We start from the raw sequence: 53337 nt of genomic DNA, 5'->3' as shown, positions 1-53337 counted from the left end.
CTTCCCTTCGTTCTTGCGTTTCCGACTCTATCAGAGCCGGTCCCGCTTCGCTTTCCAGGTCCTTCGCTTTCGCGTTTTCCCTTTCCGGCGATTCCCACCTTACCAGAGGATTTCCGCGCCGCTTCCGGGTTGGAATTGAATTCTGGAGGCCGTTGGGGGGCCTTTCCCTTTCGGGTGGATCAGACTTTATCAGGTGATCTGAGTCGTGATGGCCACCCGCTCGCGGGACGCGTCCGGGCACACGGATGTGCACGGGTGTCGTACGAGGTGGAGCCGTAAACGTACTGGAGCGGGGCCCCGGATGCAAATCCGGTTGCCCCGCTCCGGTGACGGCGCTACGGCTCTGACGGGGGGTCAGACCTCGACGACGACCGGGAGGATCATCGGGCGGCGGCGGTAGCCGTCCGAGACCCACTTGCCCATCGTGCGGCGGATGAGCTGCTGGATCTGGTGCGGCTCGGCGACACCGTCGGCCGCCGCGCGGGCGATGGCCTCCTCGATCTTCGGTACGACCGCCGTGAAGGCCGAGTCCTCGATGCCGGAGCCGCGGGCCTGGATGTTCGGGCCGCTCACGACCTTGCCCGTGGTGCTGTCCACCACGACGAACACCGAGACGATGCCCTCGTCGCCGAGGATCCGGCGGTCCTTCAGGTGGACCTCGGTGACGTCGCCGACCGACAGGCCGTCCACGTACACGTAGCCGGCCTGGACCTTGCCCGAGATCCGGGCCTTGCCGTCGACGAGGTCGACGACCACGCCGTCCTCGGCGATGACGATGCGGTCCTTCGGGACGCCCGTCATCGCGCCGAGCTCGGCGTTGGCCCGCAGGTGGCGCCATTCGCCGTGGACCGGCATCAGGTTCCGGGGCTTGCAGATGTTGTAGAAGTACAGCAGCTCGCCCGCGGAGGCGTGGCCGGAGACGTGCACCTTCGCGTTGCCCTTGTGGACGACGTTCGCGCCCCACCGGGTCAGGCCGTTGATCACGCGGTAGACCGCGTTCTCGTTGCCCGGGATCAGGGACGACGCGAGGATGACGGTGTCACCGGGGACGATCCGGATCTGGTGGTCGCGGTTGGCCATCCGGGACAGGGCCGCCATCGGCTCGCCCTGGGAGCCCGTGCAGACCAGCACGACCTCGTCGTCCGGCAGGTCGTCGAGGGTCTTCACGTCGACGACGAGGCCCGCCGGGACCCGCAGGTAGCCCAGGTCGCGGGCGATGCCCATGTTGCGGACCATCGAGCGGCCGACGAAGGCGACCCGGCGGCCGTACTCGTGCGCGGCGTCCAGGATCTGCTGGATGCGGTGGACGTGGCTGGCGAAGCTCGCCACGATGATCCGCTTCTGTGCGCCCGCGAAGACGCCGCGGATGACGCCCGAGATGTCGCGCTCCGGCGGGACGAAGCCCGGGACCTCGGCGTTCGTCGAGTCCGAGAGGAGGAGGTCGATGCCCTCCTCGCTCAGACGCGCGAAGGCGTGCAGGTCGGTGAGGCGGTTGTCCATCGGGAGCTGGTCCATCTTGAAGTCGCCGGTGGCGACGACCAGGCCCGCGGGGGTGCGGATGGCGACGGCCAGCGCGTCCGGGATGGAGTGGTTGACCGCGATGAACTCGCAGTCGAAGATCCCGAGGTTCTCCCGGTCGCCCTCCTTCACCTCAAGGGTGTAGGGGCGGATCCGGTGCTCCTGGAGCTTCGCCTCGATGAGGGCCAGCGTCAGCTTGGAGCCGATGAGCGGGATGTCCGGCTTCTCGCGCAGGAGGAAGGGGACGGCGCCGATGTGGTCCTCGTGACCGTGGGTGAGGACGATGCCCTCGATGTCGTCGAGCCGGTCCCGGATGGACGTGAAGTCCGGCAGGATCAGGTCGATGCCCGGCTGCTCCTCTTCGGGGAAGAGGACACCGCAGTCGACGATCAGCAGCCGGCCGTCGAACTCGAAGACGGTCATGTTGCGGCCGATCTCGCCGAGACCGCCCAGAGGGGTGACGCGGAGGCCGCCCTTGGGGAGCTTCGGCGGCGGACCGAGTTCAGGATGCGGATGGCTCAAAAGTCTCTCCTCACCACACACGCCACGTACCTCGTAGGCACGTGGCGTGCATGCATTCGTGCACTTTCATGTGTCTTTTCGTGGGGTTCTGCTTATTCAGTTGTGAAGTCTGGTGTCAGACCTGTACCCCGCCGGCGGCAAGATCGATCTTGAGCTGGGCCGTCTCCTCGGGGGTCAGCTCGACCAGCGGGAGCCGCAGCGGGCCCGCGGGCAGGCCCTGGAGGTTCAGCGCGCCCTTGGTGGTGATCACGCCCTGCGTGCGGAACATCCCGGTGAAGACGGGGAGCAGCTTCTGGTGGATCTCGGTGGCCTTCTGGACGTCGCCGGCCAGGTGCGCTTCGAGCATCGCGCGGAGCTCCGGGCTGACCACGTGGCCGACCACGGAGACGAAGCCGACCGCGCCGACCGACAGCAGCGGCAGGTTCAGCATGTCGTCGCCCGAGTACCAGGCCAGGCCGCTCTGGGCGATGGCCCAGCTGGCGCGGCCGAGGTCGCCCTTGGCGTCCTTGTTGGCCACGATGCGGGGGTGCTCGGCCAGCCGGACGAGCGTTTCGGTGTTGATGGGGACACCGCTGCGGCCGGGGATGTCGTAGAGCATGACCGGGAGCCCGGTGGCGTCGGCGATGGCCGTGAAGTGGCGGTAGAGGCCTTCCTGCGGCGGCTTGCTGTAGTACGGCGTCACCGCGAGGAGGCCGTGGGCGCCGGTGCGCTCGGCCTGGCGGGCGAGCTCCAGGGTGTGCCGGGTGTCGTTGGTGCCGATGCCGGCGACGACGTGGGCGCGGTCTCCGACCGCTTCGAGGACGGCTCGTACGAGGTCGTTTTTCTCCGCGTCGGTGGTGGTCGGGGACTCGCCGGTGGTCCCGTTGATGATCAGGCCGTCGTTGCCTGCGTCCACCAGGTGGACGGCGAGCTGCTGCGCGCCGTCGAGGTCGAGTGCGCCATCCGCCGTGAAGGGCGTGATCATGGCGGTGAGGACCCGCCCGAAGGGGGTCTGCGGAGTCGAGATCGGAGCCATGGGTAACACGCTACTCGCTGCCATGCTCACGGTGTCCCCTCGGGGGACGTCAACAGGGTGGTGCGCCTTCCGAAAGCGGGCCGGGAGGAGTGTGGAGCCCGGCACTGCCTGCTCGGGGGTTCAAGCAGTGCCGGGTCCGTTTGATCAGCCTAGATGAACTTTACGAAACGTGGCAATACGGACACTTCGGACAGGGCTCCGCGCATCCGTGCGCACGCGCCGTTCCGGGCCTTACGGGGCCACGCGGCCGTTGGCGTTGAAGGCCGCGTACGTCAGGGGCATCAGCGAGGCCCAGTGCTGCTCCATCTTCTCGCCGACCATCTCGATCTCCCGCTGCGGGAAGGACGGCACCTTGGCCAGCTCGTGCTGCGTACGCAGACCGAGGAAGTGCATGAGCGAGCGCGCGTTGCAGGTGGCGTACATCGAGGAGAAGAGTCCGACGGGCAGGACCGAACGGGCCACCTCCCGTGCCACGCCCGCCGCCAGCATCTCCTGGTAGGCCTCGTAGGCCTGGCGGTACGAGTCCTCCATGACCCGGCCGGTCAGCTCCTGCTGCGCCGCGGTGCCCTCGACGAAGACGTACTTGCCCGGACGGCCCTCCTGGACGAGCTTGCGCTCGGCGTCCGGGACGTAGAAGACCGGCTCCAGCTCCCTGTAACGGCCGGACTCCTCGTTGTACGACCAGCCGACGCGGTGGCGCATGAACTCGCGGAACACGAAGATCGGGGCGCTGATGAAGAAGGTCATCGAGTTGTGCTCGAAGGGGCTGCCGTGACGGTCGCGCATCAGGTAGTTGATGAGGCCCTTGGAGCGCTCGGGGTCCTTCTGCAGCTCGTCCAGGGACTGTTCACCGGCCGTGGAGACCCGGGCGGCCCACAGCACGTCGGAGTCGGCGGCGGAGTGCTTCACCAGCTCCACCGTCACATCACTGCGGAAGCTGGGTTTCAGGTCTGAAGCGGCGGTCTCGCTCACCGGGGGTCCTTCCGAACGTCTCACATGGGGCGCGCCCACTCTACGGCGCCCGTCAGGGCGGCTCGTGCATCGATTTCCCGATCGGGGGCACCTGGCGGGCAGTTCGCACGTCTTTGTGAGTACAGCCACTCCGACCCCGAGGAGAGTCCCCTCATGTCCAGCCGGCGCGAACCCGTCCCGTTCGCCTTTGTCGCCGAGGCCGACCGATTCCGCAGCAACGTCACCCCACCGCCGCGCGAGCGTCTGAGCAGGACGCAGTTCGCCGCCCGTACCCTGGTCGGGATGACCGTGGTGGCGGGGCTCGTCGGTTCCCTGCTCTTCGGCGTACCGGCACTGCAGCCCCACCCGAACCCCGTCACGTCGCAGCAGTCCGAGGCCTCCGGGGGGCGGTAGCCTCACGGGCAGCCCAACCGAACGTGCATGTGAGTGAGGTCCAGCCGTGCCCCTGCCCTTCCTGACGGCCGACAGCGCGTTCGACGCGCACGAGGACGGCGACGAGGTACTCGCCCACGCAGACCAGGACCGCTGGCGCCGGCCCTACCGGCCCGGCCCCTGGCGGGTCGCCGGCGCCGCGCTGCTGCTCCTGCTGGCCGCCTTCATGCTGCTCGCCACGATGATCATCGCGTTCGCGGGCGCAGGGGCGCTGGCGGTGGTCTGCTCCGTCGCCGCGCTCAGCGTGATCGGGGCGGCGCTGCGGCTGCTGGTGGCGGGGATCTGGGTCAGCCCCAAGGGGCTGCGCCTGGTCGGCTTCCTCAGGACCCGCTCCCTCGCCTGGGGCGAGATCGCCGAGGTCCGCACCGCGCAGCAGCCGGTGCGCTGGCTCGGCCTGCCGAGGACCGTACAGGGGCAGGCCCTGACGGTGGCCGGGCGCGACGGCGCCCAGCTGCCGGTGCTGCTCACGGACCACAACGCCGACTTCCTGGCGCGTGCGGAGGCGTTCGACCGGGCCACCGACGCAGTGGAGGCCTGGGCCGAGGAGTACCGGGCCGTATCCGCCTGAGGCGGCGGGCCCGGCCCGGGAGCCCGTACGGGGATCAGACCTGTACGGGCTTCCTGTCGTGCAGGGCGATGGCCCGCTGCATGGCCTTGCGGGCCCGCGGGGTGTCGCGGGCGTCGTGGTAGGCGACGGCGAGGCGGAACCAGCTGCGCCAGTCCCCCGGCGCGTCCTCCGTCTCGGCCTTGCGGCGCGCGAAGACCTCGTCGGCGGAATCCCGCAGGATCCGGCCGTACTGGTCCCGCTCCAGCTCGTCCACGGGCAGTCCGCCCTCGGCCTCCAGCTCGCTCGCGAGCTGGTTGGCCTTCCGCACGAACTGGGTGTTCTTCCAGAGGAACCAGACACCGATGACGGGCAGGACCAGCACCGCCACGCCGAAGGTGACGGTCAGCCAGGTGCCCTGCCGGAGCAGCATCAGGCCCCGGCTGCCGACCAGGACGAAGTAGACGACCAGGACGGCGGCCGTGAGGAAGTAGGTGATCTTCGCGCGCATGGTGCTACTGCCTGCTCATCAGCCGAGGTCGAGGAAGTGTTCCAGGCCGAAGGTCAGGCCCGGGGTCTGCGTCACGCGGCGCGCGCCGAGGAGGATGCCCGGCATGAAGCTGCTGTGGTGCAGGGAGTCGTGACGGATGGTCAGGGTCTCGCCTTCGCCGCCGAGCAGCACCTCCTGGTGGGCCAGCAGGCCGCGCAGGCGGATCGCGTGTACCGGGACTCCGTCGACGTCCGCGCCGCGCGCCCCGTCGAGCGCGGTGGCGGTGGCGTCGGGCTGCGGGGCGCAGCCGGCCTCGGCGCGGGCGGCCGCGATGAGCTGCGCCGTGCGCGTGGCCGTGCCGGAGGGGGCGTCGACCTTGTTGGGGTGGTGCAGTTCCACGACCTCGACGGACTCGAAGTAGCGGGCGGCCTGCGCGGCGAACTTCATGGTGAGGACGGCGCCGATGGAGAAGTTCGGGGCGATGAGCACGCCGGTCTCCGGGGAGCCGGCGAGCCAGGTGTCCAGCTGGGCGAGGCGCTCCTCGGTCCAGCCGGTGGTGCCGACGACGGCGTGGATGCCGTGGCGGATGCAGAAGTCGAGGTTGCCCATGACCGAGGCGGGGGTGGTCAGCTCGACGGCGACCTGGGCGCCGGTCTCGGCCAGCTTCTCCAGCTTGTCGCCGCGGCCGAGGGCGGCCACCAGCTCCATGTCCTCGGCGGCTTCGACGGCCTTGACCGCCTCGGAGCCGATACGGCCCTGTGCACCGAGAACCGCTACGCGCAGCTTGCTGCTCATGCTTCCTTCGCTTCCTGTCGTACGGGCCGGGCACCGGCCGGCGGCCGGTGCCCGCCCTCAGGGTGTCAGGGTCTCAGGCCACCGCTTCGTCGAGGCGGGCGGCCTGCTTCTCCTTCAGGGGGCCGATCACCGAGAGCGACGGCCGCTGGGCCAGGACGTCCCGGGCGACCGAGCGGACGTCGTCGGGGGTCACGGCGGCGATCCGGGTCAGCATGTCGTCGACCGACATCTGGTCGCCCCAGCACAGCTCGCTCTTGCCGATGCGGCTCATGATCGCGCCGGTGTCCTCCAGGCCGAGGACGGTGGAGCCGGACAGCTGGCCGATGGCCCGCTTGATCTCCTCGTCGGTGAGCCCCTCCGAGACGACCTTGTCGAGCTCGCCGCGGCAGATCTGCAGCACGTCGTGGACCTGGCTGGGACGGCAGCCCGCGTACACGCCGAACAGGCCGGTGTCGGCGAAGCCCGAGGTGTACGAGTACACGCTGTAGGCCAGGCCGCGCTTCTCCCGGACCTCCTGGAAGAGGCGGGAGGACATGCCGCCGCCGAGGGCGGTGTTCAGCACGCCGAGCGCCCAGCGGCGTTCGTCGGTGCGGGCCAGGCCGGGCATGCCGAGGACCACGTGGGCCTGCTCGGTCTTGCGGCCCACCAGCTCGACCTTGCCGGAGGTGCGGATGCGCTTGGTGCCGGCGCGCGGGCCGATCGGCTCGGCGTCGGTGCGCCCGAGGGCTCCGGCCTTCTCGAAGGCCGCGCGTACCTGGCGTACGACCTTGTTGTGGTCGACGTTGCCGGCCGCGGCCACCACCAGGTGGGTGGGGTCGTAGTGCTTCTTGTAGAAGCGGCGGATCCGGTCGGCGCCGAGGGCGTTGATCGTGTCGACGGTGCCGAGGACGGGCCGGCCGAGCGGGGTCTCTCCGAACATCGTGTGCGCGAACAGGTCGTGCACGCAGTCGCCCGGGTCGTCCTCGGTCATGGCGATCTCTTCGAGGATGACGCCGCGCTCGGCGTCGACGTCCTCCTCGCGGATGAGCGAACCGGTGAGCATGTCGCAGACGACGTCGATCGCCAGCGGCAGGTCGGTGTCGAGCACCCGTGCGTAGTAGCAGGTGTACTCCTTCGCCGTGAAGGCGTTCATCTCGCCGCCGACCGCGTCGATCGCGGAGGAGATGTCGAGGGCGCTGCGCTTGCCGGTGCCCTTGAAGAGGAGGTGCTCCAGGTAGTGCGTGGCACCGTTGAGCGTGGGCGTCTCGTCGCGGGAGCCCACGTGCGCCCAGATGCCGAAGGTGGCGGAGCGGACGGAGGGCAGCGTCTCGGTGACGATGCGCAGTCCGCCAGGGAGGACCGTGCGCCGGACGGTGCCGATGCCGTTCTCGCCCTTGAGGAGGGTTTGGGTACGGGCGACGGCCCGCCCCTCGGAGGAGGGGCGGGCCGTCACACGGGAACTACGCGACGTCACTTGTCGGAGTCGTCCTTGTCAGCGTCGTCACCGGCGGCCTCGCCGTCGATCACGGGGATCAGGGAGAGCTTGCCGCGCTGGTCGATCTCGGCGATCTCGACCTGGACCTTGGTGCCGACCGCGAGCACGTCCTCGACGTTCTCCACGCGCTTGCCACCGGCGAGCTTGCGGATCTGCGAGATGTGCAGCAGGCCGTCCTTGCCCGGGAGCAGGGAGACGAAGGCACCGAAGGTGGTGGTCTTGACGACCGTGCCCAGGTAGCGCTCGCCGACCTCCGGCATGGTCGGGTTGGCGATGCCGTTGATCGTGGCGCGGGCGGCCTCGGCGGCCGGGCCGTCGGCGGCACCGATGTAGATGGTGCCGTCGTCCTCGATCGTGATCTCGGCGCCGGTGTCCTCCTGGATCTGGTTGATCATCTTGCCCTTGGGGCCGATGACCTCGCCGATCTTGTCCACGGGGATCTTGACGGTGATGATCCGCGGGGCGTTCGGGGACATCTCGTCCGGCGTGTCGATCGCTTCCATCATCACGTCGAGGATGTGGAGGCGGGCGTCGCGGGCCTGCTTGAGGGCCGCGGCCAGGACGGAGGCCGGGATGCCGTCCAGCTTGGTGTCGAGCTGGAGGGCGGTCACGAACTCCTTGGTGCCGGCGACCTTGAAGTCCATGTCGCCGAAGGCGTCCTCCGCACCGAGGATGTCGGTGAGGGCGACGTAGTGGGTCTTGCCGTCGATCTCCTGGGAGATCAGGCCCATGGCGATACCGGCGACGGGGGCCTTCAGCGGCACACCGGCGTTCAGCAGCGACATGGTCGAGGCGCAGACCGAGCCCATGGACGTCGAACCGTTGGAGCCGAGGGCCTCGGACACCTGGCGGATCGCGTAGGGGAACTCCTCGCGGGTCGGCAGGACCGGGAGGATCGCGCGCTCGGCGAGGGCGCCGTGGCCGATCTCGCGACGCTTGGGCGAGCCCACGCGGCCGGTCTCGCCGACGGAGTACGGCGGGAAGTTGTAGTTGTGCATGTAGCGCTTGCGGGTCACCGGGGAAAGGGTGTCCAGCTGCTGCTCCATACGGAGCATGTTGAGGGTGGTGACGCCCAGGATCTGGGTCTCGCCACGCTCGAACAGCGCCGAGCCGTGCACGCGCGGGATGGCCTCGACCTCGGCGGCGAGGGTACGGATGTCCGTGATCCCGCGGCCGTCGATGCGGACCTTGTCCTTGATGACGCGCTCGCGCACCAGGGCCTTGGTCAGGCTGCGGTAGGCGGCGGAGATCTCCTTCTCGCGGCCCTCGAAGGCCGGGAGGAGCTTCTCGGCGGCGAGGTCCTTGACGCGGTCGAGCTCCGCCTCGCGGTCCTGCTTGCCGGGGATGGTCAGCGCCTGGGCGAGCTCGCCCTTGACCGCGGCGGCGAGGGCCTCGTAGACGTCGTCCTGGTAGTCCAGGAAGACCGGGAACTCGCCCTCGGGCTTGGCGGCCTTGGAGGCCAGGTCCGACTGGGCCTTGCACAGGGCCTTGATGAAGGGCTTCGAGGCCTCCAGACCGGCGGCGACGATCTCCTCGGTCGGCGCCTCGGCGCCGCCCTTGACGAGGGTGACGGTCTTCTCGGTGGCCTCGGCCTCGACCATCATGATCGCGACGTCGCCGTCCTCCAGGACGCGGCCCGCGACGACCATGTCGAAGACGGCGTCCTCAAGCTCGGTGTGCGTCGGGAAGGCCACCCACTGGCCGCGGATCAGCGCGACGCGGACGCCGCCGATCGGGCCGGAGAAGGGCAGGCCGGCCAGCTGGGTGGACGCGGACGCGGCGTTGATCGCGATGACGTCGTACAGGTGGTCCGGGTTGAGCGCCATGACGGTGGCGACGACCTGGATCTCGTTGCGCAGGCCCTTCTTGAAGGACGGGCGCAGCGGGCGGTCGATCAGGCGGCAGGTGAGGATCGCGTCCTCGGAGGGGCGGCCCTCGCGGCGGAAGAAGGAGCCGGGGATCTTGCCGGCCGCGTACTGGCGCTCCTCGACGTCCACCGTCAGGGGGAAGAAGTCGAGCTGGTCCTTGGGCTTCTTCGACGCGGTGGTGGCGGAAAGCACCATCGTGTCGTCGTCCAGGTAGGCAACGGCGGAGCCGGCGGCCTGGCGGGCCAGACGGCCCGTCTCGAAGCGGATGGTGCGGGTGCCGAAGGAACCGTTGTCAATGACGGCCTCGGCGTAGTGGGTCTCGTTCTCCACTAGCGTTTTCTCCATTTTCGTCGTCTCCGTCCGCGGCCCGTGTGGCGGCGGACGGTTGCGGAGAAGCGCGCCTTGGGTGCGGGCCGGTCTTCGATCGAAGTACCCGGTTCGGTGCCCGGGGGGCTTTCCGGGTACCACTACCGAGGACCGGCGGCCTGGGAGGGCGCTCCTCCTCTTCGGTTGTGCACGAGGTGCGGTACTGCGCGTACGTCCAGACTACAAAGCGTCCGGTACGTCCCGCACGTACAGCAGCACGTACAGCAAAGGGAGCGGCCCCCTGAGTGTGGGAACCGCTCCCTTCACAGCGTCTTTACTTGACGCCGGCCGCACCGCGGCGGATGCCGAGGCGCTCGACCAGCGTACGGAAGCGCTGGATGTCCTTCTTGGCCAGGTACTGCAGCAGGCGGCGACGCTGGCCGACCAGGATCAGCAGACCACGACGGGAGTGGTGGTCGTGCTTGTGGGTCTTGAGGTGCTCGGTCAGGTCCGTGATGCGCTTGGAGAGCATCGCGACCTGGACCTCGGGGGAGCCGGTGTCGCCCTCCTTGGCACCAAACTCAGCGATGATCTGCTTCTTCGTAGCGGCGTCGAGCGACACGCGTACTCCTCATGGGTCTTCGTGGCCACCGAGTGCCCCAGGTCGAATTCTCTGGGGATCTTCCGTAACTCGGGAGGCGGGTCCGCTGGGCGCAGCCTCCAGAAGGACTTCCGGGGGCGCGTACACAAACGGCCGTCACACAGCGTACCAGGCTGCCGCGCGGCCCCGTCTCAGCTGGTGAGCGAGCGGGCCCGGGCGTAGACGTCGAGCACGGCCAGGGCCAGCGGGACCAGGCTGAGCAGCACCGCCGCCTCGGTGAGGTCGAGCAGTCGCCCCCAGAAGGGTGACAGACCCTTGCGGGGGATGACCAGTGCAATTCCGGCGAGCAGGGCCGCGCCGGCGGCCACGGCGGCGGACAGCCAGATCGTACGGAGGTCCAGGCCGCCGCGGTCGTGGTACTGCACGAGCTCCTGCAGGAGGTCGGCCGGCGGGTGCAGGGACAGGCCCAGGATCAGCAGGGCGACGGCCGAGAGCCCGGCCACCAGGGTGCACACGACCTGGGAGGTGTAGCGGAAGAGGCGGGCGCGCAGCAGCATGGCGAGGCCGGTGGTGAGGGCGAGCAGGCGTCCCCAGGTGTTGTCGGAGAAGCCGAGGACCGCGGCGCAGCCGACGACGACCGCCGCGCAGCCGCCGACCAGGCCGAGCAGCATCTCGTGGCCGCGGCGGGCCTGGGTGGCGATGGCCTCGGCGTCGAGCGGGGCGCCCGCCTCGGGCTGCTCGCCGGCGGAGGGGTCACCGTACGGCTCGGCCTCGTAACGGTCCGGGGTCACCGCGTAGTCGACGTACTCGTCGACCGCGCTCTGCGGGGCGGCGTAGCCGATGGGAAGCCGGGCGAAGCGGGCGGAGAGGCCGGGCAGGAAGGCGACGAGGCCGATGGCCGCGGGGGCGCAGACGGCGGCCGTCGCGGTCGCGGAGGCCTCGGTGACGATCGCGAGGAAGGTGGCCAGGGTGCCGGTGGCCGCGACGAAGGTGGCCGCGACGAAGGGGGCGTCCCCGTGGGGGGTGAGCGCGACGAGCGCGACGGAGGCGACGAGGACGCAGATGCAGCCCAGCAGGAACTGGAGCCGGCCGGGGCCGTGCCCGGCGGCGGGGGCGATGATCCCGGACCCGGCGATCAGCAGGTGCGGGAGGCCGGCGAGGCCGAGGGCGACGGCGGAGCCGCGGTCGCGGTAGACCCGGGCGCGCACGCCCGCCGCGGCGGCCAGCAGCAGCCCGGCCGCGCCGGCGATGATCCCGGGCAGGCCGTGCATGTCGTGGCGGACCGGGTCGGCGTACCAGAGGACGAAGCCCAGCAGGACGAACAGCAGGGCGGCTCCGGCCAGGCCCGCGCCGCGCAGCATGTCGTCGCTCCAGCGGTGCCGGTCGCGCACCACGGCGGAGGCGACGGCGTCGGAGACGTCGTCGAAGACCGCGGGCGGCAGCGACTCGGCGAAGGGGCGCAGGCTCAGCACCTCGCCGTCGAGGACCTGCTGGGCGGCGAGGGTGCGGGCGCCGTCGAGGACGGTGCCGTCGCGGCGGACCAGGTGGAAGCCGGTCGGAGCGCCGACGGGCTGGGTCTGGCCGGTGAGGCGCAGCAGTTCGGGGTAGACGTCGGCGACGGCGATGTCCTCGGGGAGGGCGACGTCGATGCGGCTGTCGGGAGCCACGACGGTGACCCTGCAGAAACCCGTCGTTGCGGCCGTACTCACCTGTGTGACCCCCCTGGTTGGCGATGCGGGTGCGTGCTGGGCCGCCCCGGATTCGCCTCGGATTCGCGGATGCGCATACTGCGCGGGCCACCCTACCGGGAGTATGCGTGACTGTCGGCAAGTAGGATCACCGTCGCGGGGGTGGGAGACCCCTTCGCGTCCGGGACTTGGGGGCGCCGGTGGCGACGTCCCGTCCGTTTTCGAGGGATTGATGCTCCGGTGAGTCAGATCGTCGTCAAACGCCCGCCGCGGTCCCTGCCGCCCGAAGTCCCTTCGGACGAGCTGAGACTGGAGGCTCCGCCGGAGCTTCCCCGCGGGCAGCAGGAGGGCATGCTGATGCAGCTCCTGCCGATGCTCGGCATGGGCTCGTCGGTCGTCTTCTTCTTCATGCCGGGTGCGGCGCCGTTCATGCGCATCATGGGTGTGCTGATGCTGGTGTCCACGGTGGGCATGATGATCGCCCAGCTGATGCGCCACCGGCGCGGTACGCAGGGGCAAATGGCCGATGTGCGCCGGGACTACCTCAAATACCTTGCGCAGACCCGGCGCCAGGTCCGCAGGACCGCCCGGGCGCAGCGCGATGCACAGCTCTATCTGCACCCGGCCCCCGAGCAGTTGTGGTCGGTGGTGGCCGAGGGTTCGCGGCTGTGGGAACGGCGCGTCGGCGACGAGGACTTCGGGCAGGCCCGGCTGGGTCTGGGCGCGCAGCGCCTGGCGACGCCGCTGGTGGCGCCGGACACGGCCCCGGTGGACGAGCTGGAGCCGCTGACCGCGGGGGCGATGCAGCGCTTCCTGAAGGTGCACTCCTCGCTGGACGGACTGCCGGTCGCGGTGTCGCTGCGGGCCTTCTACCACGTGACGGTGTCCGGGGAGCCGGAGTCGGCGCGCGGGGCGGCGCGGGCGATGGTGGCGCAGCTCGCGACGCTGCACTCGCCCGAGGACCTGGTGGTGGCCGTGGTGGCCGCGCCGGGCGCGGTGCCCGCGTGGGACTGGACGAAGTGGCTGCCGCACACGCAGGTGCCGGGGCAGGTGGACGGGGCCGGTACGAAGCGGCTGTTCAGTGACCACCTCACCGAGCTGGAGGCGCTGCTGGCGCCCCGCCTGGAGGGCCGGCCGCGGTTCAGCCGGGACGTGTCGCCGGTGCTGGACCAGCCGCACCTGGTCGTCGTCCTGGACGCCAACTCCCGCGGCGGACTGGTGCCGCCGGACTCGGTGTTCGCCGCCGCGGAGGGTCTGCAGGGCGTGACCATCGTCGAGGTGGTCGCGGGCGAGCTGGACGAGCCGCGCGGCGGGCTGTCGGTCGTGGTGCGGCCGGGCCGGCTGCGGCTGGAGTCGGGCGCGGGCGTCGCGTACGAGGGCGTGCCGGACACGCTGTCGCTTCCCGCGGCGGAGGCGCTGGCGCGCCAGCTGGCGCCGCTGCGCACGGGCGGGGGCGACGACGACGAGCCGCTGCTGGCCAATCTGGACTTCACGGATCTGCTGAACCTGGGCGACGCGGCCTCGATCGACGTGGCGCGGACCTGGCGGCCGCGGTCGGCCGGTGAACGGCTGCGGGTGCCGATCGGTGTCGGCGAGGACGGCGCGCCGGTCATGCTGGACCTCAAGGAGGCCGCGCAGGAGGGCATGGGACCGCACGGCCTGTGCGTGGGCGCGACCGGTTCCGGCAAGTCGGAGCTGCTGCGCACGCTGGTGCTGGGCCTGGCGGTCACGCACACCTCGGAGACGCTGAACTTCGTCCTCGCCGACTTCAAGGGCGGTGCGACCTTCACCGGCATGGGGCAGATGCCGCACGTCGCGGCCGTCATCACCAACCTGGCGGACGACCTGACGCTCGTGGACCGCATGGGCGACTCGATCCGCGGAGAGCTCCAGCGCCGGCAGGAGCTGCTGCGCTCGGCGGGCAACTACGCCAACATCCACGACTACGAGAAGGCGCGCGCGGCGGGCGCCCCGCTGGAGCCGCTGGCCTCGCTGGTGCTGGTCATCGACGAGTTCTCCGAACTGCTCACCGCCAAGCCGGACTTCATCGACATGTTCATCCAGATCGGCCGGATCGGCCGGTCGCTGGGCGTGCACCTGCTGCTGGCCTCGCAGCGCCTGGAGGAGGGCAAGCTGCGCGGCCTGGACACGTACCTCTCGTACCGGATCGGTCTGCGGACCTTCTCGGCGGCGGAGTCGCGTACGGCGATCGGCGTGCCGGACGCCTACCACCTGCCGTCGGTGCCCGGTTCGGGCTATCTGAAGTTCGGTACGGACGAGATGACGCGGTTCAAGGCCGCGTACGTCTCGGGGACCTACCGCTCGGGCGGCCCGGACCTGTCGGTGGGCCTGTTCCCGGTGGAGCGCCGCCCGGCGCTGTTCACGGCGGCGCCGGTGCCCGTGGTGTACGCGGCGCCGGACCCGGCGTACCTGGCGGCGCAGGCGCCCCGGGAGGACGACGCCCTCGCGGACACCGTGCTGGACGTGATCGTGAGCCGGCTGGAGGGTCAGGGGGTGCCGGCGCACCAGGTGTGGCTGCCGCCCCTGGACCAGGCGCCGCCGCTGGACCAGTTGCTGCCGGCACTGGCCGCCTCGGCTGAGCGCGGGCTGCACGCGGAGGGGTACACGCGGCCCGGCGGACTCGTGGTGCCGCTCGGCCTGATCGACAAGCCGTTCGAGCAGCGGCGCGAGGTGCTGTACCGGGACTTCTCGGGTGCGGCGGGCCACATGATGGTGGTCGGCGGCCCGCAGTCGGGCAAGTCGACGCTGATGCGGACCCTGATCTCCTCGTTCGCGCTGACGCACACCCCGCGCGAGGTGCAGTTCTACGGGCTGGACTTCGGCGGCGGCAGCCTGTCGGCGGTCGCCGAGCTGCCGCACGTGGGCGGGATCGCCTCCCGCCTGGACCCGGAGCGGGTGCGGCGTACGGTCGCGGAGGTGGCCGGCATCCTCAACCGGCGCGAGGAGTTCTTCCGCGCCAACGCGATCGACTCGATCGGCACCTACCGGCGGCGGCGCGCGGCGGGCGAGCTGCCCGGTGAGCCCTGGGGCGACGTGTTCCTCGTCGTCGACGGCTGGGGCGGTTTCCGGGGCGAGTACGAGGGCCTGGAGCCGGTGGTCACCGACATCGCCTCGCGCGGCCTGGGCTACGGCATCCACGTGGTGATCACCGCGGCCCGGTACATGGAGGTGCGGGCCGCGCTCAAGGACCAGATGCTGAACCGGCTGGAGCTGCGCCTCGGCGACGTCATGGACTCCGAGTTCGACCGCAAGGTCGCGGCGAACGTGCCCCCGGGCATGCCGGGTCGCGGTCAGGTGGCGGAGAAGCTGCACTTCCTGGGCGCGCTGCCGCGGATCGACGGCTCGCACGACCCGGAGGACCTGTCGGAGGCCACGGCCGCCTTCGTGTCGGCGGTGAAGCAGAACTGGACGGGGGCCGCGGCTCCCGGCGTACGGCTGCTGCCGCGGCTGCTGCACGCCGACCAGCTGCCCCGGGGCGGGGAGTACCCCGGTCGCGGGCTGGCGATCGGCATCGACGAGACCGACCTGGAGCCGGTGTTCGTCGACTTCGAGACCGACCCCTTCTTCCTCGTCTTCGGCGAGAGCGAGTCGGGCAAGACGAACCTGCTGCGGCTGATCGCCCAGCAGATCGCGGACCGGTACACGCCCGACCAGGCCCGGCTGGTGGTCGGCGACTACCGGCGCAGCCTGCTCGGGGCGCTGCCGGAGGAGCACCTGCTGGAATACGCGCCGATGGCGAGCTCCCTCCAGACGCACATGGAGGCGCTGGGCGGCGTGTTCTCGCGGCGCCAGCCGCCGACCGACGTCACGCCGCAGCAGCTGCGGGACCGCAGCTGGTGGACGGGCCCGGACGTGTTCATCATCATCGACGACTACGACCTGGTCGCCACCAGCCAGGGCAACCCGCTGGCGCAGCTGGTGGAGTTCCTGCCGTTCGCCCGGGACACGGGCGTCCGCTTCATCATCGCGCGGAACTCGGCGGGCGCCTCGCGCTCGATGTACGAGCCGTTCATGCAGCGCTTCAAGGAGCTCGGGGCCCAGGGCGTGGTGCTCTCGGGCGACCCGTCCGAGGGCGACCTGATCGGCAACGTGCGGCCGCGCCCGATGCCGCCGGGCCGGGCCTACTTCCACTCGCGCAAGCGGGGTGCCTCGCTGGTCCAGCTGGGGCGGCTGCCGGGGATGTGAGACACGGGGGCCCGGGCAGCCGGGCCCCCGCCCGCGGCGCTCGTCGCCGTGGCGCAGGGCGGCGGCCGCGTGGCCCTCACGCCTGCGATGGGTTCCACGCAGATCGGCGACTGGACGGGAAACACTCCCCCGGCCCGGTCCGCAGCACCGATAATCGGCAGCGAACACGCAGCACCGCCGAGGGAAAGGCCGCACATGGGCACCCAGCAGGAGAAGGACGAGCTGTACGCGCTCGACATCAGCGGCGTGGAGTGGGAAGGGCCGCCCGGGACCAGCCCCGACGAGGAGCGCGTCGAGATCGCCCGGCTCCCTGAGGGCGCGGTGGCGATGCGCTCCTCGCTCGACCGGGACACCGTGCTGCGGTACACCGCCGCCGAGTGGGAGGCGTTCGTACTCGGGGCCAGGGACGGCGAGTTCGACCTGGACCGCGGGCCGGCGTAAGCCCTGCCGACGGCACCCGGGTACGACGACGGGGCGCGCCCGATGCGGGCGCGCCCCGTCGTCGTGTCCGGCCGGGCCCGGCAGGCCGCGGTGGGCCCGGGAGCCCGGGTTGCTCAGCAGGCGGTGGCTGCTCAGCAGGCGGTGGCTCAGTAGGCCTCGGTGAACAGGCGCGAGGCCTTCACGTCGGTGGCCCGGTACTGGCCCTTGCCGTGCTCGATGAGCGAGGCGACCTTCTCCAGCTGGTGCTGCATGTGGTCGGCCTTGGCCTTGTACTTCCCCTGGAGGGTGACGTAGGCGGCGTGCGCCTCACCGTCCCAGGTGTCGGTCACGACCTTCAGGGCCTGGTCCATCTCCTGGAGGTCCGTGACGATCTTCTTCGAGACGATCCGGATGCGGTTGGCCATCTCCTGGACGCTCTCATACCGAACCCGGGTGTGCCCGTCGGTACCAGCCATGATCTTCTCCTTCGCGCGGGGCTGAGTGGGGAACGACGTAACGCGACGACGTCAGGTCAGATGCTGTTGAGACCCGAACCCGAACCGCCGGCGGAGGACTGGACGGCCTTGAAGGCCGCGCGCACGTCGTCGTCCTGGGCGTTGCTCAGGTTCTTGGTCTGGGCGACCGCGTTGTGCAGCACGCCGAGCAGCCGTCGGATCTCGTCGTGGTCCTCGTTGACGACGGTCTGGGCGGAGACGAAGCCCGAGGCACCCACACCGGTCCAGCCGGCGCTCACCGTGGCGAGGATGTCGGCCAGCTCGCGGGACTGGGTGGTGACGGCGTTGGCCGTCGTCTCGATCTTGTTCTTCGCCTGGACGATCGGATCGTCTGCGAGACCGAAATTGTTGCTCATCCGAAGCTCCTCACTTCTCAATTCGCCGGCAAAACCGGCGGATTGCGCAGCGGAGCGGACGTTCCCGGCGCGGTTTTGAGCCACGCGCTCCAGGAACTCCCCCTCCGCTTCACGCGATCCCCCGATCACAGTCGTGAAGCCTGGTGTCACTCTAGCCAGTTCGCCGCAGCGCCCCAACACCGGTGGGCTGCTTCCGTTGATGAACTGTGACTGTTCACTGCAAACGGCGACGGCGTCGCCGTGCGTCACGAATGACGATCGCCGTACCGGCGATGACCGCGATCAGCACGCCCCCGATGCCCAGAGCGTACGTCCCGAACCGCTCCTCGCGCTCCTGCGCCGTCTCCGACAGCTGCATCGGCGCCGCCTCCGGGGCGGCCGCCGGGGGCGGTCCGGGGTCCGGGACGGGGGCCTTCGGGGCCTCGTGGTCCTGGGTGAGCGCGCGGACCGGGTCGACGACGCCCCAGCCGACATAGTCGTCACGGCCGTTGACGGAGCGTTCGGCGGTGCCCTCGATCTGCCAGACGACCTGCTGCGGCGTCCACTCCGGGTGTTTGGCGCGCAGCAGGGCCGCGACGCCGGCGACGTACGGGGCCGAGAAGCTGGTGCCGTTGTCGATGCACTGGCCGAAGCCCGGGACGGTGGAGACCATGTCGACGCCGGGCGCCGCGACTGCGATGAAGTCGCCGGGCTGGGAGAAGGCGGCCCGCTCGTTGTTGCGGTCCGAGGAGGCGACCGCGAGGACGCCGGGGAAGGCCGCCGGGTAGGTCCGGCGCTTCTCGCCGGTCATGCCGTCGTTGCCCGCGGAGGCCACGACCACGATCTTCTGGTCGATGGCCCGCTGGACGGCCTTGCCGAGCTCGGAGTCCGCGCTCATCGCGGCGTCGGTGTCCTGGGAGATGTTGATGACCTGGGCGCCCTTGGCGACGGCGTGGTCGATGGCCTGGGCCAGGCTGAGGGCATTGCCCTTGCCCTGTCCGTCGTTCTGCCGGATGGGGATGATCGTGGCGTCCGGGGCCAGCCCGACGAAGCCCGTGCCCTCCTGGGGGCGGGCCGCGATCAGCCCGGCGACCTTCGTGCCGTGCCCGACCGTGTCGATGGTGCCGTCGCCGCCCTTGGGGTCGAGGAAGTCCTTGCCCGCGCTCGTGTCGACGGCGGCGCTGAGCTGCGGGTTCGCCCGGTCGACACCGGTGTCGATGACGGCGACGCGCACGCTCTTGCCGTCCTTGTCCTTGCCCTTGGTCTGCGCCCAGAGCGCGTCGAGCAGGAGCCGCTGCAGGGCCCAGGGGCGGTCGGCGATCTGCTTCTTCATGGGGAAGGTGCACTCGCCGCCGCCGCTGAGCAGCAGGGTGGGCGGCGGCGTCTGCCGCGGGGGCGCAGCCGCGGCGGCCGCGGCGCGTGCGGGGGTCGCGGGGCCCGTGGCGCAGACCGCGGCGAGGGTGAGGCCCGCGGCGAGGACGGCGCCGCGCCGGTACGTGGGAGTGGGCATCGGCGGCGTCCTCACGAACCCTGCGGCTGGCGGGCCGAGTTGGTGTCCAGGCGCGGTCCCTTGGAGAGGAACTCCGACCAGGCGATGGGCACCAGGGCCGGTACGACGCCTCCGTAGCCGAGCCGGACCTGCGCCTGGCTGGGCTCGGGGCGGCCGTCCGCGGTGCCGGAGGTGCCCGCGGCGCCCTGCTGCTGGTCGGGGGCGCCGATCTTCGACTTCTCCGCGTCGCTGTCGCCGTTGGCCTGTACGGCGTACCGCAGGCCGGTGTCGGTGACCAGGAAGAGGGCGCCGCCGGCGGTGGTCTGCCTGCCCTGGACCTGCGTGTAGAGCAGCCCGGAGCCGGGGGTGACGTACGCGCTCGTGCCGCTGGCCGTGATGTCGATGGGGAAGCCGGTGCCGGCCCAGGTGCTGAGCGTCTGGTTGCCCTGGCCGTCCACGGAGCGCAGGACGTTGCAGATCGTGTCGCGGGCGCCGGCGCCCGCGGAGGATCCGGCGGCGGCGTCGGCGGGTGCGGTCTGGTTGATCCGGTCCGACTTCTTCTGCGGCCACCTGGCCTCGCCCTTGAAGGGGGCGGCGTCCGGGTTGAGCGACTGCAGGTCGACCTCGCGCGGCTTGCCGTGCATGTTGAGGCCGTCGGTCGCGGGCGCGGAGATCAGCAGCCAGGCGACGAAGTCGGAGACCGGGGCGACCTTGCCGGGCAGGACGACGTAGTGCTGCGCACCGGATCCGGTCTGTGCCTTCAGCACCATGCCGACCTTGTTGTCGGCGCTGGTCAGGCCCGGGACGTCGGCCTTCGTGCCGGCCGCGGCGGGCAGCTGCGGGAAGGCGAGGTCGTCACCGGGGTCGAGGGTGGCCAGCCACTGCTCCGTGACCTGCTGCGGGGAGGCGCCGGTGCTGCCGACCAGCGCGTTGGTCATCTTGCCCGCGTCCGCCGTGCCCTCGGGGAACTTGTACTTGTGGCCCGTCGCGTCGACCAGGTACCGCTCCTTGCCCGCTCCCGTGCTCTGGACGTACAGCATCTGGCTGTCGGTGACCTTGCGGGCGTCGTCCATCAGGCCCGCCTCGCGGTCGGCGAGCACGAAGGTGGCGGTCTGGACGGTCTTGGAATTGCCGCCCGGCGCCTGGCAGACGGCCCAGCGCTTGGCCTTGCCGGCGTCCTGCTTCGCGGGCAGCCGGTCCGGGGCGTACGGGATGCCGACGATGGGGCCGCGCGGCGGCTTGCCCGCGTCCAGGACCTTGTCGTCGACCTGGATGACCTTGAACTTCTGCGGATCCAGCAGGAGTCGGGCGGAGGCGAGGTTCAGCACCGGGTGCAGCCGGGTCTGGTCCTTGCCGTTCACCTTGGTCGTCAGCACCACGTACCGGGTGGTCGACTGCTTGCCGACGATGACCTTCGTCCCCGGCTCGTCCCAGCCCTTGGGAGCCTGCGGCTTGAACATGCCCCAGGCGCCGAATCCGGCGAGGACCAGCGCCCCCGCCACCATGCCGGGCAGTACCGCACGCAGCGGGCGCGGAGCACCTTCCTCGGAGCCCGTCGCGGAGGGCTGGAGGAACGCGGCCACCGTGCGCCGCTTCGCAAAGGTGTACGCGTTGAGTTCATCACGCCGTGATGCCATGACCGCCTGCTTCTCCCCGCACGGCCCGGTCGGTGGTTACGGTCCCCGGGCCTCGATTGTCGGACCGGCCACCTACTATGCCTCTTGACGGAGGGTGCGCACGGGCCGGGTAGGGTGGGGCGGCCGCTCAACTCCTTCCGGACCGCACCGTTCAGGGTCTTCGCGGCATCAGGGCTGTGGGAATGGATCGGGGAGATTCCGGGAGCGTGCGGCGGCCGGCGCGCAGCTCCGGTACGCACGGGGTCTGGCCCCTGGGGGCACCTCCCAGCGGTAGCTGGGGAGAAAGGGAGGGTGGGCGCGTGATGGCCACCGCGACGCAGCCGCGCACCGGCGCGGCCGCATCCGTGCGCGGCGGGGTGACACCGCATCCGAAGTCGAGCCCTGGCCGGTTCGGCCCGTTCCGACTGCAACAGCTCGTGCTGCTGCAGGTCGCCGCGGCCGCCCTGCTGGTGGCCTGGGTCGTGGAGCCGCTGCTGCTGGTTCCCGCCGGTGTGCTGGCCGTCGCCCTCGTGGTGCTCGCGGTCGTACGCCGCCACCAGCGCTCCCTGCCCGAGTGGATCGGCGGTGCGCTCGCGCTGCGGGCGCGCAGGCGCCGGGCCGCGGCGTTCGCGGTCCCGGCCGGGACCGAGCCGGGGCTGGCCCCGCTCGTCGAGGCCGATCCCGCGCTGCGCACCCTCACCTTCAGCGACCGCGACCGGCGGCCGGTCGGAATGGTGGGCGACGGGACCTTCCTGACGGCCGTGGTCCAGGTCGACATGGACGCGACCGCCCTGCGGCCCGACCGCGGTGCCCGGCCGCTGCCGCTCGCACTCGTCCGGGACATCCTCGAAGTGGACGGCATCCGGCTGGAGTCGGCGCAGCTGGTGCAGCACACCCAGCCGGCGCCCGCGCCGCACCTGCCGGCCCAGTCGATGGCGACGCGCAACTACGCTCCGCTGCAGGCCCAGACGGGCACGCCGGCGGTGCGGCTGACGTGGATCGCGCTCAAGCTCGACCCGGAGCTGTGCCCCGAGGCGGTCACCGCGCGCGGCGGCGGGCTCGCGGGCGCGCAGCGCTGTGTGGTGCGCGCGGCCGACCAGTTGGCGAGCCGGCTGACGGGGGCGGGCTTCCGGGCGACGGTGCTGACCGAGCAGGAGCTGACGGCGGCGCTGGCCACCTCCTCGTGTGCCAACCCGATGGCGATCACCCAGGCGGGCCGCTCGTCGAGCACCGGCCGCCGGACCGAGGAGACGGCGCGGACCTGGCGCTGCGACGACCGGCGGCACACCACGTACTGGATAGGCCGCTGGCCGCAGCTGGGCGGTGCCGGGGCGGCGTCGCTGCCGCAGTTCGTGGCGCTGCTGACCTCGCTTCCGGCCCTGGCGACGAACTTCAGCCTGACGATCGCCCCGGCGGAGCGCCAGGGCGTCACCCTGACCGGCCACGTACGGGTGACGGGGCGCAGCGACGAGGAACTGGTGACGGCCCGCCGGGAGCTGGAGCGGACGGCCCGGGGCGTACGGACCGGCCTGGTCCGGCTCGACCGTGAACAGGTACCGGGGCTGCTGGCTTCGCTGCCGCTGGGAGGGGCGCGATGAGGGGCGGTTTCGGACTGATCGGCCCGCGCCGGGAGCGGCATGTGGTGCCGGCGACGGATCTGGACGTACTGGCGCTGCCCGTCGGGGACGACGGGGTCGTCATCGGCGTGGACGCCGAGGGACGGCCGGCGGTGCTGGGCGTCAACCGGCCGACGCCGTACGAGGTGACGCTGATCGGCGGCCTGTGGACCGCGCAGGTCCTGGCGCTGCGCGCGGCGGCCACGGGTGCGCGGGTCGTGGTGGAGACGGGCCGCGGGCCGGTGTGGTCCGGGCTGGCCCAGGCCGCGGGCGGCGGGCAGCAGTGCGTGACCCTGCACGAGGTGGGCCGGGTGCCGCCGCAGGGCGCGTCGGCGGGCAGCCCGGTGCTGGTGATCCGCGACTGCGGGATGCGGCCCCCGCGCGGGCGCGTGGTGGCGGGTCCCTGGCAGTCGGTGCTGACGCTGCTGCCGTACCTGAGCCCGACGGCGCCGCGGCTGCTGCAGAACTCCTCGCTGGTGGGTGTCCAGCGGGTGTCCCCGGACGAGGCGGAGCAGATCGGCCGGCTGATGAACCTGCCGCAGCCGGCGGTGGATTCGCTGCCGACGCTGGGCGACGGCGTGACGCTGTGGTGCACGGGGCGGGACCGCCAGTTCGTCATGACCCAGGGCACCGACGCGGAGCACAACCTGCTGGGGCCCGCCCGCCGCATCGACTGACCGCGGGGATGACGGTTGCTCAGGGGTGGCCGGTCTGTGGGAGGGGACACCTCGGGCATCCGCGAAGCCTGCCCCGACCGCCCCTGGCACCGTGCGGCGACCGCCTGGGGCGGACACTGGCCTCGGGGCCCGATTAGGCTGAGTGAGGGCGCGGCGTCGAGGTGGGCGCCGGACCGGTGTTCGACAGACCAGGAGGACCAGTGAACGGCGATCGGAACGAGAGGCGCGGCGGGACGTGGGACGTCCCGACGGACGATCAGTCCGACGCGGAGCCCGAGATGACGGGCGAGTTCACCATCGACTACACCCCGCCGGCCTGGTACACGCAGGGCGCGGCCCCGGCCACGCCGGTACCCGGCCTGCCCGCGGGCAGCGGCTTCGAGCCCCACAGCCCTTCGGACGTGGCCTCGCCGCCGACCATGCGCATCGCTCCCCCGGCCCCGCGCACCCCGGCGGACGATGCGGGCACCCCCGCGCCGGCCGCGGCTCCGGCCGAGCAGCCGCCGGGCCTGCCCGCGCCCCTGAGCGCCCCGGTGGACGAGGCCCCGCCCGCGCCTTCGCCCGCGCCCGTGGCGCTGGCGAAGCCCGCCGCCGAGACCCCCGTCCCCGTCCCCGTGCAGCGGCACGACACTCCGCCCGACGGCACGGCCATCCCGTTCGCGGCCGCCGAGGCCCCGGCGGAGGAGCCGCCCGCGCCCGCGCCGGACGCGGCCCCGGCGCCGTTCACGCCCCCGGCACCCCCGACCCCCGAACCGGTCGCGGACGCCCTCCCGGCGCCGTTCACGCCTCCGGCGCCCCCGGCACCCCAGCCGGTCGCGGACGCCGTCCCGGCGCCTTTCGCTCCCCCGGGCGCTGACGCCGTGCCCTCGCCCTACGCGACGCCGGCCCCGGCCCCCGCTTCCGAACCGGTGGCGGACGCCGTGCCCGGGCCCTACGCCGCCCCGGCTCCGGAGACGCCGTCCCCCGTCAGCCCTGTGGATGCGCCTCACCCGCCCGTGGTGACCTCCTTCGAGGGATCCGGCGGTGAACTGCCCGCGCTGCCACCGTCGTTCGCCCCGCAGAACGGGTACGGCTTCCCTCCGCCGGTCTCCCCGGCGCCGGCACCCGGCCCGGCCCAGCCGCAGCCCCAGCCGCAGCCGCAGCCGCAGCCGCAGGAGGGGTACGGCTTCCCCCCGCCGGTCTCCCCGGCCCCGGCCCAACCGCAGCCGCAGCCGCAGAACGACTACGCGTTCCCGGCTCCGGCTCCGGCGCCCGCCCCGCCCCACGTCGACCCCCGCACCGGCGCCCCGTGGTCGCCCGCCCCCCAGCCGGGCCCGGGCCCCCAGCCGCACGACCCGCGCTACCAGCCCGGCCCGGCCTCCGGCGGCGCGCCCCTCGGGTACACCGCCGCCGTCGAGCTGTCCTCCGACCGCCTGCTGCGCGGCAAGCAGAAGCCCAAGCCCCAGCGCTCCGGCTTCCGCTTCGGCGGCAAGGCCGCCGAGGCCGACCGGCTGCGCAAGCTGGAGCTCATCCGCACCCCGGTCATGTCCTGCTACCGCATCGCCGTCATCAGCCTCAAGGGCGGCGTCGGCAAGACCACGACCACCACCGCCCTCGGCGCCACCCTGGCCACCGAGCGGCAGGACAAGATCCTGGCCATCGACGCCAACCCGGACGCCGGCACCCTCGGCCGCCGCGTCCGGCGCGAGACCGGGGCCACGATCCGGGACCTGGTCCAGGCGATCCCGTACCTGAACTCCTACATGGACATCCGGCGGTTCACCTCCCAGGCCCCTTCCGGCCTGGAGATCATCGCCAACGACGTGGACCCGGCCGTTTCGACGACCTTCAACGACGAGGACTACCGCCGCGTCATCGAGACGCTCGGCCGCCAGTACCCGATCATCCTCACCGACTCGGGTACCGGCCTCCTCTACTCCGCCATGCGCGGGGTCCTGGACCTGGCCGATCAGCTGATCATCATCTCGACCCCGTCCGTGGACGGAGCCAGCAGTGCGAGCACGACGCTCGACTGGCTCTCCGCGCACGGGTACGGGGACCTCGTCTCGCGCTCCCTCACCGTCATCTCGGGGGTCCGCGAGACCAGCAAGATGATCAAGATCGAGGACATCGTGCAGCACTTCGAGACGCGCTGCCGCGGCGTCGTCGTCGTGCCGTTCGACGAGCACCTCGCGGCCGGTGCCGAGGTCGACCTCGACCTCATGCGGCCCAAGACCCGTGAGGCGTACTTCAACCTCTCCGCCCTGGTGGCCGAGGACTTCGTACGGGCCGCCCAGCAGGCCCCCCAGGGCCACTGGGGCGCCCCGCAGCAGCCCCACCAGCCCCAGCAGGCGCAGCAGCAGCCCCAGCAGCCGCACCCCGCGGCGCAGCCGTACGGCCAGCCGCAGGCGCCGTCGCCGTACCAGCAGCCCCCGCAGCCGTACGGCCAGCCCTACCCGCAGCCCGGCCAGCCCTGGCAGCCCCAGCAGCCCCACCAGCCGCAGCCCCCGGCCCCCCAGGGACCGCAGGCGCCGCAGCAGCCCCCGCGCGACCCGCGCCTCGGCTGACGACGGAACCACGGCAGTGCGAAGGGCCCGTACCTTCCCCGGCGGGGAGGTACGGGCCCTCGTGCGTTCCGGCGCGGCGGCGGCCGCCGCCGCGGCTCAGTGCTCGGCGTCGTACGCCTCGGTCAGCGTCCGCGCACGCTTCACGTCGTCCGCGATGGCCTCCAGCAGGCCGTCCAGCGAGTCGAACTTCGCCATTCCGCGCACGTACGCGAGGAAGTCGATGGTCACGTGCAGGCCGTACAGGTCGAGGCCGACCCGGTCGATCGCGTACGCCTCCACGGTCCGCTCGGTGGCGTCGAACTGCAGGTTCGTGCCCACCGAGATCGCGGCGGGCATCCGCTCGCCGTTGGCCGTGAGCCAGCCCGCGTACACGCCGTCCGCCGGTACCGCGGTGTGCGGCGGCGTCTCGACGTTGGCCGTCGGATAGCCGAGTTCGCGTCCGCGCTGCGCACCGCGGACCACGACGCCCTCGACCCGGTGCGGCCGGCCCAGCACCTCGGCCGCGCCCTGCACGTCGCCCTCCGCGACCAGCTTGCGGGCCAGCGTCGAGGAGAACGGCATGCCGCCGCCCGCCTCGCCGCGCGCCACCAGGTCGACGACCTCGACCTGGTAGTCGTACGTGGAGCCCAGCTCGCGCAGGAAGTCGACGTTCCCGGCGGCGCGGTGGCCGAAGCGGAAGTTCGGGCCCTCGATGACGGTGCGGGCGTGCAGCTTGTCCACGAGCACCTTGACGATGAAGTCGGCCGGGGAGAGCTGCGAGAACTCCGCCGTGAAGGGCAGGACGAGCAGCGCGTCGACACCCAGCTCGGCCATCAGTTCGGCACGGCGGTCGTAGGGGGCCAGGATCGGCGGGTGGCTGCCGGGGCGCACGACCTCGCTGGGGTGCGGGTCGAAGGTGACGACCACGGAGGGGACGCCGAGCTCGCGCGCCGTGGCGACGGCACGCCCGATGATCAGCTGATGGCCCCGGTGCACGCCGTCGTAGGAGCCGATGGTGACGACGCTGCGTCCCCAGTCCTGGGGGATGTCCTCCAAGCCACGCCAGCGCTGCACTGTGACCGCTCCTCGCCCGAACCGTTGAGGCCCTGTATGCCCTGTCCTGATTGCCGATTGCAGGTCTAAGACTGCCATGCCGCCGCCCGGGGCCCCGCATCGGTATCCGGGTCCGCGGCGCTCTGTGTCATCTCGGCGACACGGCGTCGCGGAACCGGTTGCCGCAGCGCCCCGCCGGCCGGCGGCGCACGGCGGACCGGGCGGCGGAAAGCGCCCCCTTGTGCTCCGTCAGTCACTCCGCGCGCCTGCTCGCACGGGTGAATACGGGGGCTGCGGTGGAAAGAGACCTACACGAGGGGGGTCGTGGAGCGGTGAGCGGCGGGTGATGTGCGCTCACCGCTCCACGTCATTGCGGATCAGGCGTCACTGCGGATCAGGGGCGGATCAGGCGAAGACGGCCAGCGACTTGGCCTTGCCGCCCTTGTTCTCGACGAGCCCCAGCAGCCGGCCCTCGGGGCCGAAGACGGCCACGGGCCGCCCCGCCGGATAGGCGTCCGGCATCTCGATGCGCACGCCGTTGGCGAGCAGCGAGGCCCGGCGCGCGTCCAGGTCCCAGCGGGGGAAGGCCGCGGCCGCCGCCTCGCCGATCGGCATGACGGTCAGCTCCTCCTGGAGCTGGTCCAGGGTCCGCGCCCGGTCGAGCTTGTACGGGCCCACCCGGGTGCGCCGCAGCGCGGTCAGGTGCCCGCCGACGCCGAGGTCGGCGCCCAGGTCGCGGGCCAGGGCGCGGATGTACGTACCGCTGGAGCAGACGACGGAGACGACCAGGTCGACGACCTTGGTGCCGTCCTCCGCCTCCGCGTCCCGCATGTCGTACACCTGGAAGGACGAGATGGTCACCGGCCGGGCCGGGATGTCGAAGTCCTCGCCGTCCCGCGCCCGCTTGTAGGAGCGCACGCCCTTGATCTTGATGGCGCTGACCTTGGACGGCACCTGCATGATCTCGCCGGACAGCTTGGCGATGCCCGCGTCCACGGCCTCCCGGGTCACCCCGGAGGCGTCCGTGGAGGAGGTGATCTCGCCCTCCGCGTCGTCCGTCAGCGTGTTCTGGCCGAGGCGGACGGTGCCGAGGTATTCCTTCTCGGTGAGCGCGAGGTGGCCGAGGAGTTTGGTGGCCTTCTCGACGCCCAGGACGAGGACGCCCGTCGCCATCGGGTCGAGCGTGCCGGCGTGGCCGACGCGCCGGGTCTTGGCGATCCCGCGCATCTTGGCGACCACGTCGTGCGAAGTGAAGCCGGACGGCTTGTCGACGATGACAAGGCCGTCCGGCGTGCCTGCGTGCTTGCTCATTCCGCGGCTGCGTCCTCGTCGTCGCCCGGCTTCTTGTACGGGTCGGCGTCGCCGGCGTACTGGGCGCCGGAGGACACCTCGCGCACCTGGGCGTCGGAGGCGCGCGCCTTGTCGAGGAGGTCCTCGATGGTCTTGGCGTTCTCCGGGAGGGCGTCCGCGACGAAGGTCAGGGTGGGCGTGAACTTGGTGCCCGCCGCCCGGCCGACCGCGGAACGCAGTACGCCCTTGGCGCTCTCCAGGCCCGCGGCCGCGCTGGCCCGGTCCTCGTCGTCGCCGTACACCGTGTAGAAGACCGTGGCCTCCCGCAGGTCGCCGGTGACCCGGGTGTCCGTGATGGTCACGTGCGTACCGAGGCGGGGGTCCTTGACACCACGCTGCAGCTTCTCGGCCACCACCTCCCGGATGAGGTCCGCCAGCTTCTTCGCCCGCGCATTGTCGGCCACTGGTCCGTCTCCTTCTTATGTCTTGCTATCAGTCTTCATCACCGTGCAGCCGCCGTCTCACCGACAACAGCTCCACTTCCGGACGCGCCGCGACCAGCCGCTCGCAGCGGTCCAGCACGTCCGAGAGGAACCCCGTGTCCCCACTCACCAGAGCGACCCCGATACGGGCCCTGCGGTGCAGATCCTGATCACCCACCTCGGCCGCGCTCACGGAGAACTTGCGTTGGAGCTCGGCGACGATGGGCCGGATCACGGAGCGTTTCTCCTTCAGCGAGTGGACGTCGCCGAGGAGCAGGTCGAAGGACAGAGTCCCCACGTACATTCAGTTCCGGATGTCCCGCCGGTGCGGGTTAGGTGGCCTGCCGGGCCGTCGCGCGGCAGGGTCACCAGAACCGTACACGCAACGGCCGGGGCCGATCGACGGATATTCCGCCGACCGGCCCCGGGCTTACGACACCGTGCGATGTGCCTCGCGCTTACGCGCGGGGCTTCTCGCGCATCTCGTACGTCGCGATGACGTCGTCGACCTTGATGTCGTTGAAGTTTCCGAGGTTGATACCACCCTCGAAGCCCTCGCGGATCTCGGTGACGTCGTCCTTGAAGCGGCGCAGACCGGAGATGGTGAGGTTCTCGGCGATGACCTTGCCATCGCGCAGGAGCCGCGCCTTGGTGTTGCGCTTGACCTCGCCGGAGCGGATGAGCACACCCGCGATGTTGCCCAGCTTGGACGAGCGGAAGATCTCGCGGACCTCCGCCGTACCGAGCTCGACCTCTTCGTACTCCGGCTTGAGCAGACCCTTGAGGGCCGCCTCGATCTCCTCGATGGCCTGGTAGATCACCGAGTAGTAGCGGACGTCGACGCCCTCGCGCTCCGCCATCTGCGCGGCACGGCCGGCCGCACGGACGTTGTAGCCGATGACGATGGCGTCGGAGCCCATCGCCAGGTCGATGTCGGACTCGGTGACCGCACCCACACCGCGGTGCAGGACGCGGATGTCGACCTCTTCGCCGACGTCGAGCTGGAGCAGCGAGGACTCCAGGGCCTCGACCGCACCGGACGCGTCGCCCTTGATGATGAGGTTGAGTTCCTGGACCAGACCGGCCTTGAGGACCGAGTCCAGGTCTTCCAGGGACACCCGGCGGACACGCTTGGCGAAGTTGGCGTTGCGCTCACGCGCAGCACGCTTCTCGGCGATCTGACGGGCCGTACGGTCCTCGTCGACGACGAGGAAGTTGTCGCCGGCGCCGGGGACGTTGGTGAGACCCAGGACCAGGACGGGGGTCGACGGACCCGCTTCCTCGACGTTGTTGCCCTTGTCGTCGAGCATCGCGCGGACTCGGCCGTACGCGTCGCCCACGACCATCGTGTCGCCGACGCGGAGGGTACCGCGCTGGACGAGGACGGTGGCGACGGCACCGCGGCCGCGGTCGAGGTGGGACTCGATCGCAATACCCTGAGCGTCCTGCTCCGGGTTGGCGCGCAGGTCGAGCGAGGCGTCGGCGGTGAGGACGACGGCCTCCAGCAGGGAGTCGATGTGCAGACCCTGCTTGGCGGAGATGTCGACGAACATCGTGTCGCCGCCGTACTCCTCGGCGACCAGACCGAACTCGGTGAGCTGACCGCGGACCTTGGTCGGGTCGGCACCCTCGACGTCGATCTTGTTGACCGCGACGACGATCGGGACGCCGGCGGCCTTGGCGTGGTTCAGCGCCTCGATCGTCTGCGGCATGACGCCGTCGTTGGCCGCGACCACGAGGATCGCGATGTCGGTCGACTTGGCACCACGGGCACGCATGGCGGTGAACGCCTCGTGACCCGGGGTGTCGATGAAGGTGATGCGACGCTCTTCGTCGTTCACGTCGGTGGAGACCTGGTAGGCACCGATGTGCTGGGTGATGCCGCCGGCCTCGCCCGCAACGACGTTCGTCTTGCGGATGGCGTCGAGCAGTCGGGTCTTACCGTGGTCGACGTGACCCATGACGGTCACGACCGGCGGACGCGGCATGAGGAATTCCTCGCCGCCCTCGTCCTCGCCGAACTCGATGTCGAAGGTCTCCAGGAGCTCGCGGTCCTCCTCCTCCGGGCTGACGATCTGAACGGTGTAGTTCATCTCGTCGGCGAGGAGCTGGAGGGTCTCGTCGGAGACGGACTGCGTGGCAGTGACCATCTCGCCGAGGTTCATCATGACCGCGACCAGCGACGCCGGGTTGGCGTTGATCTTCTCCGCGAAGTCGGTGAGGGACGCACCGCGCGACAGGCGAACGGTCTCGCCGTTGCCGCGGGGCAGCATCACGCCGCCCACGGACGGGGCCTGCATGGCCTCGTACTCCTGGCGCCTCTGACGCTTCGACTTGCGGCCGCGACGTGCCGGACCGCCGGGACGGCCGAAGGCGCCCTGCGTGCCGCCACGGGCACCGGGACCGCCGGGACGGCCACCGAAGCCGGGACGACCGCCGCCACCGGCACCGGCGGGACCGCCGCCGAAGCCGCCGGGACGCGGGCCGCCGAAGCCGCCGCCGCCCGCGGGACGCGAGCCCGGACCGGCCGGACGGCCGGCGAAGCCGCCGCCGGGACGACCGGCGCCACCGGGACGCGGGCCACCGGCACCGGGGCCGCGGCCGCCGGGGCCGCCACCGGGACGCGGACCGGGACCACCGGCAGCGGGACGCTGCGGCATCATGCCCGGGTTCGGACGGTTACCACCGGGAGCACCACCCGGACGCGGGGCGCCGCCCTGCGGACGGGGCATGCCGCCCGGGGTCGGACGGGCGCCGCCGGGACCCTGCGGGCGCGGAGCGCCGCCGGGACCGCCCTGCGGGCGCGGAGCACCCTGGCCGCCGCCGGCGCCGGGGGCACCGGGACGGGGCGCACCGGCCGGACGGGGCGCCTGCGGGCGCGCCATGCCGGTGGAGCCGCCGGAGGTGAAGGGGTTGTTGCCCGGACGGGGACCGGCCGGACGGGCGCCCTGGGGACGCGGGGCCTGCGTGCCACCGGGCCGCGGGGCCTGGGTGCCGGGGGTGCCGGCCGGACGCGGGGCGCCGGGACGGGAACCGGGCTGGCCCGGGGCCGCGGGACGCTGCTGCGCCGGACGCGGGCCGGGGGTCGCACCCGGACCGGCGGGACGCTCGGCGCGCGCCGGGGCGGCCGGAGCCGACGGCGGCGCGGTGAACTCGGTCGCCACGGGAGCCGCCGGAGCGGGCTTCGGGGCGGCCGGGGCCTTCGGGCCGGGACGCGGGCCGGGAGCGGCCGGGGTCACCGGGGCGGACGCGGCCGGAGCCTCGGCAGCGGCCGGCTTGGGGGCCGGTGCGCCGGGCTTGGGGGCGGCGGGACGTGCAACGGCGCCGGGGGTGGGCACCCCGGGCTTGGCGGGCGCGGCCTTGCGGGGCGCGCCCGGCTTCGCAGCGGACTTGCCGGCGTTGCCGCCGGGCCCCTGCAGTGCGTCAGTCAACTTGCGTACAACCGGCGCCTCGATCGTCGAGGACGCCGAACGGACGAACTCACCGAGTTCCTGGAGCTTGGCCATGACGACCTTGCTCTCAACTCCGAACTCCTTGGCGAGTTCGTATACCCGGACCTTAGCCACTTCGCTCCTTTTAGGTCCGGGTTACGCCGGACCGTCGCTACTTCATGGGCGTACTCATCGCGTACTCATCGAGTGCTCATCGCAATCTCGACCTACTTCCAACTCGCGAGGTACCTGACCGCACGGGGTATCCGTGCCGTGCTTCTTCGTACGTTTCTTACGGTGTCGCCTCGGCCTGGTCGGCCACGGCCTTGTGCAGCTCCGCCGTGTCGAGTGCTCCCGGGGCCCGCAGGGCCCGGGGGAACGCTCTGCGGCGGACCGCCTTGTCGAGACAGACCACGGCAGGGTGCAGGTATGCACCCCGGCCGGGCAGCGTACCGCTTGGATCAGGGACGCATTCGTCCTCGATCGCCACGATGCGCAGCAGATCGCTCTTGGCCGCTCGCTCCCGGCACCCCACACAGGTGCGTTCGGGGCATGCGCGGGCTTGCGTCCGGCCAGACACGCCTAAGTCTACCTCCCCGCACCGACCTCACCCCTTCGGGCGAAAAATCGAACGGATGTTGTCGAGTTCTGCTGTCCTGATCCTGTCTACCCGTCGGACAGCTCCGACGGACAGCGGTTTTATTCCCCGCCCCGGTCCCGGTCTGCGTCCGGGGACGGCTCGGTGTCGGGGCGGATGTCGATGCGCCAGCCGGTCAGGCGCGCGGCGAGGCGGGCGTTCTGCCCCTCCTTGCCGATCGCCAGCGACAGCTGGTAGTCGGGCACGGTCACCCGGGCGGAGCGCGAGTCCCAGTCGACGACCTCGACCTTGCTCACCCGGGCGGGTGACAGCGCGTTCGCGACCATCTCCGCGGGGTCGTCCGACCAGTCGACGATGTCGATCTTCTCGCCGTGCAGCTCGGCCATCACGTTCCGGACGCGGGCGCCCATCGGGCCGATGCACGCGCCCTTGGGGTTGAGGCCCGAGCGGGTGGAACGCACGGCGATCTTGGTGCGGTGGCCGGCCTCGCGGGCGATCGCCGCGATCTCGACGCTGCCGTCGGCGATCTCCGGGACCTCCAGCGCGAACAGCTTCTTCACCAGGTTGGGGTGGGTCCGCGACAGGGTCACCGACGGACCGCGGACGCCCTTCGCCACCCGTACGACGTACGCCTTGATGCGCAGGCCGTGGGTGTACTCCTCGCCGGGGACCTGCTCCTGCACCGGCAGGATGGCCTCCAGCTTGCCGATGTCGACCAGGACGTTCTTGGGGTCCTTGCCCTGCTGGACGACACCGGTGATGACGTCGCCCTCGCGGCCCGCGAACTCGCCGAAGGTCAGGTCGTCCTCGGCGTCGCGCAGACGCTGGAGGATCACCTGCTTGGCGGTCGTGGCGGCGATCCGGCCGAAGTCCGACGGCGTGTCGTCGAACTCCTTGGGCTCCTGCCCCTCCTCCAGGTCCCGCGGGTCCTCGGTCGCCCACACGACGACGTGCCCGTTGGTGCGGTCCAGCTCCACGCGTGCGCGCCGGAAGCTGCCCTCGGTGCGGTGGTACGCGATGAGGAGGGCCGACTCGATCGCCTCGACGAGCAGGTCGAAGGAGATCTCCTTCTCCCGGACCAGACCCCGCAGGGCACTCATGTCGATGTCCACGGCTACGCCTCCTCTTCCTTCTTGTCCTTGCGGTTGAACTCGATTTCGACACGCGCCTTGGCGATGTCGGTGAAAGCAATGCGGCGGGCGGTCGCCTTGCGGCCCTTCACGCCCGGAACTTCGAGGTCCAAGCCCTCTTCGTCGACACCGAGGATGCGGGCGATCAGTTCCCCGGCACCCTTGTCACCTTCGGCGGACAGCTGGAACTTCACGAGACGGCCCGTCGCCCGGACGTAGTGACGGTGCTCGGTCAGCGGGCGGTCGGCGCCCGGCGAGCTGACTTCGAGGACGTACTCGTCCTCGCCCATCACGTCGGTTTCGTCGAGCTTGTCGGAGACCTCGCGGCTCAGCTCGGCGCACGCGTCCAGCTCCACGCCCTCGTCGGAGTCCACGATGATGCGCAGCATCCGGCGCTTGCCGGCCCTGGACATCTCGATGTCCTCAAGATCCAGGCCCTTGGCGGCGACGAGCGGCTCCAGCAGTCCGCGCAGCCTGTCGCTCTGGGTGGTGCTCATCCGGGTGACTCCTCGGCCGCGTGTGCTGTTGTGGTTTTCCGTCGCGTGTCAGGTCAAAGGGTATCCGGTCGCGGAGGGTGTTGCCGTCCGCCCTGGGGGCGGGGCCCCGGGTACGGTGATCACACCCTGCCGGACCCCACCTCAAGGACGTCGCCGTGCCCTGGACCATGTCTTCGAGGCTCTCGCGAAGGAGCCTGCTCGCCGGCGCCGCCGGCGTCGGCGGCGCCGCGTTGCTCACCGGGTGCTCCGACGGCGCCGGCGCCGCCGGCGCGGACACCGGTGTTCCACTCGAACGGCGGATGCGCGCATCGGCCGTTCGGGACAGTGAGCGACTGCTGGAACGTTACGACGCGACCGCCGCCGCCCATCCGGCCCTCGCCGGGCGCCTGGCACCGCTGCGTGCCTCGGTGGCCGCGCACGCCACCGCCCTGGCCGCGCCGGAGGCCTCCCCCGCACCGCCGTCCGGCGCGGCGTCCGCCGCCGCCTCCCCCGCACCGGCCGGCGCGGCCGCGCCGAGCGGCGAACCGGTGCCCGCCGGGCCCGAGGAGGCCCTGACCGCGCTCGCCGACGCCGAGCGCAGCCTGGCCGAGGCCCGCACCATCGCCCTGTCCGGGGCGCCCGGGGAGCTGGCCCGGCTGCTGGCCTCGGTGGCGGCGTGCGGCGCCGTCCACGCGTACCTGCTGACCTCGACCCCCGGAGCCACGCCGTGAAGCCCGAACCCTCCCCCGCCAACCGGGCCCTGCAGGCCGCGCAGTCCGCGCTCGCCGCCGAACACGCGGCGGCGTACGGATACGGGGTGATCGGCGCGCGCGCCGGGGCCGCCCGGGCCGCCGAGGCCCGGGAAGCGTACGGCGGCCACCTCGCGCGGCGTGACGCGCTGGCCCGCACGGTCCGCGGGATGGGCGGCTCGCCCCGCGCGGCGGAGGCGGCGTACGCCCTGCCCTTCGAGGTGCGCGGCCCGGCCGACGCGGAGCGGCTCGCCGCCGAGATCGAGGACCGGGTGGCGGGCGCGTACTCCGATCTGGTGCGGGCCTCGGACGGCCGGCTGCGCCGCGAGGCGGCCGACGCACTGAGCGCCGCGGCCGTGCGCGCGGCACGCTGGCGGGGGGTCGGCGTAGCCTTCCCTGGGCTCACGGAACGCGCCGACCGAGCCCCCACCAGCTGAAAGGGACCACGCACGCATGGCTTTCGAACCGCCGCAGCGGCTCGTACGGGCGCTCGGCGAGACGCCGGAATCGGCGCAGGACGCGGACTGGCTGGAGCAGTTGCCCCGGCTCACCGAGGCGGCGCTGGCCCGGCGTGACGTACGGGCCCAGCGGGTGCAGGCGCCGGGCGGCCGCAGCAGCCTGGTCGTCCTCGTCCAGTACGACGACGGCACCCCGGCCGCGCTGAAGCTGGCTCCCCCGCACGCCCGGCCGGACCGGGAGCTGGCCGCCCTGGCGCACTGGGGCGGGTTCGGAGCCGTACGGGTGCTCGACACCCGTCACCACGCGCAGGACGGGGCGCTGCTGCTGGAGCGGCTGCACCCCGAGGTGTCGCTGCGGTCGCTGCCGGAGGCGAAGTCCTTGCTGGAGGCGTGCGGGACGCTGCGCCGGCTGTGGGTCGCCCCGCCGGCCGGGCACCCCTTCGAGACGGTGGCGCAGCGCACCGCCCGGCAGGCGGAGGCGCTGCGCAAGGCCCCCGCGGAGGCCGAGGCGCTGGCCTCCGCCGCGCTGGCGATCCGCGAGGAGCTGACCGCCCTGCCCCCCGAGGAACTGCTGCTGCACGGGAACTTCCGGCAGGGCAAGGTGCTGGCGGGCGAGCGGGCCCCGTGGCTGGCGGTCGGCCCGGACCCGCTGATCGGCGAGCGGGCCTACGACCTGGCCCGGCTGGTGCGGGACCGGCTGGAGGACCAGGTGGCCTCCTCGGCCGGGGCCGCGGGCGCCCGGCGCCGGGTGAACCGGCTCGCCGACGCACTGGAGGTGGACCGGGAGCGGCTGCGGGGCTGGACGGTGTTCCGGGCGGTGGAGTCCGGGAACCGGGCCCTGGCCGCGGGGCGGCGCCAGGAGGCGGAGCTGCTGCTGGAGTTCGCCGCCTGGTTGTAGGGCATACCGTGGATGGATAGGGAGATATGCCCTGCAGGAGGCCGTCATGGTCCAGGAACTGCTGACAGCGGTCATCGCCTCGGGTGTGGGAATCGCGGCTGTCGCGGCCACCGCCGCACGGGTGGTGAGGCAGTACGAGCGAGGCGTGGTCTTCCGCTTCGGCCGGCTGCGGGAGGGCGTCCGCGGGCCGGGCTTCACCATGATCATCCCGGGGGTCGACCGGCTCCGGAAAGTGAACATGCAGATCGTGACGATGCCGGTGCCCGCGCAGGAGGGCATCACCCGGGACAACGTCACCGTGCGGGTGGACGCCGTGGTGTACTTCAAGGTCGTGGACGCGGCGAACGCGATCATCGAGGTGGAGGACTACCGCTTCGCGGTCTCGCAGATGGCGCAGACCTCGCTGCGCTCGATCATCGGCAAGTCGGACCTGGACGACCTGCTGTCCAACCGGGAGAAGCTGAACCAGGGCCTGGAGCTGATGATCGACAGCCCGGCGGTCGGCTGGGGCGTGCAGATCGACCGGGTCGAGATCAAGGACGTCTCGCTGCCGGAGACGATGAAGCGCTCCATGGCACGGCAGGCGGAGGCGGACCGGGAGCGCCGGGCCCGGGTGATCAACGCGGATGCCGAGCTCCAGGCCTCGAAGAAGCTGGCCGAGGCGGCGGCGGTGATGTCGGAGCAGCCGGCGGCGCTGCAGTTGCGGCTGCTGCAGACGGTGGTGGCGGTGGCCGCGGAGAAGAACTCCACGCTGGTCCTGCCGTTCCCGGTGGAGCTGCTCCGCTTCCTGGAGCGCGCGGCGCCCGCGCCGGGCACCGGCCCGGGCGCCCCGGGCGAGACGTCGGCCGAAGCGCCGGGCGCCGTGCCGGGCGGGGCCTCGGGGGCGGACCGCGGAGCGGTCACCGGCCCGGCCCCGGCGCCGGCCCCGGCGGGGGCCGGCGCTGCGGGCGAGGCCCTGGATCCGCCGGCCGTCGGCCGGTCCGTGGACGGCTCGCCGCCGCCCGCGGAGGCCGACGAACCGTGCGGTTAGCCACGGCGCGGGGCTACGCGCGGGCCGTCAGGCGGGCGAGGGCGTCCGCGACGGGGAGCTCCTCGCGGGTGCCCGTGGCACGGTGCTGGAGTTCGACCACGCCGTCCGCCGACCGGCGCCCCGCCACCAGGATCCAGGGGACACCGATCAGCTCCGCGTCGGTGAGCTTCACGCCCGGCGAGAGCCCCGCCCGGTCGTCCAGCAGGACCCGCAGGCCGGCCTCCGCCAGGGTGGTGGCCGCCGATTCCGCGAGCGCCAGCTGGACGGCCTTGCCCGCCGCCACCACGTGGACGTCCGCAGGAGCCACCTCGGCCGGCCAGGCCAGGCCCCGTTCGTCCGCGGTCTGTTCGGCCAGCGCCGCCACCGCCCGCGAGACGCCGATCCCGTACGAGCCCATCGTGACCCGCACCGGCTTGCCCTCCTTGCCGAGGACGTCGAGGCCGAAGGCGTCCGCGTACTTGCGGCCCAGCTGGAAGATGTGCCCGATCTCGATCGCCCGGTCCAGCCGGAGCCCGGCGCCGCAGCGCGGGCAGGGGTCGCCCGGCTCCACGACGACCACGTCCAGGTACCGGTCGACCTCGAAGTCCCGCCCGCACACCACGTTCCGCGCGTGCGTGTCGGCCCGGTTGGCTCCCGTCACCCACGAAGTGCCGGGCGCGACACGGGGGTCGGCGAGGTAGCGGAGCTTGCCCCGGCCCTGCGGGCCGACGTAGCCGCGGACCAGGTCGGGGCGGTCGGTGAAGTCCTCCGCGGTCACCAACTCCACGACCGCGGGGGCGAGATGCTCGGCGAGCTTGCCGAGGTCCACCTCCCGGTCCCCCGGCACGCCCACGGCCGTGATCTCGCCGTCGACCTTCACCAGCAGGTTCTTCAGCGTCGCCGACGCGGGGACGCCCAGGTGGGCCGCCAGCGTCTCGATCGTCGGGGTGTCGGGGGTGTCCACCTCCTCCAGCGCGGGGTGCTCGGCCTCCACCGGGGTCAAGGGGAAGGTCACCGCCTCCGTGTTCGCCGCGTAGTCGCAGGACGGGCAGTCCACGAAGGTGTCCTCCCCGGCCGCCGCCGGCGCCAGGAACTCCTCCGACGCCGAGCCGCCCATCGCCCCGGACACCGCCGAGACGATCCGGTGGTCCAGCCCCAGGCGCGTGAAGATCCGCTGGTAGGCGGCGCGGTGCAGGGCGTAGGACTGTTCCAGGCCCTCCTCGCCCACGTCGAAGGAGTACGAGTCCTTCATCTGGAACTCGCGTCCGCGCAGCACTCCGGACCGCGGCCGGGCCTCGTCCCGGTACTTGGTCTGGATCTGGTAGAGCATGACCGGCAGGTCCTTGTACGAGGTGCACTGGTCCTTCACCACCAGGGTGAAGATCTCCTCGTGCGTCGGCCCCAGCAGGTAGTCGGCGCCCTTGCGGTCCTTGAGCCGGAACAGCAGGTCCCCGTACTCCGACCAGCGTCCGCTGACCTCGTACGGCTCCTTGGGCAGCAGCGCCGGGAGCAGCACCTCCTGGGCGCCGATGGCGTCCATCTCCTCGCGGACGATGCGCGCGACGTTGTCCAGGACCTTCTTGCCGAGCGGCAGCCAGGTCCACACGCCCGCGGAGCTGCGCCGGACGTACCCGGCGCGGACGAGGAGCCGGTGGCTGAGCGTTTCCGCGTCGGCCGGGTCCTCGCGGAGGGTCTTGGCCATGAGGCGGGACATGCGCTGCACGTGTTGCGTAGACATGCCGCGAGGCTATCGGGGGCCGCCCGGACGCCGGAAACGAATTCGCCGCCTCCGGGGCCGGCGGATCAGGGCCGGCGCAGCGGCAGCGGGGCCCCCATGACGGCGTACGGGAGGCTCGCGCTCGGGAAGTGCACCTGGCGGGCGAGGTCCCGGTAGCCGAGGGCCCGGTAGAGTCCGCGGGCCGGGCTCTCGGTGTCGATGGCGGACAGGATCGAGCGGGGCTCCTCGGCGGTGTCGGTGATCCGGGTAATCAGGGTGCGGCCGACCCCGTGCCCCTGGAACCCGGGGTGGACGTGCAGCTCGGTGATGACGAAGGAGTCGTCGAGCCAGCCGTCGTGGCCCTCGGCCCGCAGGTACGGCTCGACGACGGAGGACCACCAGTACGCCCGGTCGTTCGGCATCCCGTACACGAACCCCGCGAGCGCCCCGTCCTCGGTGAACGCGCCGAGGGCACGGGCGCCGCGGCAGCCCATGTGGCGCTGGACGATGTAGCGGCGGATGCCGATCTCCTCCTCGCTGAGCCCGAAGGCGACGGCCTGCACGCGCAGGGCCTCGTCCACGCGGGCGGCGAGGTCGAGGGGACCGATGCGGAGTCCGGCCGGACGGGCGGGGTCATGGCCCTCGGAGGTAGGCAGCATGCGGGTGACCTTACTGGGCGGTCCGGGCGTGCCGGTATGCCCCCGGCGGTCAGAACAGGACGCTCATGAAGGCGCCGACCTCACGGAAGCCGACCCTCCGGTACGCCGCCCGCGCGGCGGTGTTGAAGTCGTTCACGTACAGGCTGACCACGGGCGCGACATCGCGGAGCGCGAACTCGACGACGGCCGCCATCCCGGTCTCGGAGTGTCCCCGCCCGCGGAATTCAGGGTCCACCCAGACGCCCTGGATCTGGCACGCGTTCGCGGTCGCGGCGCCGATCTCGGCCTTGAAGACGACCCTGCCGTCCTCGACGCGGGCGAAGGAACGGCCGGCGGCGACGAGCTCGGCGACCCGGGCCTGGTAGAGCAGGCCGCCGTCGCCCGCGAGCGGGGAGACGCCGACCTCCTCGGTGAACATGGCCACGCACGCCGGCATGATCAGGTCCATCTCGTCCTTGCGGATGCGGCGGACCAGCGGGTCGGGCCGCACGTCGGCCGACGGCCGGTCGGTCACCATGAGCGGCTGGTGGGAGCGGACGTCCCGGGCCGGCCCCCAGCTGGGTTCCAGGAGCTGCCACAGCAGCCGGGTGGCGTCGGCAGGACCCACGATGGAGGAGCAGCGGCGGCCGGTGCGCCGGGCCCGGTCGGCGAAGGCGCGGACGGCGTCGGGGCCGGCGCAGACGGGGACCAGGTTGGCGCCCGCGTAGCACAGGGAGCGCAGCTCGCCGTCGGCGTACCAGCCCCACATCTCGCCGCCCAGGCGCCAGGGGTCGAGTCCGGCGACCTGGACCCGGGAGGTGACGAAGGCGTTCTCGACCGGCTCGCGCCCGAGGATGCCGAGCGCGGCGTTCAGGTCGCTGGGCTCAAGGACCCGGGTGGTGGTCTGCGTCAACACTGGGGGCCTCACCATAAAGTCTGCTGATCTCCGAACTGTACCCGCCGTCACCTGAGGATGCCTGGTCCCGCAGGTCACGAAAAAGCCCCGGCCCCGCCCGCGAGCTGCGGGAACGGGGCCGGGGCACGGGGCCTGTCCGAGCCGGGCACGCCCTGGGTTGTCCGGGTGTCCGGGACCTGCTCAGACGCCGATCGCGACGGTGGGCTCGCCGGAGGCGATGCCGTCGGCCTCCATCTGCGCGGCGATCTTCATGGCCTCTTCGATGAGGGTCTCCACGATCTTCGACTCGGGGACGGTCTTGATGACCTCGCCCTTGACGAAGATCTGCCCCTTGCCGTTGCCGGAGGCGACACCAAGGTCGGCCTCGCGGGCCTCGCCGGGGCCGTTGACGACGCAGCCCATGACGGCGACGCGCAGCGGGACCTCCATGCCGGTGAGTCCCGCCGTGACCTCCTCGGCCAGCTTGTAGACGTCCACCTGGGCGCGGCCGCAGGAGGGGCAGGAGACGATCTCCAGGCGGCGCGGCTTGAGGTTCAGCGACTCCAGGATCTGGATGCCGACCTTGACCTCCTCGACCGGCGGGGCCGAGAGGGAGACGCGGATGGTGTCGCCGATGCCCTCGGAGAGCAGCGCGCCGAAGGCGACGGCGGACTTGATGGTGCCCTGGAAGGCGGGGCCGGCCTCGGTGACGCCGAGGTGCAGCGGGTAGGTGCACTGGGCGGCGAGCTGGCGGTAGGCGTTGACCATGACGACCGGGTCGTTGTGCTTGACCGAGATCTTGATGTCGCTGAAGCCGTGCTCCTCGAAGAGGGAGGCCTCCCACAGTGCGGACTCGACCAGGGCCTCGGGGGTGGCCTTGCCGTACTTCTTCAGCAGCCGGGCGTCGAGCGAGCCCGCGTTGACGCCGATGCGGATCGGGGTTCCCGCGTCGGCGGCGGCCTTCGCGATCTCCTTGACCTTGTCGTCGAACTGCTTGATGTTGCCCGGGTTGACGCGGACGGCGGCGCAGCCCGCGTCGATCGCGGCGAAGACGTACTTCGGCTGGAAGTGGATGTCGGCGATGACCGGGATCTGCGACTTCTTCGCGATGACGGCGAGGGCGTCGGCGTCGTCCTGCGTCGGGCAGGCCACGCGGACGATCTCGCAGCCGGAGGCGGTCAGCTCGGCGATCTGCTGGAGCGTGGCGCCGATGTCGGAGGTACGGGTGGTGGTCATGGACTGCACCGACACGGGTGCGTCGCCACCGACGGCCACCGAACCGACCTGGATCTTGCGGCTGACCCTGCGGTCGGCAAGCTTCGTCGGCACGGCCGGCATTCCGAGAGAGATGGCAGTCATCTGCTGTGCAACCCCAAGGTGTGGATCAAGGTCCCGAGATCGGCGGGCTCCAGCCTTCGAGGTTACGCCAACCCCCGGGCGGCCCGTGCATCCGAGGGGGCCCCACCACCCGAACGTAGGGAGCCGGGCACGCTTCGTGCCCGGCTCCCCGCGTCATGCCGCACATGCGGTCGAACTAGGTGATCTTGATCGGATTCACCACGTCGGCCACGAGCACGAGCAGGGTGAAGCAGACGAAGACGCCGGCCACCACGTACGCGGCGGGCATCAGCTTCGCCACGTCGAACGGGCCGGGGTCGGGGCGCCGGAAGACCCGGGCCACCATGCGCCGGACCGACTCCCACAGGGCGCCCGCGATGTGCCCGCCGTCCAGCGGCAGCAGCGGCAGCATGTTGAACAGGAACAGGGACAGGTTGAAGAAGCCGACGAGCTGGAGGAAGAACACCAGCCGCTGTTCGGCCGGGATGTCCAGCGTGGCGATCTCGCCGCTGATGCGGGCCGCGCCGACGATGCCGGTCGGGGAGTCGGGCTCCCGCTCGCCGCCGGCGAAGGCCGCGTTCCACAGGGCCGGGATCTTGGAGGGGAGCTTGACGAGCCCCTGCACGCTGTTGTCGACGACGTCGCCCATCCGGTCCACGGACTGGCCGAAGGTGAGCTGGGCGATCTCGCTCCTGGGGCTGAAGCCGAGCCAGCCGGCGGTCACGTACTGCCCCTTGACGTATCCGCCGTGGCCGTCGGTCTTGGCCACCTTGTTCTCGATCAGGTTGACCGGCAGGGTCAGGCTCTGCCCGTCGCGCTCGACGGTGACGGTGGCGGGGCCGACGGTGTCGCGGATCCGCTTCTGCAGGGCGGCCCAGTCGGTCACCTTGTGCCCGTCGAAGGCCGTGATCCGGTCGCCCGCCCGCAGGCCCGCGGCCTTGGCGGGGGCCACCGGGTCGCCGTCCCGGCAGACCTCGCGCTTCTCGCTCTGCTGGATGACGCAGGGCGAGACCGTGCCGACCTGGGTGGTCGTCCGGTCGACGCCGAAGGTCATCCAGACGCCGAAGAAGACCGCCAGCGCCAGCACCAGGTTCATGAAGGGGCCCGCGAACATCACGATCACGCGCTTCCAGGGCTTGCGCGTGTAGAAGAGACGCGTCTCGTCGCCGGGCTTGAGCTCCTCGTACGCCGCCGACCGCGCGTCCTCGATCATGGAGCGGAACGGGGAGGTCGAGCGGGCGGTGACCTTGCCGTCCTCGCCGGGCGGGAACATCCCGATCATCCGGATGTAGCCGCCCATCGGGATGGCCTTGATCCCGTACTCGGTCTCGCCCTTGTGCCGCGACCAGATGGTCGGGCCGAAGCCGACCATGTACTGGGGCACGCGGATGCCGAAGAGCTTGGCCGTCGAGAGGTGGCCGAGCTCGTGCCAGGCGATGGAGACGAGCAGCCCGAATACGAAGATGAGTATCCCGAGCACCGTCATGAGTGCTGTCATGCGCGCGCCTCCACGGCGGCCCGTGCCGCCATCTCCTGGGCCCGGGCCCGGGCCCAGGCCTCTGCTTCGAGGACGTCCTGGACGGTGAGGGAGGTTCCCGCGTCCGGCGTCCCGTGCTCGTCGACCACGGCAGAGACCGTATCCATGATTGCCGTGAACGGCAGCCGACCGGCCAGGAACGCCTCCACGCACTCCTCGTTCGCCGCATTGAAGACGGCGGGGGCCGTGGAGCCGAGGGCGCCCACGTGCCGGGCGAGGCCGACCGAGGGGAAGGCTTCGGTGTCCAGCGGGAAGAACTCCCAGGTGGAGGCCTTGGTCCAGTCGAAGGCGGGGGCCGCGTCCGGGATCCGCTCGGGCCAGCCGAGGCCGATCGCGATCGGCCCGCGCATGTCCGGCGGGGTGGCCTGGGCGAGCGTGGAACCGTCGGAGAACTCCACCATCGAGTGGACGTACGACTGCGGATGGACCACGACCTCGATGCGGTCGAAGGGGATGTCGTAGAGCAGGTGCGCCTCGATGACCTCCAGGCCCTTGTTGACCAGGGTCGCGGAGTTGACGGTGATCACCGGTCCCATGGCCCAGGTGGGGTGGGCGAGGGCGTCCTGCACGGTCACACGGGCCAGTTCGGCCCGGGTGCGGCCGCGGAAGGGGCCGCCGGAGGCGGTGACCACGAGCTTGCGCACGTCGGCGCGGGTTCCGGCGGCCAAGGCCTGGAAGAGGGCCGCGTGCTCGGAGTCGACCGGGATGATCTGGCCGGGCCGGGCGAGGGCCTTGACCAGCGGCCCGCCCACGATCAGCGATTCCTTGTTGGCCAGGGCCAGCGTCCGGCCCGCCCGCAGCGCGGCGAGGGTCGGTGCGAGGCCGATCGAGCCGGTGATCCCGTTGAGGACGGTGTGGCACTCGGAGGCGGCGAGCTCGGCCGCGGCATCGGGCCCGGGCAGGATCTGCGGCAGCGGCTCGGAGGCACCGTACTGGGCGCTCAGCGCCTCTTTCAGGGCCGGTACGACGTCCTCGCGGGCGACGGCCACGGTGTTCACCCGCAGCAGCCGCGCCTGCTCGGCCAGCAGCCCGACCCGGCCGCCGGCGGCGGACAGCGCGGTCACCCGGAAGCGGTCCGGGTGGCGCAGGGCGAGGTCGATGGCCTGGGTCCCGATGGACCCGGTGGACCCGAGGATGACGATGTCCCTGCGGCCTTCCGCGGTGTCGAAGAGGACGTGCGGATCGGCGAGGGGGGCTGGGCGGTCGCTCATGCCCCCATTGTTGCGGCAACTCAGGACCGGTTGGACACGGAGTCCCCGTGAACGACACCGGCGAGCAGTTCGGGCAGCGTCCCGGCGAAGTCGGGCAGCGCGCGGGCGGCCCGCCACCAGGCGTCGGTGTCCGCGGCCAGGGCCGCGTCGAGGAGCCGGTCCGCCTCGGCGCGGGCGGCGAGGACCGCCTGGTGCCGGTCGTGGCGGTCGGGGTAGTCGGTGTCCCCCAGCCAGTGGTCCTCGTCCAGGGCCCAGGCGGCGGGGGCCTTGTGCCGGATCACGTCCTCGCCGGTGAGCACGCCGCGGTCGAGGCAGGCGCGGACCCACCGGACGTCCTCGTGGAGGTCTCCCATGGCGTTCGGCACTCCGAGGCTGGCCAGGGCCAGTTCACGGTTCAGCGGGTCGTTCGGCCACCACGGGGAGCGGGGCGCCAGCGCGTCCACGGCCTCGTCCAGGCCCGGGACGGCGGCTGCGGGGGAGGCCGCCGATCCGTCGGCCACCGCGGCGGCCAGTTGCGGCAGGGTGCCGGGGAAGCCGGGGGCGTGCCGCCGCAGCTCGGCCCACAGGCGCGGGTCGTCGCCGAGGGCCGGGCGCAGCACCCGCATCAGGGCGGAGCGCATCCCGGCCCATTCGGCCAGGTTCCAGGCGAAGCGGCCGATGGCGTGCGCCTGCCCCAGCAGCAGGGTCCGGTGGGCGGGGGCCACGGCGGCGGCGAGCTCGTCGAAGGTGAGGGTGCCGGTGCGGACGGACCGTACGGCGGGGCGGATCCAGGCGGGCCCGTACGTCTCCTGGCCACGGGTGTCGAGCAGGGCGAGACAGACGCTCCGCTCCAGCCCGCCGACCAGCAGCAGGGCCTCCACCGAGCCGGGCGGCAGCGGGGCGCGGGCGTGCTCGCGCAGCAGGACCGCGGGGTCGAGCTCGTGCGGGAGGGACAGGACGTCGAGGGGTATCCGCGGTCGGCGGCTGCCGTGCCGGCGCAGCAGCGCGACGAGCTCCCCGGAGGTCAGCGGGGGGCCGGGCTCGCGGCCCAGTTCGGCGTGGAGGGTGGCGGTCAGCCCGGGCGAGGGGGCCGGGCGGGCCGCGTACCGGGCGGGCCCGGGCAGGCCGGGCAGGGGGCGGCCGAGGACGTGCGGGTTGCGGGCGATGGTGCGGCGGTCCTCGTCGGTGCCGTGGCGCAGGAGCAGCGTGACGACGGGGGCCGGGAGGTACTCGTCGCGGCACAGGAACCGGCGGGTGGGCGCGTCGAGCCGCCCGAGGAGGTCGCAGGTGACGGCGTCCGGTGCGTGGCGCAGCAGGAGCGCCACGCACCAGGCGAGCCGCCGGCTCTCCCTGTCCACGTTCACATGCATCCGATTCCCCGTCGCCGCTCGCGTACGCCTCTCCGGCGTGCGGCGATGATCGCAGGTCAGCGGATGGGGCGGTGCACGTTTTTCTGCGTGGAGGGGCCGGGGGCGGCGTCCGCGATCCAGGGGCCGTCGCCGGAGGGGTCGAGTACGCCCTCCTCCAGCCAGTCGTAGGTGCCGGAGAGCACCCCGGCGACGACCTTGCGGTCGAGGTCGTCGGTGTTGGACCAGAGCCGGCCGAAGAGCTCCTCGACCCGGACCCGCGACTGCCGGCAGAAGGCGTCCGCGAGCTGGTAGGCCTCGCGGCCGTGGTCTCCGGCGCCGCGCAGGTGCTCGGCGCGTACGCAGGCCGCGCTCATGGCGAAGAGTTCGGCGCCGATGTCGACGATCCGGCCGAGGAAGCCCTGTTTGGTCTCCATGCGGCCCTGCCAGCGGGCCATGGCCAGGAACATCGTGCGGGCGAGTTTGCGGGCGCTGCGCTCGACGTAGCGCAGGTGGCCGGAGAGGTCGGTGTGCCCGGCGGGGTGGAAGGCGCGGTAGCTGGCGGGCAGCTGGCCGGGGCCGGTGGCCAGCTTGGGCAGCCAGCGGGCGTAGAAGCCGGCGGCGCGGGCGCCGGCCCTGGCCTTGTCGCCGAGTTCCTTTTCGGGGTCGATGAGGTCGCCGGCGACCGACAGGTGGGCGTCGACGGCCTCGCGGGCGATCAGCAGGTGCATGATCTCGGTGGAGCCCTCGAAGATCCGGTTGATGCGCAGGTCGCGCAGCATCTGCTCGGCGGGGACGGCGCGCTCGCCGCGGGCGGCGAGGGACTCGGCGGTCTCGAAGCCGCGGCCGCCTCGGATCTGGACCAGGTCGTCGGCCATCCGGCAGGCCATCTCGGAGCCGTAGAGCTTGGCGAGGGCGGCCTCGATGCGGATGTCGTTGCGGTCCTCGTCGGCCATCTGGGAGGCGAGGTCCACGACCGCTTCTAGGGCGAAGGTGGTGGCGGCGATGAAGGAGATCTTGGCGCCGACCGCCTCGTGCCGGGCGACGGGCCGGCCCCACTGCTCGCGTACGGCGGACCATTCGCGGGCGATCCGCAGGCACCATTTGCCCGCGCCGACGCACATGGCGGGCAGGGAGAGCCGGCCGGTGTTGAGGGTGGTCAGGGCGATCTTGAGCCCGGCGCCCTCGGCGCCGATCCGCTGGGCTGCCGGCACCCGGACCCGGTGGAAGCGCGTAACGCCGTTCTCCAGGCCGCGCAGGCCCATGAAGGCGTTGCGGTGCTCGACGGTGATCCCGGGCGAGTCGGCCTCGACGACGAAGGCGGTGATCCCGCCGCGGTGGTTCTCGGACTTCGGGACCCGCGCCATGACCACCAGCAGGTCCGCCACGACGCCGTTGGTGGTCCACAGCTTCACGCCGTCGAGGACGTACGCGTCCTCGCCGTCCGGGACGGCGGTGGTGGCCAGCCGGGCCGGGTCGGAGCCCACGTCGGGCTCGGTGAGCAGGAAGGCGCTGATGGCGGTGGTGGCGCAGCGCGGCAGGTAGGTGTCCTTCTGCTCCTGCGTGCCGAACATCTTCAGCGGCTGGGGGACCCCGATCGACTGGTGGGCGGAGAGCAGGGCGCCGATGGCCGGGCTGACGGAGCCGACGAGGGCCAGTGCCTTGTTGTAGTACACCTGGGTGAGGCCGAGACCCCCGTACTTGGGGTCGATCTTCATGCCGAGGGCGCCGAGTTCCTTGAGTGCGCGCACGGTCTCGTCGGGGATCCTCGCCTCGCGTTCGATCCTCGCCGGGAGGCCTGCGGCGAGCTCGCGCTCGCAGAAGTCCCGCAGCCGGGCCAGGAAGGCCTCGCCGCGCCGGACGTCCTCGTCGGCGGGCATCGGGTGCGGGTGGATCAGGTCGAGCCGGAAGTGCCCGAGGAACAGTTCCTTGGCGAAGCTGGGCTTGCGCCAGTCCTGTTCCCGGGCCGCTTCCGCGACCTGCCGTGCCTCGCGCTCGGTCACCTTGGGCTGTGTTGCGGACATGAGGGGACTCACCTCGCCGCCGGAGTCGGTGGGACCGGCCCTACCGGCCGGTGCTACCTGTGAGTCGTACCCTGTCCGGCTCCTCGGGAAAAGCCGGGACGGTCCGAGTGAGGGAAAACGGCTCCGGCTGGACACCTGCCTCCGGGCGAGTGAGCCGAAGGGGCCCGCCGGCGAAGGAGGGCGAAGGCCCGGGGAAATCGTGAGGAAGGAGCGATTTCGAGGACGTAAGCCCTCCTGGAGCCGGCATCAGCGCCCCGGAGGCGAACCGAGCCCCAAAAGAGGCGGATCCAGTGCTCCGCGGGCAAGCCGGAGAACGCCTGCAGTCCCTCCGCGTCGTCCGTGAGCCGTGTGAGGGTCTGTCCAGTCAACCGGTGCAACCGGGGCTGGCGTGGCTGCGGTCCGGACGACGCGAAGGGCGTTGTCCACGTGGTTCCCACGTGGACAACGCCCTTCGGTGTTCTCGCCACCGCGTCAGCTCACCGCACGGTCTTCGAGCCGAGTTCGCCCGGTGTCTTCGGCACCCACGGGCTCACGGCGACGGCTTCCCCGGGATCCGGCTCGGCCATGGTCACCTTCCAGGCGTCCTTGCCGTTTGCGTTCGTGGCCAGGACCTGGATCTGCTTGATCTGGCCGGTGTCGTGGAAGTAGAGCACGACCTCCTGTCGGACGGAGCCCTCGTCGTAGAACTCCGCGGTGACCTTCCCCGCGGCGCCCTTGCCGAACGCCTTGATCCAGTTCTCGGCGGTCTTCTCGGGCACGCCCTTGCCGGCGGCGTCCCCCTTCCTGTCCGCCAGGCCCGCCAGGGCGTCGGCCTTCCCGTCCGCGATCCGCCACACCACCTGTTGGGTGATCCCCAGCGATCCCGTGGACGGGTAGCCGACCACCGCCAACGGCTGGTGGTTGGCGTAGTCAGTGGCGTAGCGCGCGTCCCCGGCGTCATGGGCGCCCCCGGCCGAGCAGGCGCTCAGCGTGCTGAGGGCGACTGCGGCGGCGACGGCAAGAGCGGGAAGGACGGCCACGCGTCGGGCCGGGCGGGACTTCATCGGGACCTCGGCCGCAGGGCGCCGATCTCCACGATCGGGTTGTTGCCCGAGTTGTTCCTCGCCATGATCGCCGGCAGCGTGCTGTGAGCTTCGTACCCGTGCTGGGCGATCAGGACGACCCCTCGACTGATGCCCGTCACGACTGCCGCATGGTTGTACGCATTGTCCTTCTTCCATCGGAAGAACAGGATGTCACCCGGCTGGAGGTTGTAGCTCCGGTTGACGTAGCCCGGCTGACGGTAATCGAACAGATGCGTGAACAGGTTCTGGGCGCCGGACCAGGTGTTGCTGTTCTTCTTCCAGGAGGTGGGGGGATTCTTCCACCAGGCGCTGTTGCTCCACCAGAATCCGGAGCGCATCTTCATGCCGCCACCGTAGTAGAGGGCCTTGGACACGAAGTTCGTGCAGTCGTTGCTGCCGTACTCCCGCGGTACCCCGGTGTTGTTGAAGGCCCAGTTGCCAGTGCCCGAGCCGTTGACGTAAGAGGCGGTGACGGCACCGGCCGCGGAGGTCTGCCTCGTGGGGAAGCCGTCGGCGCCGAGCTCAATGGAGTCCGTGAACCCGGTGGGCACGCCGGCGGAATCGGCAGGCGTGGCCACCACCTGGGATCCCGCCGCGGCGGTGGAGGAGAGGGTCTGCCCGGCCTCGCTGTCGTCGGCCTCGCTCGTCAGCTTCACCGAGCCGCCGGCCAGGCTGAACACGAAGCGCTTGAAACCGCGATCCTCGGAAACCTGGTCGACGCCGTCGACCCGCAGGGTCGCCGTCTGGATGACCGAAGTCCGCACCACTACCTGGTCGGCCGCACTGTTGACGATCACGGTGTCCGTCAGGGCCGAGGAAATGCCGACGTAGGAATGCCCCTGCGTCGCCAGGGCTTCCCGGCCTCCCACGATGGCGGCTTCCTGCACACCGAGGACCTCGCGGAAGATCCCGCCGTAGGGGGATTCGGCGGCGGCATCCGCGGTGGTGAGGCTCACCCCCGTGGTGACCTTGTTTCGGGCGCTCAGGTATGCCTGGACGTAGTCCTTGTAGGAGGCGCTTCCCCCGGACACCGCGGTGCCCCGGACCAGTGCGGACCGCGACACGGGGCCGCTGCCGACACCGTTCTTCGCCGTCACCGCGACCCGGTAGGAGAGCGAGTTGTCCAGCCCGGAGAAGACGGCACGACGCTCCGCTCCCTCCCAGGTTCCGACCACGGTGCCGTCGCTCTTCTCGGCCTTCGCCACGTAGCTGATGTCACCGGTCGCACCCCCGTCGAGGGGAGCGTTCCAGGTGGCGAGGAGTCCCGTGTCACCGGCCGTGGGCACCACGTCGGTGAGGGCTCCCGGGGCGGTCGGCGGCAGGTACTCAATCGTCAGCCGCGGGCGCAGGGCGGGGTCCGCCGCCGCATCCGAGTAGTAGGCCGCCCCGGCCGCACCGGCGGGAACGGTCAGGGCCATGCCCTCGTTCGCGCGGTCGGTCCACGACTGCACCAGCATGCCGAAGTCGACCTCGGCCAGCGGGGTGCCGGAGGCGTAACTCTCGCTGCCGGCGGCCGTGAGCAGGTCCTTGCCGCTTTGGGCGGGGGACCAGGGGGCGGACAGCTCGTACACGCCCGGCTTCTGCACCTCGCACTGCGTGGTGCAGTCGGCCCTGGTCAGGGCCAGCTTGGCGGAGGTGAGCCGGGCTCCCTTCGGCAGGGCGCCGAGGTCCGCCTTCAGGTGGGTGGCCCACACGTGCCCGTCGGCCGGACCGACCCGGAGCCGGCCGCCCGGTACGGTGGCGCAGCCGGCCGCGTCGCAGTCGGTGGCGGCCGATACTCCCGCCAGCGCCGAGCCGGTGACGACCAGGGACTGCGTCGCCGGCATGGTGGGCAGCGGCTGGAGGCGGACCGTCAGGTTCTGCTCGGCCGACCACGGCGAGCAGCCGACGCCGTCGCAGGTCCGGACGGACCAGCGGTAGCTCGCGCCGTCCGTCAGCTTGCCCTCCGGAATCTCCAGGGCCGCTCGGCTGCCGCTCTCCACCCAGACGGGCGGCAGGGGCAGACCGGGTACCGGGTTGCCGGCCGAGTCCTTGAACGAGAACTCGGCGCTCACGCGGGTCTGTGCCGGGGTCGTGACGATCGCGGACAGGATGGGTGTCAAAGTCTGCTGTGCACCGGCCTGGAGGTCCTGCGGGGCGTCGGGCAGCGGGCTGACGGTGAAGGTGGACCAGTTGGACCACGGGGACCAGCTGGCGCTGTAGTGCGTTCCATCGTAGGGCGAGGTACGGAACCGGTACATGTGCCCGTGCTGGAGCACGCCCGCGGGTACGACGACCGAGGCAGGGGTGCCTGCGGGCACGAACGGCGACACCATGGTATTGCCGACCTGGGTGTTTGTGGCCGCGTCGAAGATCTGGAAGGTGCCGTTGACCTGGTCACCGTCCTTGTCCGCGAACGTGTCGCGCAGGGTCGGCGTCGTCGTGTCGACACGCCAGGCCGGCGTCTTGTCCTGAACGAAAGGAGGACCGGCCTCCTGCTTCGTACCGGTCTGCGGCCGGTAGTTGTAGTTCACGGTCAGCTTGGGCGGATTGGCCGTGGCGTTCGCCGAGTTGACTCGCTTCCACTGCCCGATCACCGACTCCGACGAGGCGCGCAGACCCATGCTGGACAGGGCAGCCTTCGCGGACGCCCAGGTCTGCACGAGAGTGGTCACGTCGGCATTGATCCAGCCGTCTGGTGCCGAGGCGCAGCCGGGATTGCCACGGGTCTCGGTGGAGGTGGCGTACTTGGTGTTCATGACCGGCTGGTTCGTCCAGCGCGACGCGGTGGTCGGGGTACCGGCGTCCCAGACCTCCCACGGCTGCGCGACGCAGTCGGTGTTGCCCGAGTGGAAGTTCCACAGGCTCAGGCTCGCGCTGGAGACCAGAGAGTCCGCGATGGGCGCGGTGTTCCAGGTGATGAACGAACGCGCGGTGCGGAAGGTGCCGTCCGCGTTCTTCGTACCCGGGTTGCCGAGGTCCAGCTCGGTGTCGTTCGACCAGTCGACCGTCTCACCTTTAGGCAGTTCAAACTCTCAATCGGACAAGGGGGACACAACTCGCGCCGCGGTGACGCACTTCACCTCACACGCGCGTTCAAGGCTGCCGAGAGTGGCGAGGGTTGACAGGTCAGCGCGTTGCTTGACCTGCTGGAACGAGGCGCCGGTGAACAGGATGGAAGCCAGGCTGCGGCCAGTTGCGGGTGGGCTGTGCGGATCCGCCGGGCGGCCTCCGCAGCCTGCGCGGGAGTGAGGGGCTCGGGTGCGGGCCGGTGTCTCCGGGGGCCGGCTCACCCGCGGGACACCCCGGGCTTCTGGGACCGAGTCGCCGACATGTGCGGCCTCTGCCTCGCCCCGCCCGATGGCGCGGTGCTGCTGCCCAACGACGAGAAGACGGCGATCGCGGCCCGTTCCCGTCGCCATCCCGGCCGGCCGCCTGGAGTGCCGGTGCGGAAGGAGCTTGGGTACCGCCGACACGGCACCACCGCCATCCGGTACACGCTGCCGCGGGCTGGAGAGGGGGCGAACGTGATTCACCAGTGCGGGTCGGTCAACGTCGAGGACTTGTGGCAGCGCGCGGCAGCGCTGCCGCCGGCCCGCGGCGTCCGGCTGACCAGTCAGTTACACGCGACGTCGGTCGATGTGGAGCGCGGTGCCCGCCTCGATCAGCACGACGCAGTCGTTGAAATACGGACCACGTTGCTGTTGACCGCCGCGTACTCGGCGGCTTCCGGCGGCGACCGGTCGACGGCGCTTGGGCTGCTCGACGAAGCGGAGGAAGACACCGAGCGCCTGCCGGAGGTCCAGGGCCTCTTCACCGTGGGGGCGACCCGAGCGCAGGCCGATGTCTAACGCATCGGCGTCCGCCATGGCCGGGAGAGTGGCCCTTGTGTTCCGTTACTCCATAGGAGCCAGCCAAGATCCGGCCATTCCCCCAGGTCAGAATGGGGTGAAAAGAAAGACGGCCGGAGCCCCCGCACAGTAGGCTCCGGCCGTCGGCTTGTGGGCCGTACGAATCAGATGTCGAGGCCGGTCAGGACCAGGACTCGCTCGTACGTGTAGTCGTCCATCGCGTAGCGGACGCCTTCGCGGCCGACACCGGACTGCTTCACGCCGCCGTACGGCATCTGGTCGGCGCGGTAGGACGGCGCGTCGCCGACGATGACGCCGCCGACCTCAAGCTCGCGGTGGGCGCGGAACGCGGTCTGGATGTTGCGGGTGAAGACGCCCGTCTGCAGGCCGAACTTCGAGTCGTTGACGGCGGCGAAGGCCTCGTCGGTGTTCTCGACCTTCTGCAGCGTCAGCACCGGCCCGAAGACCTCCTCGCGGGCGAGGGTGGTGTCGGCGGGCAGCTCGGCGATGACGGTCGGCTCGTAGGAGGCGCCCTCGCGCTTGCCGCCGGTGAGGAGCTT

Annotated in this window: 44 protein-coding genes and 1 pseudogene (1 of these 45 running past the window's edge); 12 read left to right on the top strand and 33 right to left on the bottom strand. The window is 71.8% G+C overall.

What is annotated here, in order from left to right:
- Window positions 1–354: 354 nt before the first annotated feature.
- From ABZ128_RS12215 to thyX, 3 genes are all read right to left on the bottom strand, one after another.
- Window positions 355–2040 (bottom strand): ribonuclease J, encoded by a 1686-nt coding sequence (locus ABZ128_RS12215; protein ID WP_356847843.1) that lies wholly within the window; start codon window positions 2038–2040, stop codon window positions 355–357.
- A gap of 115 nt (window positions 2041–2155) precedes the next feature.
- Window positions 2156–3055 carry a 4-hydroxy-tetrahydrodipicolinate synthase gene (gene dapA, locus ABZ128_RS12210; RefSeq protein ID WP_356847841.1) on the bottom strand — a complete coding sequence of 300 codons (900 nt, stop codon included), beginning with the start codon at window positions 3053–3055 and terminating at the stop codon, window positions 2156–2158.
- A gap of 231 nt (window positions 3056–3286) precedes the next feature.
- Window positions 3287–4027, bottom strand: coding sequence for an FAD-dependent thymidylate synthase (thyX, locus tag ABZ128_RS12205; RefSeq protein WP_356847840.1), 741 nt, complete (start codon window positions 4025–4027; stop codon window positions 3287–3289).
- A 153-nt stretch (window positions 4028–4180) separates the two neighbouring features.
- Here thyX and ABZ128_RS12200 point away from each other — a divergent pair, with 153 nt between their 5' ends.
- Both ABZ128_RS12200 and ABZ128_RS12195 read left to right on the top strand, forming a co-directional pair.
- Window positions 4181–4420, top strand: coding sequence for a hypothetical protein (locus ABZ128_RS12200; protein ID WP_356847839.1), 240 nt, complete (start codon window positions 4181–4183; stop codon window positions 4418–4420).
- Between the two features lie 46 nt (window positions 4421–4466).
- On the top strand, window positions 4467–5027 hold the full coding sequence (locus ABZ128_RS12195) for a PH domain-containing protein (protein WP_356847838.1): 561 nt from the start codon (window positions 4467–4469) through the stop codon (window positions 5025–5027).
- 34 nt (window positions 5028–5061) lie between these two features.
- Here the strand turns inward: ABZ128_RS12195 and ABZ128_RS12190 are convergent, their stop codons facing one another.
- From ABZ128_RS12190 to eccD, 6 genes are all read right to left on the bottom strand, one after another.
- On the bottom strand, window positions 5062–5514 hold the full coding sequence (locus ABZ128_RS12190) for a hypothetical protein (RefSeq protein ID WP_356847836.1): 453 nt from the start codon (window positions 5512–5514) through the stop codon (window positions 5062–5064).
- A gap of 18 nt (window positions 5515–5532) precedes the next feature.
- Window positions 5533–6288, bottom strand: coding sequence for a 4-hydroxy-tetrahydrodipicolinate reductase (dapB, locus tag ABZ128_RS12185; RefSeq protein ID WP_356847834.1), 756 nt, complete (start codon window positions 6286–6288; stop codon window positions 5533–5535).
- A 73-nt stretch (window positions 6289–6361) separates the two neighbouring features.
- On the bottom strand, window positions 6362–7741 hold the full coding sequence (locus tag ABZ128_RS12180; RefSeq protein WP_356847833.1) for a pitrilysin family protein: 1380 nt from the start codon (window positions 7739–7741) through the stop codon (window positions 6362–6364).
- Window positions 7738–9960 carry a polyribonucleotide nucleotidyltransferase gene (locus ABZ128_RS12175; protein WP_356847858.1) on the bottom strand — a complete coding sequence of 741 codons (2223 nt, stop codon included), beginning with the start codon at window positions 9958–9960 and terminating at the stop codon, window positions 7738–7740. The genes ABZ128_RS12180 and ABZ128_RS12175 overlap by 4 nt, the downstream gene beginning before the upstream one ends.
- 310 nt (window positions 9961–10270) lie before the next feature.
- Window positions 10271–10558, bottom strand: a complete 288-nt coding sequence (rpsO, locus tag ABZ128_RS12170; protein ID WP_030161433.1) for a 30S ribosomal protein S15 — start codon at window positions 10556–10558, stop codon at window positions 10271–10273.
- 170 nt (window positions 10559–10728) lie between these two features.
- A complete protein-coding gene (gene eccD, locus ABZ128_RS12165) occupies window positions 10729–12246 on the bottom strand; it encodes a type VII secretion integral membrane protein EccD (RefSeq protein ID WP_356847831.1) in 1518 nt (505 codons plus the stop codon).
- A 219-nt stretch (window positions 12247–12465) separates the two neighbouring features.
- Here eccD and eccCa point away from each other — a divergent pair, with 219 nt between their 5' ends.
- Both eccCa and ABZ128_RS12155 read left to right on the top strand, forming a co-directional pair.
- On the top strand, window positions 12466–16431 hold the full coding sequence (gene eccCa, locus ABZ128_RS12160; RefSeq protein ID WP_356847830.1) for a type VII secretion protein EccCa: 3966 nt from the start codon (window positions 12466–12468) through the stop codon (window positions 16429–16431).
- Window positions 16432–16626: 195 nt separating this feature from the next.
- Window positions 16627–16872, top strand: a complete 246-nt coding sequence (locus ABZ128_RS12155; protein WP_356847829.1) for a DUF397 domain-containing protein — start codon at window positions 16627–16629, stop codon at window positions 16870–16872.
- 146 nt (window positions 16873–17018) lie between these two features.
- On the opposite strand, the gene ABZ128_RS12150 is transcribed toward ABZ128_RS12155, so the two are convergent.
- The 4 genes from ABZ128_RS12150 to eccB form a co-directional block, all read right to left on the bottom strand.
- Window positions 17019–17327, bottom strand: a complete 309-nt coding sequence (locus ABZ128_RS12150) for a WXG100 family type VII secretion target (RefSeq protein ID WP_356847828.1) — start codon at window positions 17325–17327, stop codon at window positions 17019–17021.
- A 56-nt stretch (window positions 17328–17383) separates the two neighbouring features.
- Window positions 17384–17722 carry a WXG100 family type VII secretion target gene (locus tag ABZ128_RS12145; protein WP_356847827.1) on the bottom strand — a complete coding sequence of 113 codons (339 nt, stop codon included), beginning with the start codon at window positions 17720–17722 and terminating at the stop codon, window positions 17384–17386.
- 214 nt (window positions 17723–17936) lie between these two features.
- Window positions 17937–19034: a type VII secretion-associated serine protease mycosin gene (gene mycP, locus ABZ128_RS12140; RefSeq protein WP_356847857.1), complete on the bottom strand. Its 1098-nt coding sequence runs from the start codon at window positions 19032–19034 to the stop codon at window positions 17937–17939.
- Between the two features lie 188 nt (window positions 19035–19222).
- Window positions 19223–20827 carry a type VII secretion protein EccB gene (gene eccB / locus ABZ128_RS12135; protein ID WP_356847826.1) on the bottom strand — a complete coding sequence of 535 codons (1605 nt, stop codon included), beginning with the start codon at window positions 20825–20827 and terminating at the stop codon, window positions 19223–19225.
- A gap of 302 nt (window positions 20828–21129) precedes the next feature.
- Here eccB and eccE point away from each other — a divergent pair, with 302 nt between their 5' ends.
- The 3 genes from eccE to ABZ128_RS12120 all read left to right on the top strand — a co-directional run bounded on the left by eccE (window position 21130) and on the right by ABZ128_RS12120 (window position 25645).
- A complete protein-coding gene (eccE, locus tag ABZ128_RS12130; protein ID WP_356847824.1) occupies window positions 21130–22404 on the top strand; it encodes a type VII secretion protein EccE in 1275 nt (424 codons plus the stop codon).
- Window positions 22401–23099 (top strand): hypothetical protein, encoded by a 699-nt coding sequence (locus ABZ128_RS12125; RefSeq protein ID WP_356847822.1) that lies wholly within the window; start codon window positions 22401–22403, stop codon window positions 23097–23099. The genes eccE and ABZ128_RS12125 overlap by 4 nt, the downstream gene beginning before the upstream one ends.
- A 200-nt stretch (window positions 23100–23299) precedes the next feature.
- On the top strand, window positions 23300–25645 hold the full coding sequence (locus ABZ128_RS12120) for an SCO5717 family growth-regulating ATPase (RefSeq protein ID WP_356847820.1): 2346 nt from the start codon (window positions 23300–23302) through the stop codon (window positions 25643–25645).
- A gap of 96 nt (window positions 25646–25741) precedes the next feature.
- Here the strand turns inward: ABZ128_RS12120 and ABZ128_RS12115 are convergent, their stop codons facing one another.
- From ABZ128_RS12115 to rimP, 8 genes are all read right to left on the bottom strand, one after another.
- Window positions 25742–26698, bottom strand: a complete 957-nt coding sequence (locus tag ABZ128_RS12115) for a bifunctional riboflavin kinase/FAD synthetase (RefSeq protein ID WP_356847819.1) — start codon at window positions 26696–26698, stop codon at window positions 25742–25744.
- A 384-nt stretch (window positions 26699–27082) separates the two neighbouring features.
- A complete protein-coding gene (truB, locus tag ABZ128_RS12110; RefSeq protein WP_356847818.1) occupies window positions 27083–27988 on the bottom strand; it encodes a tRNA pseudouridine(55) synthase TruB in 906 nt (301 codons plus the stop codon).
- Window positions 27985–28431, bottom strand: coding sequence for a 30S ribosome-binding factor RbfA (gene rbfA, locus ABZ128_RS12105; RefSeq protein WP_356847817.1), 447 nt, complete (start codon window positions 28429–28431; stop codon window positions 27985–27987). Before rbfA ends, truB begins: the two co-directional genes overlap by 4 nt.
- 28 nt (window positions 28432–28459) lie before the next feature.
- On the bottom strand, window positions 28460–28753 hold the full coding sequence (locus tag ABZ128_RS12100; protein ID WP_356847816.1) for a DUF503 domain-containing protein: 294 nt from the start codon (window positions 28751–28753) through the stop codon (window positions 28460–28462).
- A gap of 154 nt (window positions 28754–28907) precedes the next feature.
- A complete protein-coding gene (gene infB, locus ABZ128_RS12095; RefSeq protein WP_356847815.1) occupies window positions 28908–32015 on the bottom strand; it encodes a translation initiation factor IF-2 in 3108 nt (1035 codons plus the stop codon).
- 157 nt (window positions 32016–32172) lie between these two features.
- Entirely contained in the window at window positions 32173–32460 is a 288-nt protein-coding gene (locus ABZ128_RS12090; RefSeq protein WP_356847814.1) for a YlxR family protein, read from the bottom strand.
- Between the two features lie 119 nt (window positions 32461–32579).
- Window positions 32580–33590, bottom strand: a complete 1011-nt coding sequence (gene nusA, locus ABZ128_RS12085; RefSeq protein ID WP_356847813.1) for a transcription termination factor NusA — start codon at window positions 33588–33590, stop codon at window positions 32580–32582.
- A gap of 2 nt (window positions 33591–33592) precedes the next feature.
- Window positions 33593–34105, bottom strand: a complete 513-nt coding sequence (rimP, locus tag ABZ128_RS12080; RefSeq protein ID WP_356847811.1) for a ribosome maturation factor RimP — start codon at window positions 34103–34105, stop codon at window positions 33593–33595.
- Between the two features lie 155 nt (window positions 34106–34260).
- Here rimP and ABZ128_RS12075 point away from each other — a divergent pair, with 155 nt between their 5' ends.
- From ABZ128_RS12075 to ABZ128_RS12060, 4 genes are read left to right on the top strand one after another with little or no spacing between them, the layout of a single operon-like run.
- Window positions 34261–34815, top strand: coding sequence for a hypothetical protein (locus tag ABZ128_RS12075; protein WP_356847809.1), 555 nt, complete (start codon window positions 34261–34263; stop codon window positions 34813–34815).
- Window positions 34812–35270: a ferritin-like domain-containing protein gene (locus ABZ128_RS12070; RefSeq protein ID WP_356847808.1), complete on the top strand. Its 459-nt coding sequence runs from the start codon at window positions 34812–34814 to the stop codon at window positions 35268–35270. Before ABZ128_RS12075 ends, ABZ128_RS12070 begins: the two co-directional genes overlap by 4 nt.
- A 16-nt stretch (window positions 35271–35286) precedes the next feature.
- Window positions 35287–36189, top strand: a complete 903-nt coding sequence (locus tag ABZ128_RS12065) for an aminoglycoside phosphotransferase family protein (protein ID WP_356847807.1) — start codon at window positions 35287–35289, stop codon at window positions 36187–36189.
- A 46-nt stretch (window positions 36190–36235) separates the two neighbouring features.
- A complete protein-coding gene (locus tag ABZ128_RS12060; protein ID WP_356847806.1) occupies window positions 36236–37219 on the top strand; it encodes an SPFH domain-containing protein in 984 nt (327 codons plus the stop codon).
- Between the two features lie 13 nt (window positions 37220–37232).
- Here the strand turns inward: ABZ128_RS12060 and ABZ128_RS12055 are convergent, their stop codons facing one another.
- The 11 genes and pseudogenes from ABZ128_RS12055 to ABZ128_RS12005 all read right to left on the bottom strand — a co-directional run.
- Window positions 37233–38936 carry a proline--tRNA ligase gene (locus tag ABZ128_RS12055; protein ID WP_356847804.1) on the bottom strand — a complete coding sequence of 568 codons (1704 nt, stop codon included), beginning with the start codon at window positions 38934–38936 and terminating at the stop codon, window positions 37233–37235.
- 65 nt (window positions 38937–39001) lie between these two features.
- On the bottom strand, window positions 39002–39574 hold the full coding sequence (locus ABZ128_RS12050; RefSeq protein ID WP_356847803.1) for a GNAT family N-acetyltransferase: 573 nt from the start codon (window positions 39572–39574) through the stop codon (window positions 39002–39004).
- 49 nt (window positions 39575–39623) lie between these two features.
- A complete protein-coding gene (locus tag ABZ128_RS12045; RefSeq protein WP_356847801.1) occupies window positions 39624–40484 on the bottom strand; it encodes a GNAT family N-acetyltransferase in 861 nt (286 codons plus the stop codon).
- A gap of 165 nt (window positions 40485–40649) precedes the next feature.
- Window positions 40650–41807: a flavodoxin-dependent (E)-4-hydroxy-3-methylbut-2-enyl-diphosphate synthase gene (ispG, locus tag ABZ128_RS12040; protein ID WP_356847799.1), complete on the bottom strand. Its 1158-nt coding sequence runs from the start codon at window positions 41805–41807 to the stop codon at window positions 40650–40652.
- Between the two features lie 175 nt (window positions 41808–41982).
- Window positions 41983–43284, bottom strand: coding sequence for a site-2 protease family protein (locus ABZ128_RS12035; RefSeq protein WP_356847798.1), 1302 nt, complete (start codon window positions 43282–43284; stop codon window positions 41983–41985).
- Window positions 43281–44534 carry a 1-deoxy-D-xylulose-5-phosphate reductoisomerase gene (gene dxr, locus ABZ128_RS12030; RefSeq protein WP_356847796.1) on the bottom strand — a complete coding sequence of 418 codons (1254 nt, stop codon included), beginning with the start codon at window positions 44532–44534 and terminating at the stop codon, window positions 43281–43283. The genes ABZ128_RS12035 and dxr overlap by 4 nt, the downstream gene beginning before the upstream one ends.
- 20 nt (window positions 44535–44554) lie before the next feature.
- Window positions 44555–45871 carry a hypothetical protein gene (locus ABZ128_RS12025; RefSeq protein ID WP_356847795.1) on the bottom strand — a complete coding sequence of 439 codons (1317 nt, stop codon included), beginning with the start codon at window positions 45869–45871 and terminating at the stop codon, window positions 44555–44557.
- 68 nt (window positions 45872–45939) lie between these two features.
- The gene (locus ABZ128_RS12020; RefSeq protein ID WP_356847793.1) at window positions 45940–47883 is read right to left on the bottom strand and encodes an acyl-CoA dehydrogenase family protein; all 1944 of its coding nucleotides are present in this window, start codon (window positions 47881–47883) and stop codon (window positions 45940–45942) included.
- Window positions 47884–48359: 476 nt separating this feature from the next.
- Window positions 48360–48926: a hypothetical protein gene (locus tag ABZ128_RS12015; RefSeq protein WP_356847792.1), complete on the bottom strand. Its 567-nt coding sequence runs from the start codon at window positions 48924–48926 to the stop codon at window positions 48360–48362.
- On the bottom strand, window positions 48923–50773 hold the full coding sequence (locus ABZ128_RS12010) for an amidase domain-containing protein (RefSeq protein WP_356847855.1): 1851 nt from the start codon (window positions 50771–50773) through the stop codon (window positions 48923–48925). The genes ABZ128_RS12015 and ABZ128_RS12010 overlap by 4 nt, the downstream gene beginning before the upstream one ends.
- Before the next feature lie 306 nt (window positions 50774–51079).
- Window positions 51080–51952 (bottom strand): annotated as a pseudogene (locus ABZ128_RS12005) (DNRLRE domain-containing protein); the annotation flags it as partial.
- A 342-nt stretch (window positions 51953–52294) separates the two neighbouring features.
- On the opposite strand from ABZ128_RS12005, the gene ABZ128_RS12000 reads away from it, so the two are divergent.
- Window positions 52295–52777 carry a hypothetical protein gene (locus tag ABZ128_RS12000; RefSeq protein ID WP_356847791.1) on the top strand — a complete coding sequence of 161 codons (483 nt, stop codon included), beginning with the start codon at window positions 52295–52297 and terminating at the stop codon, window positions 52775–52777.
- 164 nt (window positions 52778–52941) lie between these two features.
- Here ABZ128_RS12000 and ABZ128_RS11995 read toward each other — a convergent pair whose 3' ends face one another.
- On the bottom strand, window positions 52942–53337 hold the end of the coding sequence (locus ABZ128_RS11995; protein WP_356847790.1) for an aldehyde dehydrogenase family protein. It continues 1050 nt past the right edge of the window; the window shows 396 of its 1446 coding nt (coding positions 1051–1446); its start codon lies off the right edge, out of view; its stop codon occupies window positions 52942–52944.

It is taken from the genome of Streptomyces sp. NPDC006326, assembly GCF_040612915.1.
Classification (GTDB): Bacteria; Actinomycetota; Actinomycetes; order Streptomycetales; family Streptomycetaceae; genus Streptomyces.
The sequence above is the reverse complement of the archived record's forward strand: the minus strand, read 5'-3'. Positions and strand labels throughout refer to the sequence as shown.

Bases quoted from the DNA above. Each gene is read 5' to 3' on its own strand.
- ABZ128_RS12055 (WP_356847804.1), bottom strand. From the start codon at position 38,936: ATGTCTACGCAACACGTGCAGCGCATGTCCCGCCTCATGGCCAAGACC.
- dapB (WP_356847834.1), bottom strand. From the start codon at position 6,288: ATGAGCAGCAAGCTGCGCGTAGCGGTTCTCGGTGCACAGGGCCGTATC.
- ABZ128_RS12125 (WP_356847822.1), top strand. From the start codon at position 22,401: ATGAGGGGCGGTTTCGGACTGATCGGCCCGCGCCGGGAGCGGCATGTG.
- ABZ128_RS12190 (WP_356847836.1), bottom strand. From the start codon at position 5,514: ATGCGCGCGAAGATCACCTACTTCCTCACGGCCGCCGTCCTGGTCGTC.
- truB (WP_356847818.1), bottom strand. From the start codon at position 27,988: ATGAGCAAGCACGCAGGCACGCCGGACGGCCTTGTCATCGTCGACAAG.
- ABZ128_RS12050 (WP_356847803.1), bottom strand. From the start codon at position 39,574: ATGCTGCCTACCTCCGAGGGCCATGACCCCGCCCGTCCGGCCGGACTC.
- eccE (WP_356847824.1), top strand. From the start codon at position 21,130: ATGGCCACCGCGACGCAGCCGCGCACCGGCGCGGCCGCATCCGTGCGC.
- rimP (WP_356847811.1), bottom strand. From the start codon at position 34,105: ATGAGCACCACCCAGAGCGACAGGCTGCGCGGACTGCTGGAGCCGCTC.
- ispG (WP_356847799.1), bottom strand. From the start codon at position 41,807: ATGACTGCCATCTCTCTCGGAATGCCGGCCGTGCCGACGAAGCTTGCC.
- ABZ128_RS12200 (WP_356847839.1), top strand. From the start codon at position 4,181: ATGTCCAGCCGGCGCGAACCCGTCCCGTTCGCCTTTGTCGCCGAGGCC.
- ABZ128_RS12045 (WP_356847801.1), bottom strand. From the start codon at position 40,484: ATGGTGAGGCCCCCAGTGTTGACGCAGACCACCACCCGGGTCCTTGAG.
- dxr (WP_356847796.1), bottom strand. From the start codon at position 44,534: ATGAGCGACCGCCCAGCCCCCCTCGCCGATCCGCACGTCCTCTTCGAC.
- ABZ128_RS12010 (WP_356847855.1), bottom strand. From the start codon at position 50,773: ATGCCGGCGACGCAGTCCCTGGTCGTCACCGGCTCGGCGCTGGCGGGA.
- ABZ128_RS12150 (WP_356847828.1), bottom strand. From the start codon at position 17,327: ATGGCTGGTACCGACGGGCACACCCGGGTTCGGTATGAGAGCGTCCAG.
- ABZ128_RS12155 (WP_356847829.1), top strand. From the start codon at position 16,627: ATGGGCACCCAGCAGGAGAAGGACGAGCTGTACGCGCTCGACATCAGC.
- ABZ128_RS12065 (WP_356847807.1), top strand. From the start codon at position 35,287: ATGGCTTTCGAACCGCCGCAGCGGCTCGTACGGGCGCTCGGCGAGACG.
- ABZ128_RS12020 (WP_356847793.1), bottom strand. From the start codon at position 47,883: ATGTCCGCAACACAGCCCAAGGTGACCGAGCGCGAGGCACGGCAGGTC.
- mycP (WP_356847857.1), bottom strand. From the start codon at position 19,034: ATGAAGAAGCAGATCGCCGACCGCCCCTGGGCCCTGCAGCGGCTCCTG.
- ABZ128_RS12100 (WP_356847816.1), bottom strand. From the start codon at position 28,753: ATGTACGTGGGGACTCTGTCCTTCGACCTGCTCCTCGGCGACGTCCAC.
- ABZ128_RS12035 (WP_356847798.1), bottom strand. From the start codon at position 43,284: ATGACAGCACTCATGACGGTGCTCGGGATACTCATCTTCGTATTCGGG.
- dapA (WP_356847841.1), bottom strand. From the start codon at position 3,055: ATGGCTCCGATCTCGACTCCGCAGACCCCCTTCGGGCGGGTCCTCACC.
- ABZ128_RS12145 (WP_356847827.1), bottom strand. From the start codon at position 17,722: ATGAGCAACAATTTCGGTCTCGCAGACGATCCGATCGTCCAGGCGAAG.
- ABZ128_RS12060 (WP_356847806.1), top strand. From the start codon at position 36,236: ATGGTCCAGGAACTGCTGACAGCGGTCATCGCCTCGGGTGTGGGAATC.
- ABZ128_RS12015 (WP_356847792.1), bottom strand. From the start codon at position 48,926: ATGAAGTCCCGCCCGGCCCGACGCGTGGCCGTCCTTCCCGCTCTTGCC.
- eccB (WP_356847826.1), bottom strand. From the start codon at position 20,827: ATGGCATCACGGCGTGATGAACTCAACGCGTACACCTTTGCGAAGCGG.